Below are 57,671 nucleotides of genomic sequence, written 5' to 3' on the forward strand. Positions count from 1 at the left end.
AGGTTTTAGATAGCTAGCTTGGTATATTTTAAACTTTACCTGTTAACGAACATTAAACCAATTGCAAAGCACAAAAAAAGGCCCTTAAAACTCGGGCCTTTTATAAATACAGCACAATTACGCAAATGCGTTATTGTTTTTCTTTTACCACAGCAACAAGTAATGCAGGTAAGAATGTCAGCGTAAGCATTGTAGAAACCAAAATACCACTCATTACAATCACACCTACCCCGCGGTAAAGCTCCGTGCCATCCCCTGGGATTAACACAAGTGGCGCTAGGCCAAATAACGTAGTAGCAGTAGACATAAGAATGGGCATTAAGCGTTTTTCAAGAGCTTGTTCGACTGCCTGCTTTACACTTAACCCCTGTTCAATAACAAAACGGCGGGTTTGATCAACAATAAGAATTGGATTGTTAACCACAGTGCCAAGCAAAATTAAAAAGCCTAACATGGTGATCATATCAAACGGTTGGTGATAACTAGTTAACCCAATACTGCCTAATACGCTATTTACCCCATTAACAAGCACAAGGCCTAATAGGCCGCCCGCCATGCCTAATGGTACTGTTGCCAAAATAAATAACGGATAGCGCCAATGTGTAAATATGGCTACCAATAATAAGTAACTCAGTGCCAAGGCAATAATAAAATTACTTGAAAGTGCCTCTTTCGTTGCTTCCAATTGGTCAGCTGCGCCACTAATATTCACTTTTATGCCTTGTGCGATTTTACCTTGCTGCCAGAGCGCTGGTAACAATTCATTGCGCACTAATTGTTCCGCTGTTTCTAGCGCAACATCTCGCGGCGGAATAATGTACACAGTCACAGTACGATTACCATCAACACGACGAATTGAGTTACTGTTATTTGAATTAGTTAAATCAGCCAAAGCGTGAAGCGGTAAAATATTACCCGAAGGCGTTACTATTGGAGAGCTGGCAAGCTCCCCCATATTTTGGCGATTGCCAGCACCGCTAAACAAAAACATGTCAATTTTGTCATCGTTTAGAATAAACTCGTCTACATAAGCACCATCGCTCATTGCCGCAATTGCATAGCCAAAGTCACTGTTATTAATACCTAGTTCGGCTAAGCGCTGCCAACGCGGTTTAATTTCAACTAGCGGCTGCTCAAGCGCTAATGAGCCGGGATCTGAGTTTATTTGTGGCTTATCAAACACCACATTGGCTTGCTCATAAACGGCTTCTGCCGCGCCGTATAAATCAATAATATTACTGCCCGCAATATCCACTGCTACCGCACGCGTACCGCCATCATTACTTGAGATAATTGAACCGCGCGAACTAAATGCACGCATATTCGGATAAGAGCGGAATTTATCGGTTACCGCTTCCATCATTTGATTGATATGGTCTGGATTTACCGGTGCGCTTAAAAACCAAATACGCCCTACCGACACCGACATAGAGTAATAATCAAGCGGTGGCATCGTCTCTTTACCGGCAATAAAATCGGCGCTATCGGCGTGAATATACCCATCAAAATATTCCCGTAATTCTTTGCCAATTTTTTGCATTTCAGATAAGTTGTAACTTGGCGGCGCAATCATCATAGAAAACGCTTTTGGTTCTTCTCCTTCAGGCAAATATTCTGCCGCAGGCATAAACCACAGTGCACTACCCAAAATACCTACAACGAAAATGGCAACAGCAATACGCGCGCGTTTTGTTGATTTGCTCAACCACGCTGCTGGTTTTAGCCACTTGTTTGACAGTTGTAGCTGCTTACCTTCACTGAGCTCTTGTTTTTTACCTATATTGGCAATAGCCGTAGGAACAATAAATATCGCAACCAACATAGACGCGATAATGGCACCTGAAATCGCGATAGCAATATCAGAATAAAGCTGACCGGCTTCTTGCTGCACAAATAAAATTGGCGCAAATACCATAACGGTTGTTGCGGTTGATGCAAGTACCGCTGGCCACACTTCTTTTACCCCGTTAATTGCGGCGTCACGTTTACTGGTGCCATTAACCTTTGCTTGCACAATCGCCTCTAGCACTACAATGGTATTATCCACCGTCATACCAATTGCAAATGCCACACCAGCAAGAGAAATAACATTAATGGTTCGGCCAAATAAACTCAGCGCTAAAAACGCAGCGATGGTACAAAGTGGAATACCAATAATACCCACCAATGTGGCGCGACCTGAACGCAAGAAAAAATACATGACTAAGGTTGCAAGCAAGCCACCTAACGCCAAATTTACCCAAACATTTTTTAACGAGCTGCGCACATATTTAACGTCATCACTCATTAATTTTAACTCTAAGCCATTTTGACTCAGCAATTGCTGATTGAGCTCAGCGACAATCGGTAACATCGCATCTTTAATTGCTAATACGTTTGAGCCACTTTCACGGCGCACCGATAAACTTAATGTACGTTCGCCATCGGAAAAAGACATGCCACGTGTTTCAAAATGGTCAAGCGTTACGCTAGCCACTTCTTTTAGCAAAATATTTGCACCATTTTTACGTGCAATAATCAGGTTTTCTAACTCGTTTAAGCTTTCAAAGCGCGAGACTACACGCAGCAAATAACGGCTTGTGCCTGATTCAATATCACCCGCTGAGGCATCTTTGTTACGGCTACGAATTGCGGTTCTTAATTCTGGTAAACTAATCCCTCGTTGTGCTAATCGGTGTGCATTCACTTTAATTTGAATTTGCCTTTGTGCACCGCCGCCCACTCGCACTTCTGATACACCCGAGACACTTTCCATGCGCGGTCGTACATAGTCTTCAGCAAAGTCGCGTAGCAAATCGACATCTAACTCAAGTGGGTTACCCGCTAAAGGTTTAAGCGTAAAATACATAAACGCATTGCCAGAAAACGAGCTTGAAAACAGTCGCGGTTGGTCAACGTTTTCTGGGTATGCAGGAACTTGACTTAGCGCGTTATTAACTCGAATAAGTGCATCGTTAGCATCAACACCAAATGGAAACTCTAATTCAATGCTGGCAGAGCCCATTTCGCTGTAAGACACCATCCGTGACAGGTTTGCAAGGCCGCGTAAATAGCGTTCTTGTTCAATTATGATTTCTTTTTCTACATCCTGTGGTGTCGCTCCAGGCCAACCGGTTTGCACAGTTATAGTTCTGACTTCAAGATCGGGGATCATTTGCACCGGAATGTTAAGCGCGGTTACTAATCCCAATATGCTGGTGATCATTACACAAACCGCAACTAACGTGCCGCGTTTTACTGCCGCTGTGATCATTGCGCACTTCCCTTAACTGAGCTGACCGTTACTTTTAAACCATCGCTAAGCGCTTCAACACCACTCATTACAAACGCATGATTACTCGGTGCGTTCGTGACGGCAATGCGTTCTGCTTGTTCTGCAATCACATTAACGATATGCCGCTTAGCTACATTGTCGGTCACAGAAAACACACTGTATCCACCATCTGGATGGTGCTTTAATGCAGTTTTTGGCAGCCATAGTTTTTCTTGTGCTGATTGCTGGAGTGCTATTGTTGCCGTTGCTGAAATACCCGGAATGAGTGCGATTGATTTATCAATATCAATAAATACTTTAAAGGTACGTGATAATTCACTTGTTGCACCAACTACATTAGAAATACTGGCTTTAAATTGGCTTGCGTGTTGTAAATCTGGCGTGATGTTAGCAACTAAATTCGTTTGCTTAAAATTAGCGTAATATTCTTGTGGAATTTCAAGTTCAAGTCGTAATTTGTCATTTGCAACTAACGAAAAAACAGTGGCTTGTGGCGTTACCCATTCACCCACCTCCGCAAAACGATTAACAATAACACCTGAAAATGGCGCACGAAGCGTATGTCGATTTACAATTTCTTTTCGCTCAGCAAGCAATGCCTTTGCTTGAGACAGAGAAGCTAACGCTTTTGCACGTGTTGCTTTGCGCTCAGCAATTAATGTTTTTGCAACCACCTGTTGCTTTGACAGTTTAATTACTTCTTGGTAAAGACGCTGTGCTTCTTGATAAGCTATTTCGCTTGCCTCTACGCTTGCTAACGCTTGCTGATACTGGGCCTTTGCAATACTGCTGTTTAATTCAAGTAATGTATCACTAGCGCTTACGTGGTCGCCGGCCTCAACAAATAGCTTCGCCACAACACCTTGTTGTAATACCGTGACTTTGGCTTCTTGCTTTGATTTAATCGTGCCCGACAGCGACAGTTGCTCTGAGAATTGATTTACTTGGGGGTAAATTAAATCAACGGCAATTTCCTTTGCTGTTAGCAACGAAGTGTTAAAAGATAAAACGATAAAGGCTAAGGCCAACCTTACGCGCACGACACACATAGCTATCTCACTTTTCATTAATGATAATTATTTTTATTTATTCTAAACATCTATGCATGAAAACACACCCGTTTGCGACTAAATACACAATTTTACGTCTGAATGCATGATGTTTGTGCAGAATTTATACGTTTTAATTAAGTGTTTAAAAAGAATACAAACACTACAACTACTTACTTTTGGCTAAATGGCAAAAATCTGATCCAACAATAGACAGTAACGAGCAACACGCTTTAGTATTAACAGCCATACAGTTACAAACATAGCCAACTATGACCATAAAACTAAACCAACACGATAAACAACAGTGCATTAGCAAACTGCAAGATTACTTTGATAAAGAACTTGACGTTGAACTAGGCCAATTTGATGCCGATTTTCTATTAGACTTTATTGCAAAGGAACTAGGTGCCGCCTTTTACAACCAAGTTATTTACGATGCACAAGCCTTATTGCAAAGTAAAATTGATACCCTAAATGATGGTTTTAGCGAACTTGAAAAGCCTATTCGTTAATTAAATTCATATGCAATTGTAGTGAGAAAAAATTACAATTCTATTCAAATTCAATTGTTAAACTTACTATGATCATTTCAAACCACCAGCACGATATAAAAACTGCAACAGGTATTATGCGCACTTACCGTTATTCTCCTGTTGAATCTGGCAGCTATCCTTGCATCATTTTTTATTCCGAGATTTTTCAACAAACTGCGCCAATAGCCCGTTCTGCTGCCATTTTAGCGAGCCATGGGTTTCATGTTTTAGTGCCTGAGGTATTTCACGAGCTAAACCCAATCGGTACCGTACTTGCCTACGATGACGCGGGTAAAGATAAAGGTAATCAAGATAAATGGAATAAGCCTCTTGAATCGCATGATAGTGATACAGCTGCTTTGATTGAGTTTGCAAATGCATTACCTAATTGCACTGGTAATGTTGGCGCAATGGGCGTGTGTATTGGCGGCCACCTTGCCTATCGCGCAGCGTTAAACCCTAATATTAAAGCGGCATTTTGTTTGTATGCGACGGATATTCATAGTGATACATTGCCAGCGAAAGCAGGTAATAATTCGCTAGAACGGATGTCAGATATTAAAGGCGAAATTCACTTTATCTTTGGCAAGCAAGACCCACATGTTCCAGTGGATGGACGTATAAAAATTTATCAAGCCTGCCAACAAACTGGTATTAATTTTCAGTGGCAAGAAGTTAATGCGCAACACGCGTTTATGCGCGACGAAGGTGAACGTTACGACGCTTCACTTGCAATACAAATGTATCAACAAGCCGTTGCACTATTTCAGCGTAAATTAGTGTAATTATTAACAAGGTTAGATTAATGTAGTAATCGGGTTTACATTGCTACATTATTAACCTTACTTTAACCTTTTCTTACAGACCCTTACACTTTTAGACGAAGACTTACATAAGTAATATTTACCACGTTAAATTCTAGGCCTACACTCCTGCTACGTACTAATAGCAGGAACGCTAATTGTGAATACTTTAGTCTCTGTGACATCACAAAAAACAAATAATGCAGTAATAAAATGGAATTTATACTACATAATCGCAATCATCGCTGTCTGTCTTATTGTTAATGTCAGCATTCGCTTAGATTATTATTTCTTACAAGGTATTCCTGAACTTTCGTTTACCGAAACCTTGCAAGGCTTAGCACTTGTTTGTATTAATCTGTGCTTTTACAAAATGATAAAGGCACCAAACGTTGGTGCCGGTAGCTTACTTGTATTTGGCTTTTTTACCGCCCTTTTAATACGAGAGTGTGACTTTTGGTTTGATAAAATTACCCATGGTTTTTGGTTTTACCCTGCCATGTTTACAACGCTTATTACATTAGCTTTGTTTTCAAAGCGCGGAAAAAGCGGCTTTACCGAGTTTGTTAACTTACTGCGAGTACCTGCCATGAACAAGGTAATCGTAGGTGTGATTGTATTGATTATTTTTAGCCGTATTTTTGGTACTGGTAGCTTTTGGCGCGATGTTGTAAGCCAAGACGCCTTTGTCGTAAAAACCATTATTCAAGAAGGTTTAGAGCTACTTTGCTACTGTTTTATTACAATTGGCGCATGGGAAACTAAGCAACAAGTTAATACCCTAAACAACAACGAAAGTGGTGCGCTTTAACGCACCACGTTTTAGTTTAAAAGCTAAAATCTACACCTGCGAAAACGCTTCTGCCTACCTCGGCGTATCCATAATCAAATGCGTCTTGGTCAATCCGTTTATCGAATAAATTGGTAATACCAACCCTAAAAGCGATTGTTTGCGACAGTTTAAAACTGCTTCCTAAGTCAACCATGACATAACCATCGGCAGGTGTTTTCTGCCATGTTGGTGCCATTTCAATATACTGTTCACCAATATAGTTCAGATTGACATAGGTACTGAGTGACTCAATAACTTGCCAATTTAATTTTGTATTTGCTTGTTGTTTTGGCGTTTTAATTAACGGTAGGTTGTCACTTTTGTTTTCACTATCAATATAGCTGTAGTTAAAACTAAGATCTAACGTATCAAGTACCTGCCAAAGCACATCGAACTCAATGCCTTTGGTCGTCACTTCATTGATATTGATATGTTGGATCATTGGCTCATTATCTGGCGTTACACCGACAAATGTACTGGTATCGCGTGCAATCATATCTTCAATCTCATTATTGAATACAGTTGCTCTAACAAAGCCAAAATCAGTTTGATAACTTGCTGATAGCTCATAACTCACCGACTTTTCAGGTTCTAAATCGGGATTACCAACTAATACACAGCGCCCACCACAACTTATCGTTGCAAAATCAGCACTACTGCGCCACATTGCGGGTGCTTTAAAGCCTATACCTACACCGCCTTTTAACGTTAAACCACTGTTGGCGTTATACACTAAATACGCACGTGGACTAAAATGTGACCCAAACTCACTGTGATCGGTAACACGCCCGCTAAACGTTGCGGTCATTTCGTCAGAAAGCGCCCATTCATCTTGTATGTAGGCTGCAAACTGAGTATTTGAGGTTTCTTTTGCGTAGTCTCTAGGGTGACTTAGTGTATTATCAGAAACATCAAAACCCGTTGTGATCAAATGATTTTCGCTTCCAAATACTGCTCGACCATCTACATTGTGATTTGTTTGCGTTCCCGTTGTTAATGCTAAGCGAGCGTTATCTTCTTGAATATCTGTTTGCTCAAAATAGTAGTTAAACTCACTGTTTCCCCACTGCCATTCTCGCGCATAATTAACACCAAAATTAACGCGTTCACTCTCATAAAAGTTAGCGACATACGCGCCATCAGGCGCTTGCCATAAATTATAACTTTTATCTTCTTCTAAGTATTCAAGGTTCGCGCTTAACGTATCTTGCGATGTGACATGCCATAACACACTCGTATTTACGCCTGCACGTTGTTGTTTTTCTGTCTTAGAGGTAATTCCATAGTCAGAATCATCTGGTTGCCAAGGGTTGCGATCGCTCCAGTTAACGCCGAACGTCGCTAAAACTCTATCATCTATCAAAGCACCACTTGAAAACACACCAACTCGTGCTAGCTCGCCGCCGCCATCGATTGGCGTACTGTAGTCAATATTACCATTGGTTTGCCATTCATTGTTTGCTTCTTTTAGAATGACGTTAATTACACCACCAATGGCTTCACTACCGTAAATAGCTGACATTGGGCCGCGAACAATTTCAACACGTTCGATTGCCGTCATTGGTATGCTCGAAAAATCAAACGAGCCTCTAATTAATGCCTCGCGTGAATTCACTCGCTTGCCGTTAACCAGTAACAATGTGTAGCTCGGGTCTAACCCTCGTAGACTAACGGATGCTTCACCATTTCCAGAACGGCGTACATTAACCCCGACTACGTCTTGTAGGCTGGTTGTAATATCCGTTGCTGGGATCTTGATGATTTCTTCAAAATCAATAACATTCACCGAGGCTGGTGCATTAAGTAATGTTTGTTCACTTTGCGTTGCTGTCACTACAATTACATCATTAATTTGAGCGTCGTCCGCATACACGTAATTACTAACGAGTAATGTACTGACAAATGCTGCAAGCTTATTTAACCTCATCGTTTATTATCTTCCTGTTTGTTAATAAATAAATCAGTCCATCAGCCAATTCATTACGCCAAACATAAGAATCGTGCCCCCCTGAGAACTCGTGATACTTTACCGTATAGCCTTTTGCGTTGAGTACATCACGCAAATGGCGATTACTTTCCAGAATATCAATTGTGAAATAACCTGTTTCAAATACTCCTGCATTCATGTAAATCGACAGTTTTTTGTAGTTATCGCGAGCGATTTTACGCGTTAGCCACTGCGGTTCTGTTTGCTCTTTACTCCCTTCACGTGGCGACCACCAAAATGAACCAGATTGACTTAACACATTGCCAAATACATCAGGGTATTGCATTGCAACATACATTGACGCGAGGCCACCGAAACTAGAGCCCGATAAAACCGTGTTTTGTGCACTTGGTGATAATCCTTTTTTTGTCAGCCAAGGCATAAGTTCATTTGCCATAAACCATGCAAAATCTGGATTTGGTGGTAACTCTTGGCCTCTGGTTTTTCTAGATACATTGCTTACAAATACCGCATTAACAGGAGGAATTTTTTTGTCGTTTACTAAGTTGGTTAGCGTATTGGGTACTTTTAGTTTTGACTGATAATTTTTTCCGTCGAAAAACAAAATTGTTGGTGATTGTGGTGTTGCATCTTTATGTTTGTATATGGCGATATCACGTGTGTTGTTAAGACGAATGCTCGCAATATTATACTGCGTCAAGCTATAAACATGTTCAGAAACATCGCGTAAATACGGCGAATGTTTTGTATCTTTTAATGTTAAAATTGAATGTGTTGCGTATTTATCGGTACCTTCAAATTGCCATATAAACGGGTTAAGCGGGTCTTGTTGTTTGGTGGCCATTATGGCAATTCGCGAAGCGCGAGGTTGATTAGGTACATGCGGCACATCCGGTGCCAATTGATATGAAATCAAACTGTCTGTTGGTAAACGATACGTTTTAAACCAAATATCAGTGCCTTCTATTTTTTCTAAATCTTGATGACTGCCAAAAGGCGCGCCGAATAGTCGTACATTATGACGCGCGCCGCGCCACAAAAATGTTACAAGCGCATCAGTTTGCTCGTATTCGACTAAAGGTGTGCCCTCTTTTTCAACATTTCGCCAAAAATCATCTACCACCTTGACCTTGTTATTACCTTTTAGCCTTGTTACTAACGATTGCATGATGGGACTAAGTAACGTTTCATTATCTGACACAGCAGGTTGTGAAATAGGGTCAGAGAGGTTAATCGTTGCTAGATTTTTATTAGCACTGGTTACACGTACTTTAAAGAGATGGTCCGCCTGTGCTAATAAATACAGTTTAAAGGTGCTCTGCTGCTTAGCTAACACTCGCACTAGACGTTCATTTTCGTCAATTAACTCTGCTTTAATAAAGGGCTGTGAAAACGAGAATTCTCCGGTTATATATTGGTCTTTTTTAAGTTTAATTGAATGAAAAAATTCGTGAGACTTACCAACGGTGCTGGCGAAACACACCCCAGCTGACAATAGAAAATATAAATAAACACCAAAACGAAACATTATTAAATTCATGTAATGAGAGTGATTTGCATTATCACTTATGCATTATGAACTTTCAATATTTTTAACGTGATATTAGGTAGTTATGAATTTTTAGGCCGTTAAACTTTCCATACAAAGAAAGTTTAACAAGTAAAGATAGCGAAAACGTGCCGCTACTGTGTTAAATAACAGCCTTTAAAGGATTGTGTACAAGGCAAGGTTTCGATTGTCGAATGTGTGATAGAAAACCGTTTAGCTAACATGTCTTTGACTGACTGCAAATCATCATTACTCAGTGTAATGCTGGCCTCAAGATGAAGGGTTGTGTCGTCCAACTGCCACACGTGCAAATGGTCAACTGCTGACACATTATCTTGTTCTAAGATTGCTGAATGCACACTATCAACATCGACATCAGCATGTGTGCCTTGCATCAAGATAATAACACTTTGCTTCGCATAATCAGCGCCATGGTAAAGTACATACACAGAAATTAATATGGTGGCGATTAAATCAATAATATACCATTGATATAAAATAATTAATGTGCCTGAAATGATTACAACAAGTGACGCTAAAGCGTCTGATAAATTGTGAATAAACGCCGCTTTTAAATTTACATTGTCCTTTGCTCCAGCTTGGTATGTAAGCCACGCTGTAGCAACGTCAATCACCAACGCAATTGCCGCGATGTAAACAACAATCTAGCCATCAACTGGCGATGGATTTAAAAATTGACTAAACGCTTCAAAAATTAGGTAACAGCCAACTAATATTAAAATAGTGCTATTGATCAAAGCACCAAGGATCTCAGCGCGTTTATAGCCAAATGACATTACGCTGTTGGCTGGTTTTCTTGCGATTCGCCGCGCAATAATTGCAATAACAATGGCACCTGCGTCACTTAAATTGTGAAGTGCATCAGCAACAAGCGCCATACTGCCAGACAAAATGCCACCAATAATCTGCGCTACAGTCAGCAGTACATTAATCACCACGGCAAGCGACAATTTGTTATCGCCGCTATGATGATGGTGGTGATGATGTGAATGCGACATCGAATTTCCTTATGCTATTTGGCGGTATTGTTGTGTGTTAACCAGCTCAGTCGCGTCTTTACACTCTAGCGGTTTACTGAATAAATACCCTTGTACTTTATCTACGTGTAAATCGATCAACGTACTTTGCTGATTGGTGTTCTCAACACCTTCTGCAACAATGGTTAAGTTTAACGCTTTTGCAATGGCACATACTGCTTTTACAATTTGTAAGCCAGCTTCACTTGATAAATCATTAACAAACGAGCGGTCAATCTTCAAGCCATTTAGTGGCAGAGCCTTTAATCTAGCCAATGAACTGTATCCTGTACCAAAATCATCAATGAGTAAGTGATACCCTGCATCTGATATACATTCTAGTATGGGTATAATATCAGCCTGATTTTCCATCATTGCAGACTCGGTAATTTCAAGTTGTAACAGTGACCTGGAAACGACGTTTTGTGACTCGAGCCAGTTAAGTAATTCGTTGTTTTTTAACTGCTTTGGAGAAACATTAACATTTACAAAAAGTTGATTTGATGTATCTAGATTAACACTAGCACAAAAGTGTGCGGCTAATTTCGCAACGTGTAGTCCTACATCAGATATTTTGGCCATATCTTCAATAATAGGCACAAACTCAAGCGGTGAAATAGTACCAAGTTTATCGTCGTGTACTCTAAGTAATGCTTCAAAGCCTAAAAGGCGATTTGACATTAAACAGTAAATTGGCTGGTACACCAATCTAATTGCCGATAGGTAACTATCGCTGCTGCAAAAAGTTTCAATTTCACGTTTACGACGGTTTGCGATAGCAAGTTCATCATTATAAAAAGAATACTGATCTCGCCCCATTTGTTTCGCACGATACATAGCAAGATCGGCTTCATGTAATAATTGTTCTGGGCATAACTCACACGGCGCCGCAATAGTGCGCACGCCAATACTTGCTGTTATACATTGATATGCGGTTTGTTGTTTTCGTAATTGATGTATGGCGTAAGTCAGTCGCTCAAGCATATTCTCAATTGAAATATTTAAACGCTTTTGTGCTATAAACAATGCAAATTCATCGCCGCCCAGACGCGCTACTTCACCATAGCTTGAGAATTCGCTTTGAAGTAATCTGGCGAACGCTTTTAACAGTGCATCACCTACATTGTGTCCATAACCATCATTAACCAATTTAAACCTATCAAGATCAACGTATAAAAGATGATAACAACCTTGGCAACTTGTGAGTTCATTACCAACACCATCTAAAAACGCTTGTCGGTTTAATAAATCGGTAAGTGCGTCGTGCTCTACCTAATACCTTAGTTTCTCTTCATGTTGCTTGGTTGCGGTTATGTCGAGCAAGCGCCCATCAAACAGTGTGCGCTCTGCATCCTTTACCCAATGTCCTTTCAGCAATAAACAATATGTTTTACCTAATTTGTTTTGCACAAATAACTCATTGGCGAACTGATTGTTTTGACATGCTAAAAATAAAGCCTTTTGTTTCTCGCTCATCAGGCCACAAATATTGTTATTTGCGTCATCTGGTAAAAGCAGATCAATAAACGCCGGATTCTTCTCTAATATGTAGCCTTTATCGTTACAACAAAAGAGTCCTTCGGAACAATTTACAAACAAGGTTTTGTATTTTTTCTTGGTTTCTAATTGCTGTTCTAGTGCCTTTACTTTTAGTTGTGACGTGGCTGCTAAATTTTGCTGTGTTTTCTTTAATGAATACGTTTTGATACGCACAAGGCGGTTAATATGTGCATATTGATTACGAATAGTGACTAAATACATGAAAAGCGCAAAACCAAATAAAATAGCTAAGGTGCAAAGCCCCGCACTTATAAGGTAATGACTATGGCGCACGTAACTTGGGTTGAAGTAAGCAATATCCAGTGTTTTATCAAAAAATGGGATACGTTGTTGCGCTAGTGGCTCAATAGACGACAAACCTAATGAGTTTTGCCAATCTGAATTATAAATGGCTTGATTACCTACACTAATTGTAATGTGCTGATTTTGTGTATCACCCGATGCATGAATGTAGTCGAAAAAGCTTTTAATGTTAAACCTGAGTGACACTGTTTTTACATCAGCGGTATTAAGAATAACGCTCCAAAACTCAGAGTTTAGCCACTCTTTTACAATAAAAGCGTTAGCACTGTCATTGTTAATAGATATTGTACTGCCAACTAAGTGACCAAAGTCAGATTCTGGGTAATTAGCCAGTAACACATAATTTTCATACTGGTTAGAGAAACTAATACTATCGCTAATAGTAAAGTCGAACGCCCCAACTTGTTGCATATAATCTTCAACAAATTCAACATTGCTTGGTGTCAGGCGATAATAGAACTCAATGCTTGAATCGAACGCTAAACCATTAATTTGGTCATCAATTAAGGGTTTTACGTGCTCTTTCGACGCATTTGATGAAGCGCTATATAGGCTCGCGATACCCGAAATTAAGTTCTCTACATAATCACTTTTACTTACAATAGCTTTACTAAAGCTTGAAAGTTGAAACTGCCACTGCTCGGACTGTTTTTGCTGTAATTGCGATGCAAACCAATATGCCAGCGCAATGCACGCAATCACATAAATAAGAAATATCAATAAATAAAGTTTATATTTATTGATGAGCAAAAAATCAGGTTTCATCTACAGACTTATCGCTAGAACTAGTTAAAAACACGGTAACGATAATAATTACTATTGCGATTTATAAGAAGTGTTATTTTCCTTTTTATCTCGTTTTTCGCGTTAACTGCACAGGTATTAGCCAATTCTGTAGTAAACGTATACTCATTCCGAAAGGCAGAAATTATTTCACCTTTAATAACCGCGTTTGAACAAGAGCATAACGTGCGGGTAAATTTGGTTTATGGAAAGCCAAAAGCATTGCTCAATAAATTCACTGCAAATGCAGACACTAGCCAAGTAGATGTTTTGCTAACGTCTGAATTAGGACAACTTCAATCGGTAAAGCACCTATTACAGCCAATAAATATTCGAACGTCGTCAATCGCGCCTCAATTAGAGGACGATGAATATAAGTGGGTCGCATTGTCGTTACGAATTAGGGCATTGTTTTCTCGAAAAAATGAAGAAGCAATTACGTCATACCGGGAATTAGACAGCGAGCAATTTTATGGAAAACTTTGCAATCGTGATTTTAATCATACCTACAATCAACAAATGGAAAAATCACTGCATGCCATTGGTAATAACCAAGATGTAAAGTGGCTGAAAAGTTACGTTTCGCTTCTAAAAAAACGCCCTTCTGGCGGCGATCGCGACCAGTTGCGAGCTGTATTTAAAAATCAATGTGATTATGCGCTCGCAAATCACTATTACTATCACATGCTACGTAACAGCAAAAAGCCATCGGACCGTGAAGTTGCGGCAAGCTTAAGCATGCATTTTTTAACAACCTATAATGGCAAAACGCCCGTTTCAGCGACTGCCGCGGCAATTAGTCAATTCGCACCAAATAAAGAAAATGCGCAGCGATTTGTTAACTATTTGCTGTCTTCTAATGCGCAAGCGATGATTGCAAATGAGCTTCATGAATTTGCAGTAAATAAGCACGTGCGAGATCGCCAATTAGTGCACTACCCAAATTTGTCATTGTCGTTGCAAAGTGTAAAACGGGCACTTTAACGGACCAATTCCATTCTCAGGCGTTTTTGTTAGATTGGTTTATACTTTAGCGATTAGCAAAAGTAATAATAAGTTGTTATGCAAAGAGCGTGGTGGTCATTGTTGTTATTGGTAGTGAGTTGTCAGTGTTTCAGTGCACAAACACCACCTGTGGAATGCAAGACCCCGCTTTCGCTATCGATCACTAACGACTGGTATCCCTATGTTAAGTTTTCTAAGTTTGATAGCACCACAGGTGTCGATGTAGAACTGCTGAAAAAAGTGCTCGAGCAAATGGGCTGTGAGCTTACCGTAATTCGCTTTCCTGAGCGTAGAACCCTATTTGAACTCACTATCGGTAATTTTGATATTGGCCTTGGCGCCAGTAAAACGCCCGAACGGGAACGGGACTTCTACTTTTCAAAAACCTACCGCCTAGAACGAAACCGATTTGCCTATCGACAAAACGACCACAGCGTTAAGCAAAGCAAAAGTTTTAAATCAATTATTAAACAGCGTAAGCTGATCGGCGTTAACTTGGCCGGTTGGTACGGTGACGAACTAGAGCGTGCAAAACAAGCGTATAACGGCTTTGTTTTTTCAGAAACAACAATTAAACGCTTGGAGATGTTAGTTAAAAACCGTGTCGATATTGTGATTGATGACGACGTTGTACTTTGCAGCGAAATATCAAGACAAAACCATCCTCAGGTGGTTATCCATCCTTTACTCCTGTCACAAGCAAGTATTCATTTTATCTTTAACAAACAGAGCGTTTCACCTACTTTTATGGCGCGCTTTGATACTGCACTAACTAAAATGTTAGCTAATGGAGAGCTTGAAGTTTTGTTCTCGCATTATATATCACCAAGTTGTGCTGAGCACCTTATCTAATTTTCATTTTCATAACCAACTGTCACTTTAAAATAAAGCGCGCTATCGCTATGTTGTGCCATAAGATAGTGCTAAAATGCCGCCAATTTTGATTCGATGAAAAATATATAATGCTTAGTTCAAACAACATCACCATGCAATTTGGTGCAAAGCCACTTTTTGAAAATATTTCAGTTAAGTTTGGCGACGGTAATCGCTATGGTTTAATCGGCGCTAATGGCTGCGGTAAATCAACCTTTATGAAAATTTTAAGCGGTGAGCTAGAACCAAGTGCTGGTAATATTTCATACGACCCAAATGAGCGCATTGCAAAACTAAATCAGGACCAATTTGCTTACGAGCAATTTACCGTTGTTGATACCGTAATTATGGGCCACAAAGAGCTGTGGGATATCAAAAAAGAGCGTGACCGCATTTATTCTTTGCCTGAAATGAGTGAAGAAGAAGGCATGTTGGTTGCTGATCTTGAAACCCAATTTGCCGAAATGGACGGTTATTCAGCCGAAGCGAAAGCCGGTGAATTACTGTTAGGTGTTGGTATTCCAACCGAGCAACATTATGGTTTGATGTCGGAAGTTGCACCAGGTTGGAAATTGCGTGTGCTACTTGCACAAGTACTGTTTGCCGAGCCAGATATCATGTTACTTGATGAACCGACCAACAACTTGGATATCTATACCATCAAGTGGTTAGAGGATATTTTGAATCAACGTGACTGCACTATGATTATTATTTCCCACGACCGCCATTTCTTGAACTCAGTATGTACTCATATGGCTGATATCGACTATGGTGAATTACGTATTTACCCGGGTAATTACGATGAGTACATGTTTGCAGCAACACAAGCCCGCGAGCGTTTATTATCAGATAACGTCAAGAAAAAAGCGCAAATTGCCGAACTACAACAGTTCGTATCTCGCTTCTCTGCTAACGCATCAAAAGCAAAGCAAGCGACATCTCGTGCTAAGCAAATTGATAAAATTCAATTAGAAGAAGTAAAAGCGTCGAGCCGTCAAAATCCATTTATTCGTTTTGAACAATCAAAACAATTATTTAGAAATGCACTTGAGCTTGAAAGCCTTGCACAAGGTTACGACGATACTTTATTCAGTGATTTATCTGCGCTTGTTGAGGTAGGTGAAAAAGTAGCGATTATTGGTGAAAACGGCGTCGGTAAAACCACGCTATTACACACCCTAGCGAATCGCCTGCCTGCGAAAAGTGGCAGCCTTAAGTGGTCTGAAAATGTAAACATTGGCTACTACGCGCAAGATCATGCAGATGACTTTGCGACTGATATGGATCTGTTTCAATGGATGGAACAATGGCAACAAGAAGGTGATGACGAGCAAGTAGTACGTGGTTATTTAGGCCGTTTACTGTTTTCTCAAAACGACATCAAAAAATCAGTTAAAGTAATTTCTGGTGGTGAACAAGGTCGCATGCTATTTGGTAAATTAATGATGCATAAGCCAAATATCTTATTAATGGATGAACCAACAAACCACATGGATATGGAATCGATCGAATCACTCAACCTTGCGTTAGAACAATACCAAGGTACTTTGTTTTTCGTATCCCATGACCGCCAATTTGTATCGTCGCTTGCAACCCGTATTTGGGAAATAAAAGACGGTAATGTAATTGATTTCCAAGGTACTTATGACGAATACCTTGCAAAAAAGGCAGCTGACGAAGCAAAATAACCCAGTTTAGCTTAACCAATTACATTCTTACAAAGGCGCTATTTATTAGCGCCTTTTTTATTAGCTACGCCAAACAACGCGAACACTTTCAAAAAACAACGCTGTCATAAAAAATTCATATACTAATTTTGAACATAATAAAATCAACATCCAGAATAAGTCTCATTGATTTTAAACAGTTTCATTTAAATGTTACGTATATTTAAGCTGCCTTTACTTTTGCTTTATGACAGTTTTATTGCAGTTAACGTAATCCTTTCGTATCTTATTCTTGTTCAAGGTGAACACATGTTTATATATTTTAAGGAAATTTCATGACTCGTAAGTTAACACTCTCGTTGCTTGCAGCATCAACCCTCAGCCTTGTCGGCTGCGGTGGCTCATCAACTTCACACGAACCAGCGCCAATCGTACCTAATTCTGGCGAACTTAATATTGGATTTTTAGGACTTCCTGACGGTGCGTCTGCTGATGTGTTGGTTGAAGGCCCCAACGGTTATTCCAATACCGTTAGTACCAGTACCTTACTTACGCAACTGGCCCCTGGTACCTACACACTTTCAAGCGTTGCCCAATCCATAAACAATACACGTTATCTCGGCATAAACGAATCGATATCGCTGAACGTTTCAAATGGTTTGGTTTCAAATGCGATTTATGAATTTGGCTATGCAACGCAAACCATAGGTACGGTAAGTGGTTTTGGTAGTTTGTATGTCAATGGTGTTCGTTACAATACCGATAATGCCGACTTTACAATTAATGGCCAACCAGGCTCAGAAGATACAATCCGTTTAGGTGATCGCGTTGTGCTTTCAGGTTTAACCAATAACCAAGGCCGTTTTATTGCAAATAGTGTTAACTACGAAGCAACAGCGACGGGTCAAATTCAGCACATTGACTATGCTAATGAGACAATAACAGTACACGGTCAAACATTTGTCTTAACCAGTGAATCTAACTTAGAAGAGCTTACCTTTGATGCGTTAAAACAAGGTCATTTTGTCGAAATCAGTACCGTATATTCAGAACAACGTGGCTTTTTAATCTCCAAGCTAGAGCGTAAAGACGATGAAGACACGCTTTCACTTACCGCAAAAGTTACAGCGCTGGATAGTGCTAATAACACCTTAACAATCAATGACACAACTTTTGATACATCAAACGTAACTGTACCCCCAGAACTTACTGTTGGAGATATTGTCGAAATTGAGTTTAACCAGCTAAATGATGTTAACGTTATTACTGACATCGAAATTGAGCACTATGATGAACAAGATGGTGTGTCTGTTATTTTAGACGGTCCAATAGTCAATGTTACAGATAACAGTATTACAATTGCCAATACACAAGTGGTAATCAATGACGACACGGATTTTGAAAATATATCATTCGCGCAACTTGCAAACGGTACACGTGTCGTTGTTGAAGCAATCATTATTAATAATCAACATATTGCTGAAGAAATCGCAATGTATATTAGCGCAGACAGCGAGATTGAAGGTGTAATCACCGATATTGATCTGGCATTAAATACCATTACTGTAAATGAGCGCGAATACACAATCACACCGTTTACCCTCTTTGATGATGAATCAAACGCCGACGATAAACAACTGACGCTTTCAAGCTTAGCGATAGGCGATTTTGTTGAAATAGATTTTTACAGCGATGATAACGGCAACGCCTTTGTGACTAAGTTAGAGCGCGAAGAGCAATCTGAAAACGACGATGACATTTCAATTTCAGGCAAGGTTAGTAACATTAACCTTGATACCAATACCTTTAACGTTTCGGGTATTACAGTGTTTGTAAATGCATCGTCAGAGCTTGAAAACCGTTTTGGCAATGATGTACCTGTTCAAGACTTTATGGCATCGCTTAGCGATAACGATAAATTGGACCTAGAGGTATTCAAAACATCGGAAGATGGCTACTTAGTGCTAGAAGCAAAATACCAAGATAGTTACGACGATAGCTTTGACATTGAAGGTTCCATTACAGAGTTCAATAGTATTCTAGATTTTAACGTAAACGGTTTTCAAATCATTACCGATGAAAACACGCAATTTTCGCACCCACTAGATATGTTTCAAAACGGTGTCGAAGTTGAAATCGATGCAATACAACAAGACGGCAACACCCTGCTAGCACTTGCTGTTGAACTTGAGGATGAGAATGATACAAGCGAAATCGAAGGTGAAATCACCGCGATTCAAAATGATACAATTACTGTTAACGACACCGCTATTTTGCTAACCGCCGATACCCAGTTTGAAAATGGTACACGTGAGCAGTTAAGAGAAGGCGTGATGGTTGAAATTGACGCGTTCATTAACAGCCAAGGTCAGCTTGTTGCGACTGAAATAGAATTTGAACAACAAGACGACATTGAATTAAACGGTTCAATCACAGAAATAGTAAGCGATTTTCAATTTAAGGTTAACGACACCCTTGTTTACTTTGATGCCAATACGCAATTTGAAAATGGAAATCAAAGTAAACTCGCGCCCGATGTACGCGTAGAAGTTGATGCGATTGAAACCGCAATTGGTTTGTATGCCGCTGAAATCGAGTTTAAAGCAAACGAAGAGTTTGAAATTGAAGGTGAAATTCAAAACCTAACCGACACTCAATTTACATTAAGTGACGTTGTTATCCACTACTCAAGCGATACCCAGTTTGAATTAGAAGGTAATCAACTTGAAAATGGCTTAAGTGTTGAAGTGGCTGGCACAATAGATAAAAAGGGCCAATATATCGCATGGCGAATTGCCTTTGATGACTAGTCACTCATAGATATCACACACTAAAAGAGTACGTTCTTAGAATGAACGTACTCTTTGTTACTTTAATTTAACTCGCTGGCAAGATTGAAATAATTTTACTTTCGTTTTTATTTCGGTCATTTATGGTTAAGTAAATAGTGCCATTTGGCGCGGTAACCACATCACGAATACGCCCTAAACCTTTCAGAATAATCTCATCTTCAATTACCTGATTATTTTCAATACGTAAGCGATGCAATTGCTTTTTCGCTAGGCTGCCAACAAACAAGTCGCCCTGCCAATTTTTAAACACATTTCCGGTATAGAAGTTAATACCAGCAACCGCAATTGATGGCGTCCAATGGTGAATTGGCGACTGCATACCTGGTAATTCTGTGTGTTCGGTGATTGGCGTACCGTTATAATTCATGCCAAACGTTACTTTTGGCCAACCGTAGTTCACACCTTTGGTGATTAAATTCAGTTCATCTCCACCGCGTGGGCCGTGCTCTGTTGACCATAAATGTCCAGTTGTTTGATTAATGGTTAAACCTTGTGGGTTACGATTACCATACGTCCAGATTGTTTGTTGGGCGCCCTTTTCATTGTAAAACGGGTTATCTTTTGGAATGCGTCCATCTTTAAATATGCGGTGTATTTTGCCGTTCTGCGTTGTAATGCTTTGCGCGTCATTTTGATGGCCTTCATCACCGTTAGTAAAGAACAAGTAGTCACCTTGAATAGCGAAACGCGAGCCAAAGTGCCAGCCGCGATTTATACGGTTGTCTGGCTTCGCCTCAAATAAGGTTTGCTCTGAAACCCATTTACCCTCGCTTATCTTGCCGCGCACAATTTTAGTAAAGGCAATCTCGTCACCGTTATCGTTTTTTCCAGCAGCTTGGCTAAACGACAAATAAATCCACCCGTTTTGGCTATATTGTGGGTCGGGATATACATCAAGTAAGCCTCCTTGACGGTTATGCCATACCTCAGGAATGCCAATTACTTGCGTTTTTTTGCCGTTTTTCGACATCATCCACAGTTCACCCTGGCGAAGCGTATACAGTAAACTGCCGTCCGGTAAAAAGTCCATCGCCCAGATTATTCCTTCGCTGGTCAGAACTTCTTGTGTCGTTAAGGTTTGATGCTTTGTGGTGAATACTTTACCAAGAGATGATGCAGGCGCTTTTTGCCTTTCTACTTTAGCCCCCGCTTCGCGAATATATACAACAAGCGTTCGTACTTGTTCATCGCTTAACGTTTCACCAAATGCTGGCATGCCAACTTTTGAGATACCATTTTTAATAGCATTGGTTAATGCTTTATCAGTGCCACCTGTTAGCCATGTGTTATCAACTAGCGAAGGCGCCATTGCGCCCATCAGCGTTTCGCCATGGCAAGACGCACAAGTAGATTTAAACAATTCTTCAACTTTTGCCTGTGATGGCAAACTTGCAATGCTTGCTAACATTACTCCTAAAATCGGTAACTTATTCATTTTTTGATACATATTATTATTTCACGGTAGATCGGATGCACGGTAATTACAGTATAATGTGCCGAGTTTCTGTTTTCAGTCAAGATGCGTTTAAAGGTTTATTTCGTGCGAGAAGTGTTTAAAAAGTCGTTAGTTGTTTCATTATTAAGTGTTCATTTTACATCATTGGCCGCGCAAAATAGTCAGAGTTTTGCCGATATTGAAACCATAGTAACAACCGCGTCGCGCGCCAAGAAACGCCATTTTGATCTGATTGGCAATACCAGCCTTATAGCAAAAGATGCGGTTGCTACCATTAACGCAGAGCACTTAAATCAAGTGTTAAGTTTAGCGTCAGGGGTATGGTTAAGCCGTGGTAATGGACAAGAATCATTGCTTTCATTGCGTTCGCCTGTGTTAACAGGAGCAGGTTCTTGCGCTGAATTTTTGATGTTAGAAAATAACATTAGCCTACGGGCACCCGGATTTTGCAATGTTAATCAGTTATTCGATAGTCATTTTGAAATAAGCGACCGCATTGAAGTAGTAAAAGGCAATAATTCTGCACGTTATGGTTCAAACGCAATCCATGGCGTAATCAACATTAATAATACGCTCTACGCCAGCGAAAATCAGCTCGCACTAGACGTAGGCAATGATGATTTTTACCGGCTAAATGCAACGGCAAGTAACGATTTTGACAATATGCAGTTAGGTGTTGGGGTAACCGTAACGAGCGATGGCGGTTATCAAATAAGCTCGGGTTATCAACAGCAAAAACTATCAGTCTCAGCACAACATCAGCTCGGCAATTGGCAAACAACACACCATTTTAGTGTAACTAACCTAGAACAAGATACCGCAGGTTATTTACAACAAGGCGAAAATGCATATAAAGATAAATCGCTGTTAAAAATTAATGAATTTCCAGATGCCTATCGCGACAGTGTCTCTATGCATTACAGCATGCAAAATAGCGCTGAAATAAACAAGGCCCTATGGCAACTAACGCCCTATCTACGATACACAGATATGACGTTTTTAATGCACTTTTTACCTGGAACGCCTATTGAAGAGAACGATCACCATAGCATTGGATTCCAGTTATCTCGCTATACAGAAGTTACGGATGCTTTGTCGCTCAAATTAGGTAGCGACCTCGATTTTACCCAAGGTTCGCTACAACAATATCAAACAGATGACACAATATCAGATTCGGCATTTTTAAGGGCGGTACTGCCTAAAGGGCAACATTACGATTACACGGTTAATGCAAAAAATTACGCGCTTTATGGTCAGCTTGATTATCAAATAGCAGCTGAACAGAATGCTTTTTTAGCGCTTAGACATGATATTACTGAATACGATTACGATAACGCATTAAGCACAGGTAATTTAAAAGAAGATGGTACTGCGTGTGGCTTCGGCGGTTGTCGATACACTCGCCCCGCTAATCAAACCAATCGCTTTAACGATACAAGCTACAGCCTTGGCTATTCTTTAACGCTAAACGACAATACGATTGTATTTGCTAAACTAGATAACAGCTTTAGAGCACCACACACCGCCGAGCTTTATCGCCTGCAGAATAATCAGCAACAAAATGACATAACCAGTGTCGACGCAAACCAGCAAGAGCTTGGCCTGCGTTTTCAAACAGAAACGGTATTCGGTGAGCTTGCGTTTTATCATCTAACTAAGAAAAACGCGATTTATCAAGATTCAGACAGACATTACCTCAATGGTTTATCGACTCAGCATCAAGGGCTCGAGTTTGATCTCACCTGGCGCCTTAGCGACACATTTAAAACGCGTTTGAATTCAAGTTATGCAAAACACACCTATGAAAATAACCCAACGAATGGGCAGCAGCTCAAAGGCAATGAGATAGATACCTCTCCGCGCTTAATTGCAAACCTCATTGTTGATTGGCAAATAGCGCAAAACATAACCAGTCAGTTTGAACTAAGGCATCTTGACGGTTATTACTTAGACGATAAAAACACGCAAACATACAGTGGGCATACGGTTTCGAATTTACGTGCAAAATGGCAAATCAACAGCAATTTCTCGCTCGCATTTGCCGTACTTAATGTATTTGATACACGTTTCGCTGAAAGGGCAGACTATGCGTTTGGTAATCACCGTTATTTTATTGGCGAGCCACGCAATACCAGTGCAACTTTGCGTTATCAGTTTTAAATTACAACCGGTGCTTTCGCGTAAACTTAGTTAAAGCCGTTAAGCGCATTGAACTTAGTAACTAATTCTGGCGTATAAACGTTAGGTATTATTCGGAGAGCACAATGACACGTAAAGAGGTTAAAGTTCCTAGTTCACGCTTGAGTAGAGCGAGTAAGTTTGGTGGGTTATTAGCAAAAGTTGCAACCAATGTTGCCTACAATGGCACCAAGCAACTATTTAGTGGCAATAAGCCGTCCGTGTCAGATCTCGTTTTAACGCCCAGTAACTTGCAAAAGTTAACCAATGAGCTTGCCGCAATGCGTGGTGCTGCAATGAAGTTAGGTCAACTTCTTTCGATGGATGCAGGTGAGCTTATTCCACCTGAGTTGAGCCATATTTTAGCAAAACTACGAGACAATGCACACGCTATGCCACACAAGCAATTAGTCACTGTGCTTCGTGACGCTTGGGGTGATAATTGGGTTGATAATTTTGCTTATTTTAATCTAAAACCCTTTGCCTGTGCATCTATCGGGCAAGTGCATATTGCCAACGACGATAGCGGAAAAAAGCTCGCGATAAAGTTACAATATCCGGGTGTAAGTAACGCCATAAAAAGTGATGTTGATAATCTAGGGCGTATTTTAAAGCTCTCAGGCCTTATCCCAAAACAGGTTGATCTCAACACGTTACTTGAAAAAACAGCCGAGCAGTTAATCAATGAAGCAAACTATCAACTTGAGGCAAGCTACATAGAAACGTTTAGCGATAAACTCGACAATACACAGTTTGCTTTACCTAACGTTTCCCCTTTAAGTACACAAACCATTTTAGTAATGAGTTTTATTGAAGGTATGCCGATTGAACAAGCGGCGACACTGCCAGAAGAAACTCGAAATCACATCGTAAAGAGCTTATTTTCGCTGTTTTTTGTTGAATTATTTGAGTTGAAGCTGATGCAAACCGACCCAAATTTTGCCAATTATGTGTTTAATAACGAAACACAAACCATAGGCTTACTGGATTTTGGTGCGACCCGAGAGATTTCACCGACTATATCTAATGGATATTTATCGCTTTTTACAGCGCTAAGTAACCAAGACAGCACTCAAATCGAAGACGCAGCCCGTACCATTGGCTTTTTTAAGCAAGATATCGACACTACATACCTTGAGCAAATACTGGCGCTTTTTAACATCGCGTCAATGCCATTACGATTTGATGGCGAGTACAACTTTGCAACTTGTACTATCGCAACACAGTTACGTACTCAAAGCGTTACAATTAATAAACGTAAAGACCAATGGCACACACCACCTGTTGATGCCCTGTTTATCCATCGTAAAATCGCAGGATTGTATTTAATAGCGAAGCGTTTAAACGCAAAAGTAAACGTCAAACAGCTGTTTGATAAATGCGCGTAAGAAGCCAAAAAACAAATTTAAAGAATCAATAAGCGCTATAGCGTAAAGCGGTTTAGTGCATCACTTACTTTATGGCCGAGCTCATTTATCTGACGAATATTTTCACTTAGTGCCGTTAGTTCATCACTATTTTGTTCTGCACTGTGCTCTACTTCCTGCATACGCGTAACGATGTCTTGCGCCATGGCACTTTGCTGCGCACTTGATTGATCTATTTGGTTACTTTTGTCTGCCAAACGCGACAACCCTTGCTCAATTAAATCGACTGCACCTGTAAGCGCTGCGCTTCGCTCAGTACACGTCAGCGCAGCCTCTTGCCCTTGGTTAATAGCGCGCTGCGCATCGCTGGTACCGCTTTGTAGTGCGGTTATCATTTGTGCTATTTCTTTTGTTGATTCTTGCGTGCGCGATGCTAATAACCTGACCTCATCGGCAACGACGGCAAAACCACGTCCCTGCTCTCCTGCACGCGCAGCTTCAATGGCAGCATTCAGTGCTAGCAAATTAGTTTGTTCAGAGATTGCTACGATAGTATCTAGAATACTGCCAATATTACTCGATTGGTTTGACAACTCAGCCATCAACGCAACTGATGTATTTAAGTTTAAAGCAAGCAGTTGTATTTGTTCTCGGTTTTGCGTTGCCAAATTGAGCACAGCATCGCTTTGCTCACTTGCTTGATTAATATCTTCAGAGCTTTCTTTGGTCTGTGTGTTTACTGTATTAGCGCTGGTATGTACATCTTCTGCAAGTGCCGTGGTGTGTTTTGCCCGTTCAATTTGTTTTTCGGCATTGTGCGAAACAGTTGCACTTCTTGCTAAGGAATTTTCAAGGCGCGACTCAAGTAATGCCACTTGCGCGAAAATATCGGTGATCAGCTCTTTTAAATTATCAATAACCCGATTCAATTTATCGCTTACTTCACCAAATTCATCATCGTTAATCTTGCGTGCATGACGCGAAAAATCGCCGCCAGCAACTTTTGTAAGTGTATGATTTACATAACCTAACGGTATTACAATCGCGCGTATCGTTAAGGTAGCGATAATTGCAGCAACCAATAAAAAAACACCAGCAATGACCATAAGTAACAACTGATTTTCATCTATTTTTTCATCTGCTAATTGTTGATAACGGTTTACTAGTTCACTGGCGCTTTTTTTTATGGTGTGAATTGAACTGTTAATTTCTTCAGAAAGCGCTTCTACGCGATTGTAGTCTTGTTCAAAATGATTGTACTTAGCAAGCTGTAACATCTGTTGTTGATACAAATGTCCGGGATTATCAACGTTACCGTTAAATACAGCCAAGTTTTGTTCAAAACGCGTTTGAAAATCACCGCTTTCAATATCTGTGAGCTGTTGATTGAGAAAATTGTAGTTGTCTTTGATATTTGCCAGTAAAAACCGCGTATCGTTTTGATGTTTAACTTGCGTTTCAGTGTCTAAAGTTTGACTAAGTGCATTGGTTACTTCAGTTAAATTAAACAACATGTCATCGATGCGGATCGCCGTGCCCATTACTTCATCTAACAGGCGCGAACTTAATCCCGTTAACGTTTCTAAGTCATATAATAATTCAGAGCTTTGTGAAATAAGCTCTAGCTGCTTTTCAATCAAGGTTTTGTTTGTTTTTTTAGCATTTAAATATGCAATTTTGTTATCAGTTAAACTTTCAGACGCCTCTATCAATGCAAGTGATTGGTTATTTAGTTTTTCAAGGTCGATGCTGTAATCTGCAATACTACTTGAAAGTGCTTGTTGTAGTTGATTTTTAAGTGATTGATTTTGTGTTCTGAATTTGTCTATAACATTTAATTTGTTGGCACCGTAAATTGCGTTAGCGTTTTTTGTGTAGTTGAGAATAAGCGTTTGAATGTCATCGGCACTGCGTTGTACTGGTAAAGCCTGCTCTTTAATATTTAAGTAAGCACGCTCAATATTCGACAAAGACATATAAAAAAACAGGCAAACACCCGTAAGCAAAATGCCCACTGATGCAAAGCCAAAAGTAATTTTTTGTTTTACTGTAAAAACCATTAAAACGCCCTACTACTTTAATAACTCGGTTTAAGTATAACGTAATATTTATAAAGTGATTTTGTTTTGAAATGAAACGAAAATACGCCAACTAATGTTGGCGTATTTTGACATCATTAAATTGACGGACGAAATAACTTCTGAGGTGTTTGTAATACTAATAAGCGACTTTGATCTTTCAGTACCATATTGTTTAAACGATAAGACGAATAACGTGCCTGAGTGGTAAATGGTAGCGATAGTGAATCGTCACCGTTTAACTCTTTTGCCATTTCAACCGTGGCTATATCGTAAAAACGCACCCCATCGTTACTACCTTGTAACGTTGCTTGTAAACTAAAACGCCCCGCATCATTTACCATCAATGGCACCTTAGCTTCAATATGCGATTGCGACGCACTAAATGTCACATTAGGTAACGCCTTTGCTGTTTGTTTAAAATTAACAAATGGAATTTTAAGCGAACGCTTAACTGGCATATTAGCGCGCTGGGCATCAATTTGAAGTTCAAGCTCATACAGGCCGTTGATTGCACCAAAATATGCCAGTGCTTTATCAAAGTTAAAGTGGTTATTGCTAATATCCACCGTTACTTTTTCATTTGTTGGACTAATCAGCTTAGCTGACATCGTTTTGATTTGAATTGCGTTATCAGTAAACGAAAGCGATTGATATCCCAGTTTATTTGCTCTTTGAGTAGAGCGGTTACTCGCTGCAACGGCAAGAACAACATCACTGTGCTTTTCCTTTACATGCACTAAGTATTTCGCATCATCAATCAGGTATTGATTTGTTTTTAGCGTTAGTTGTTGTAGGGCGTGTTGTGACTTTACCTTTAGCGCTACACTGCCATCAGTAAAGCCAGCATCATTCATTTCTTTTTGCGCAAACACTTGCTCTACCTGTGCGCGATAGCTCTTTGTTAATACTTTAGAATTGGGCGTTAACGACAATGCACTCACATCAAGCGGTTCAATAAATTGTGTGTTTGCCACATCAAATTTAGGCGCCACGCGAACAAAACTATTCTGAGCAGAAAATGGTAGCTCGACACCTTGCTTGAGCGCTTTGCCGGATATTGTCATCCAATATTCATCGCTTTTTAATGCTTGTTGTAACTTCTGCTCAACAGCTGGTTGTACTTTTTTAAACTGATAAACAACCGGTTCAGCATAGAGTGAAAATGACGATAGTAAACTTGCACAAAGCGTTAATACAGTAAAATGTTTCATAACTAGATCTCCTTAATTCGATTACGTAGTAGGCCATCTAAATTGAAACATTTACGACGACTTTGATGATGACTTAAAGGCTCACTGCCACGTGTTTTATTTTTATCTTTAAACCACACACTGCCCGCAAGCGATTGCGAACTACATTCTAAAAATCCGTCAGAACAGTCATCTAACCAGTTTTGTGTAACCTCAAGCGCCACTTGATATTGATAGCCTCCACAGTAACTATCACCATCCCAAATTGCCGAATCAACATCACTACCTACAACCGCCTCAAATGCAGAACTAAGTGCCGGTCGATTAGGTGTACCATATAACCAATTTTGATTGTAATGTGCCATCCAACCAACTTGCTGCTGTTTCACAGCGTCACTGTCGTAACCTAAGATCCAGCCAAGGGTTGTTTCAAATGAATTACCTGCGGTTACCGCATCGGCTAAAGGTGTACCACCAGACGACGGTGCAAGCGCGATTGTCTTTTTGACCGTACTTATAATAGTGACAAAACGGCTATCCCAGGTTGGATTAGATAAAATCCAACGCACAACATTACCGCCATTTGAGTGTGTAATGAGTGTTAAGGACGTAATGTTTTTACTATTTATAAAGTTAGTGAGCTGCTCTGCCAAACAACCTGATGCTCGCGTATCCCACATATAGCGATCGAAATCGCAATTGATCACCGTGTAATTGTTTGCGTTACTTAACCCTTGCCTCACTGAGTTTACAAATTCACCCGTCCAGTAGTCATTATATGCATCTGTTTGACTTCCAGTCCCATGAATAAATGCCAGCCCATGACTTGCCCAAAGAGGTGTGCTTGCGTACAACAACACCGCATAAGCTATTATTTTCGTTATTTTCATACTGTGTGTTCCTAATTATTATTTGTGATCGGAGGAGCGACCTCCGATCACAAAATAGCCAATTTAGGTACAATTACAACATTTTTTTACACTTTATTAACAATCAGTATGATTAGGCTGATTGTTATTACATAAATATGAAAGCTGAGTTATATATTCATAACCATTTGATATAGCCGAACGAATCGTTTGTATTAAATTTGACGTGGAAAACACACTGTTTTGTTGATAAAAGACGCTAAATCCACTAACTATCTTTAACGGAATCCATTACAACATGAGTCGTTATGGTCGCGACCTGCTCGATATCACCTAACACATTGGTGTGAAATTGCTTATAACTTTTCAAATCTTTGGTTTCTACTCTTAAAATATACTCAAACGCACCGGTTACGTTGTGGCATTCAAGCACTTCTTTTGAAAACGTTATTGCCTCTTCAAATTGCGTTTGCGCTGTTTTAGTGTGCACCGACAAGCCTACCGTAATAAATGCTTTAAAGCCTATCCCTAGTTGCTCGGTGTCAATGGTCGCTTTATAACCTGTGATAATCTTTGCCCGCTCAAGCTCTTGTACGCGGCGTAAACAAGCCGATGGCGATAATCCAATTCGCTCAGCCAATTGAATATTGGTCAAACTACTGTCGCGCGATAACTCAAACAATATTTGTTCGTTAAATTTATCCATATCTAAATTTTATTGTGCCATCTGATTTTATTAGACAATATAAAACAGCAAATTGCGCAATAAGTAAATTACTCTATTAAAAAAGGAGTCCACTATGAATACTGAATTACTTATTGCACTAATAACATTTTGTTTTGTTTCATCTATCACCCCAGGCCCGAATAACTTAATGTTGTTGAGCTCAGGGTTAAATTTTGGTCTGCGCCGTTCGATTTCGCATTTGTTAGGTGTTGCCATTGGTTTTAGTGTGATGGTGCTATTGGTGGGAATTGGCGTAAGTCAGTTATTTCAAGCCCTACCTGCAAGTTACACCGTATTAAAATGGGTAAGCATCGTCTATTTATGTTACCTCGCATACAAAATCGCTAATAATCATACTATTGATGAAGTCGCATCGGATGCGAAACCATTAACCTTTATGCAAGCTGCGCTTTTTCAATGGGTCAATCCAAAAGCGTGGACAATGGCGTTAAGTGTAAATGCAGTATATGCCAGTGATCAAAGTCTACAATCTGTGATGTTAGTAAGTGTGGTGTTTTTACTTATTAACTTACCGTCTATTGGCTGTTGGTTAGTATTGGGAAAAAGTTTAAAGCAACTTATTGCCTCACCCATTAAAATACGTTTGTTTAATTGGCTTATGGCGGCACTATTGGTTGTATCGGTTATACCTATGCTTTAATCCCCTAGTTACTAGAGGTGTATTAGCGCTTTTGAGCATAATACATTCAAAGTCATGAAGAAATAACAACAGAACAAACGGGTAACTTGGACTTTCTGGCAGCGTTTTCTTGGCGTTTAGCTTTGTTAACTAAAGCGATAACCGCTCTACTTTATTTCTTAAGCAAACAAACAAGTTTGGAGATCGCCATTAACGGACCCCCCCCTCAATAGTTTACGGTACATGTATCAACATTCTGTTTGTCGCAATAGTGAAAACCTAAATAAGTAAATTCTTGCTCAGGTTTCACATTGTGTTTTAAATACTGATACAAATATTCCGCGCCCTGTTTTCCCATATCAAACGGTTTTTGGCCAATATTGACAGTGGAAAGCCCCTTAGATAATGCACTCAATTGCAATTCTTCGGTATCGGCTGAGACAATCACAATATCACCTGATTTAATCTTAGACTTAAACTGATTAAGCTGGTCAATGTAACGTGGATTAAACTGAGCAAATCCCGCTACGGCGATAAAAACCGGCGGCGCATCGAGTTTGATCTTACCTACTAACTGACTGAGTGCTAGGCCTCGTTTACCCAAGCTGTAAACTGGGCATAATTCATGCTCTTGCCATTGGTAGTCATCATTCAAACGCTGTAAACTTTGGCCACTTAACGCATGGCGCACACCTTTGATTCGCTGGTTTAAGTTTGGCGTAGATGGATGCCCAGACTGCAGGCACACAGAGTTTGTGTGTTTAATGTTATTTTTAACGTATTCGCCTAGGGCAACACCAAAATCGAAATTATTAGTACCAACATACGCTAAACGGTAATCATGATGTTGCGGTAACAAATCAGAGTCAAAGGTAATAACTGGAATATCAAGCTCAAATGCTCGCTTAAGGGCACCATTTACTAAGTAATCAGAATCAGTAACCGAAATGAGTAACGCATTTACTCCGCTTTCAATCAGTCGGTTAATTTTGAGCGTTTGACCACGAATATCTTGAAAGTCATCAGCGCCTTCGTAAATACATCGTAAATCTGGGTGATTTTTAGCGACAGACTCACACCCTTTAAATGATTGGATATAAAAACTATCATTTTTGGTTTTACCGATAACACCAATTGTGTAGCTGGCATTACTGGTAAAACTAAATAAAACTAAAAATAAGTTGAATAAAAACAACAACCAAAAACTACTATTTTGTGCTTTATTCCGCATGGAGATGACTACAATAAATTTAAAATACAATCTCAGTATAGAAGCATCATTGTGTTAAATTAAACAGTTATTTACGATTTTTTTAACTTTCATTCATTTTTGAATAATAACCAATCAAAAGTGGCGTTAAAAACGAACAAAAATAAAACAGCAATGATAATAGGTGCCAATACATTTTTTACAAAAGAGTGCCTGACAGACATTACCCATTTATTACAATCCAAATAAATCAACTCAAATCAATTTGATTGTTCACTTTTGAATCAAAATACTCACAATTTAAACACATAAAAAGATTGATCTATATCAATGATGGGATTAGTATATTTTAAAGTTTCAGAAATTATTGAAAGTTTAGAATGTTACTAACACCAAAAATCGAAAGTTTTGTAATGCATTGCGGCGAAATGGGCAGCCGTTGGGGATTTAACCGCACAATCGGTCAAATCATGGGTTTATTGCTAATGAGTGAAGAACCTCTTAGCGCTGTTTCGTTATCAGAAACCTTAAATATCTCGCGCGGTAACGTTAGTATGGCAATCAAAGAATTACAGTCGTGGCGCTTAGTATCGGTAATTCATAAGCCTGGTGACCGAAAAGATTACTATGCACCCGCTGGCGATATTTGGGAATTAGCAAACCGAGTATTTGAAGAGCGCAGAAAAAGAGAGATGGACCCAACCCTATCTCTTTTGCGCGCTTCAATCATTGATGAACCCGCTAATGCAGAAGAAGCGTATGCACAGGACAAAATGTCTGAGCTGCATGACTTGCTTGAAACCATCACCGTTTGGGCAAGTGAGTTACAAAGCATGAGTCCTGAGAAGCTGACAACACTTATGAAGCTCGGCTCTGGTGTTGTTAAGGTACTCGATTTTAAAGATAAAGTTTTGAAAAGCGGTAATAGTAATTAACCGCTTTTTTTGTGCGCACTGAAAAAGTGCATATGTCGTCGTGTTGCTATTTAATTTTTGTTTTATTGAATACCGGAAGAAGTATCGCAATTAATAAACAAGGTGCTACAAGGCTCAATTTCCCCTTTGTTGTTTGTATACAATGGCAAATACAGCCCAACCAGTACACGTTAACACTTGCTAACGAAATCCGTGTTTCAAGAACCATTAGATAAATAGCACGTCTATTATTTGGGGGTCGTTTATGTTGGATACGTTAATGCTTTCACGCATACAGTTTGCTGCCAACATTAGTTTTCACATTTTATTTCCCACTATAACCATCGCGATGTGTTGGTTTTTAGTTTTCTTTAAAGTCAGGTTTGATATGACAGGCAATCCGGTTTGGATGCGCGCATATCGATTCTGGGTAAAAATCTTTGCCCTTTCATTTGCCCTTGGCGTTGTAAGCGGTATTACCATGTCATTTCAGTTTGGTACTAACTGGCCCGGTTTTATGGAAAAAGTCGGAAACATCGCGGGGCCACTATTAGGCTACGAAGTGTTAACTGCATTTTTCCTAGAGGCGACATTTTTAGGCATTATGTTGTTTGGTATTAAACGTGTGCCACCAAAAGTACATACTTTAGCTTGTATTGTGGTAGCAATCGGCACCACGCTTTCAGCGTTTTGGATCTTAAGTTTAAATTCGTGGATGCAAACACCAACCGGTTTCGAGATGCGCGATGGAATCGCCTACCCAACTGACTGGTTTGCAGTAATTTTTAATCCAAGTTTCCCGTACCGCTTAGCGCATATGCTTTTGGCTTCGGGCTTAACGGCAAGCTTTATGATAATTGGCGTGAGTTGCTATCGTTTACTTAAAGGAGACGATAAACAAGCACCAAAGTTAACATTAAAAGTCGCGGTTATTGTGGCGGCGATTTTATCACCGTTACAAGCATTTGTTGGTGATTTACATGGTCTTAATACACTTGAACATCAACCACAAAAAATAGCAGCAATGGAAGGTGTTTGGCAAACTGAAAAAGGGGCTCCTTTACTGCTATTTGCAATTCCTGATGAAGAAAATAGAACGAATCATTTTGAAATTGGCATACCTAACATGGCAAGCTTTATTCTTACCCATGAGCTTGATGGTGAAATTAAGGGGCTTGATGAATTTAAAGGTGAGCATCCACCAGTTAAACCTGTATTTTTTGGCTTTAGAATAATGGTTTGCCTCGGTTTGCTGATGATCGCCATCTCTTGGTTTGCAACCTATACCCTTAAAAAACGCGGCCAGCTACCAACTTGGTTAATGCGTGTTTTTGTTGGCTTAACATTTTCAGGTTGGTTAGCTACATTAGCCGGCTGGTATGTAACTGAAATCGGCAGACAGCCTTACCTTGTTAGCGGTGTACTAAAAGTATCTGACGCTGCAACACAAATTGCGCCTGCAAATGTTGGTTTTAGCTTAGCGCTCTATCTAACTACCTATGCCATTTTGTTAGTCGCTTATCTGCATACAGTGTTCCTAATGGCGCGCCGTGCCGTTGAAATTGAAGAATTTGATATGAGCGAAAAGCCAATAAAACAATTACCGAGTAAAGGGGATAATGCATATGTTTGATCAAGCAACTCTGGCAATTATTTTTGTATCCCTAATGGGCCTTGCAACATTAATGTACGCTGTTTTGGACGGTTACGATCTAGGCGTAGGGATTTTACTGCCGTTAGACGATGAAACCTCAGCTGATACCATGATTGCGTCGATAGGACCGTTTTGGGATGCTAATGAAACCTGGTTAGTATTAGCGATTGGCCTTTTACTCATTGCGTTTCCAACTGCACACAGTATTGTCTTTCAAGCGCTCTACATCCCGTGTACATTTATGTTGATTGGCTTAATTATGCGCGGTGTAGCATTTGATTTTAGAGCCAAGGCCATTGTTGCCCATAAGCGTAAATGGGATACTGTGTTTAAATCTGGTTCTTTGCTCGCCTCGCTGGCGCAAGGCTACATGCTCGGTTTGTATGTTATGGGGTTTTCAAACACCTTAGAAGCGCACGGTTTTGCCCTTTTAAGTGCAATTGGAGTTTCAGCGGCTTATACCTTTATTGGCAGTTCATGGCTAGTTATGAAAACCGAAGGCGATTTGCAACAAAAAGCCATAGCGCATTGTAAATCAACGGTTGTTATTACGTTTGTTGGTATATTGCTGGTATCACTGGTTAACTTACTTATTTCACCAGAGATCTATCAAAAATGGTTCGACTTTCCGTATGCACTGATCTTAATTCCCATTCCGATTATTTGTGCAAGCTTCTTTGTACTATGTTGGTTTGTATTAAAGCGCTTAGCTAAACAGCCAAATATTGGTGCAGCCCTACCATTCTTTTTTGCGCTATTGATTTTTACCCTATCATTTTTTGGCTTAGCATTTAGCTTTTTCCCAGAGATTGTGCCGGGTAAATTAACAATTTGGGAAGCTGTTGCAGCGCCTGAAGCGCTTAACTTTATGTTGTGGGGGGCGTTAATTGTAGTGCCAACTATTTTGGCTTATACCGCATTTTCTTACAGAGTGTTTTGGGGAAAGGTGGACGAACTTCGCTACTATTAACTTCAATTCAATTATTTAAATAAGTGTGTAGCGACTAGGCTACACACTTATAATAAATCTATTAGAAATATAGGCTTTCAACCGTTTCACCGGCAATTTTAACGTCACACTTGTCGCCTGACTTTGAATTAGATGACTGAATAGCACCCGCTACCGCACCAAATACACCACCTTTTTCATTCAGCACAGAGCTAAAGTAACAATAGCTAGAAACATTAACTTCTTGATAACTCGTGTTTAAGTTAAGTGTTGGCGTGTATGGAGGAAAACGACCTTTCATCACCGGATCGCCATTTACCGTTAGTTGTACTTCATTTCGCTTAGTATCGTACTGGCCACCAAAAACGTAAGTCTTACCTTGGTACGCTATGGTTTTTTCTTGTGCTTGGATTGGCGGTGTTGAACCACAACCAACAAGTGTAAGTGAAGAAAGTGCAACAAGTGAAAAGGTAAGTGTTCTTAACATAATAGAATTTCCGTATAAAAATAAGACAAAAATTACTCTACGTTAAAGAATATCTAGTTTCAAGAAAATGAATGTTAAGATTTGAAATGGTTTGGATTGTTTCTATTTAAACAAATAAGCCAACCTTACTGGTTGGCTTATTTAGTAATTGAACGATATTACGTTAACTAAGTATGTTTTCTTATTGATTAACTTGCTGATGTATCAAGTGGTTCAAAGCTTTTTACAAGGTCATCAACCGCTTTCATTTGGCTTAAGTAACCTTCGAGTTTAGCAAGTGGTAATGCACATGGGCCGTCACATTTGGCAATGTTTGGATCTGGGTGAGCTTCAATAAATAGGCCCGCTAGACCGAGCGCCATACCGCTTCGTGCAAGTTCTGCAGCTTGAGCACGACGGCCATCTGCTGAATCGGCACGTCCACCCGGACGCTGCAGCGCATGGGTTGCGTCAAAAATAACAGGGGCTTGGTGCTTCATATCATCCATACCCAGCATATCAACGACTAGGTTGTTATAGCCAAAGCTTGAACCTCGCTCACATAAGATTACTTGGTCGTTACCCGCTTCGTTAATCTTTTTAATAATGTGACGCATTTCATGAGGTGCTAAAAACTGAGGTTTTTTCACATTAATAACCGCGCCAGTTTTTGCCATCGCTACTACTAAGTCGGTTTGACGTGCTAAAAATGCAGGTAACTGAATTACATCTACAACTTCAGCGACGGGTGCCGCTTGATACGGTTCGTGTACATCAGTAATCACTGGTACATTAAAGGTATTTTTGATCTCTTCAAAAATCTTTAACCCTTCTTCCAAACCTGGACCACGATAAGAGTTAATTGATGATCGGTTTGCTTTATCAAATGACGCTTTGAACACATAAGGAATGTTTAATTTTGTTGTCACTTCAACATAATGCTCAGCGATTTGCATTGCTAAGTCACGTGATTCAAGCACATTCATACCACCAAATAGTACAAACGGCTTGTCGTTAGCAACTTCACAGTTACCCACTTTAATAATTTGTGTATTCATTTAAATTCCTAACAGAATAATTAACTACCGACCAGCTGCAGCACTTGGCCACAGAACCACGCAGCATATGTTCCAAGTGCGTAACCAAGTACAGCCAGTAACACACCAACAGGTGCTAATGCCGGGTGAAATGCAGATGCAACCACAGGCGCTGATGCAGCACCGCCAATATTCGCCTTACTGCCCACGGCAACATAAAACACCGGCGCTTTAATAATCTTGGCAACAACAAATAATAGAATAACGTGAATTGCCATCCAAATTAGGCCAATAATAACGTATTTTGGTGCTTCAAATATTTTGCCGATATCCATATGTAAGCCAATGGTCGCCACTAAAATATATAAAAATGCGCCGCCTACTTTTGATGCGCCTACGGCTTCAAATTGACGTGCTTTTGTAAACGATAAGCTTAAGCCTATTGTGGTTACAACAAAGATAATCCAAAACAATTTTGAATGCAGCGAGAACTTCTCAAGTGCTGGGTAGTTTGCTTGGAAAAAAGGCACTGCTGTGTCTGCAATTAAATGTGCAAAGCCTGTCGCACCAAAACCAAATGCCACTAAAATCATTAGATCACGCAGTTCTGGCTTGCGTGAATTTTTCTTTTCAAACTGCGATACGGTATCAATTAATTTGTCGATAGATGAAGTATCTGCACCTGTGTGCTTATCAATCTCTTTATGACGAGCCGCTAAGTATAAAAGTCCTGCCATCCAAATATTCGCCACTACAATATCTACGGTTACCATAATGGTAAAAATATCGCCGTTAGCTTGATAGATTTCTTTCATCGCTACCATATTTGCACCGCCGCCGATCCAACTACCGGCAAGTGCCGCCATGCCGCGCCAAAGCTCCCCGGCGCCATCAACACCTAGCAGTTCTGGCATAAAAGTGGCCGCCACTAATAACGCGATTGGTCCGCCAATAACGACGCCAACTGTACCGGTTAAAAACATAATAATGGCTTTTGGCCCGAGCGCTGCAACGGCTTTTAAGTCAATACTCAGTGTTAGTAGTACTAAACAGGCAGGTAATAGGTAATATTTTGCAACCGTATACACGCTATTGCCTTCACCGTCGACAATACCAAATGTATTTAATAGCGATGGTAAAAAATAACACATCAATAATGCGGGAACGTACTTATAAAATTTTGCCCAAAATCCGGTTTTAAGATTAGAGGTATAGAACACGAAACCTAAGATTATGGCCAACATACCCATAACGACGGCATCGTTGGTGAACATCACGCTGTGAGAGTCCATGAAGTTGCTTCCTGTATTAAGTTATTTTTAGTGGATTGTTCTAAAGTGCGAGTCCATTTCTTCAATTTGGCTTTGCAGCACATCAATTGATGGGTCATCTGGGCACTCTTCGATAAACTTTTCAAAGTCTTTAATGGCGAGTTCATCACAGTTCAAATTATGTAATAAATAACCGCGGTCGCGTAACTCGTAAGGATCACCATCGGTAAGAACCATCAGTTTTTCAACACATTTAAACGCTTCGCCGTAGCGTTTTTCACTGATAAATGCCCATTTTTGATGGGCCAAAAATAGCTTCACAACATCATCTTCAAACAATTGTTGAAATGCATTATCTAGGCTATTTTCATCGTCATTTTCTGGTTTGATATACCAGCGTTGCCCACCTGAGCACGGGTCGATTAAATACCCTTCTCCTTGGCTTACTTCTAGCAATACTTGAATGTCGTTTTCAAATACCAACATTTCAACATCAAAACCAAGTTGTTCCATCACGTAGGTTAAGATCATGCCAAGCGATATAGTGCTGCCAGTGCGATAATTAAGTGCATAGGCGACACTATTAAGCAGACTCATCGGCACTTTTTGACTCGTACCGCTAAAGGCAAAGTCGCTGTAAAAACTATCGAGTAGCGAATTTAGGTTTTGCTCTATGGTGTTTTCAGACTTTTGCGTTTTTACCGCCATCAGAACCAGTTCAGATAATTTATCCCGACAAAGGGCGTAATCGAACTTAGTCAGCCACGATGACTCATGATTTAAACATGTAAAGACGGGCGCTTCTATTGCCGCTGTATATTCTTCCTCAGAGATATCAAACATCAATATCCTTCGGTCTCTCTATAACTAAAAATTAATGTCAGTTTATCGTGTTTTAAAATGAATACCAATGAAGATCGGCGAATAGATAAAGAATAGAGACTAACTTAATGTTCTGTATCAATAATCATTGAATAGATATAGCACACTTGTATGAACATAAAAGCAAAATAGAAAAGAAAAAGGCTGAATAATCAGCCCTTAAAAAAGAAATGGTGTTTTAAATCTCGCTAAATAAAAAATGGCGAAAATAACGGTTGTAGCAAGCAATAAGAGCGATATTTGCCCTTTAATATGTTTTTGCCTCGCCATAAATACCCCTACAACAATATACGCTACCACAAGTACGATTTTTTCAAGTAACCAAGGTTGATTATGAGGACTCATACCAAGTGTCACTGCCAGCGCTACCGCTGAGATAAGCAACAAGGTATCAATACTATGGCCACCGATAAACAGTATTTTATTTTCAGCAAGTTGTAACTGCTTGATGCGAGCAAATGCACGCGTATAAAAGATCACAACACTCAGTACAGCTAACAACATATGTGTATGCTTTAACGCAATATATTCCATTTTACTACCCTGGATAATTATTAAGAATTTGTTCGAATCTATCGATGTTACTGAGTAATACATCAACTAACTTAGGCTCAAAATGCAGCCCACGTTGATTTTGCAATTCAGTCGTAACTTGCTCTACGCTCCACGCTTCTTTATAACAGCGCTTATGGCGAAGTGCATCATAGACATCAGCTAACGCGACAATACGGCCATAAACATGAATTTCTTCACCTTTTAGGCCGCGAGGATAACCTGTCCCATCCCATTTTTCATGATGGTCGCGGGCTAAAATCGCTCCTGCTTGAATAATATCCCGACGAGATCCCGCTAAAATATTGTGTCCTTTCATGGCATGAGTTTGCATCACTTTCCATTCTTGTTCATCCAATTTACTTGATTTATGCAAAATGGTGTCGGGAATACCAACTTTACCAACATCATGAAGAGGTGCAGCATAACGCAGTACATCGGCCTCTTCGTCGCTCAGGCCATAACCTTTTGCAAGTTCATAACTAATGAGTGATACACGCTTTACATGATTTCCGGTTTCAGAGGAACGCTGTTCAACGGCTTCACTTAAGCGATAAACCAGCTCTCTTTGCGTATCTTCAATTTCTGATTGCAGTTGCACATTTTCGTAGGCAATTTGTACATTTTGCGAGAAAATTTCAATTAAATCTTTATGTGTCTCAGTCAGACTGCGTGGAATACCCGATACATAGAGCATTGAGTTATGGTTAAACCGGCTAGAACAATAGGCAAAAAGGTAATCTTCTTCATAAACAATGGTTTTGTTACTTAGTGCTTTCTTACACGCTAACAATTGCTTTTCAGATAGCACCTGGTTAACTGGCTTACCTTCGCTTTTTTCAAATTCACCTTGTCCTGCAAACACAATCAGGTCTTGCTGTTTTTCATCAGGACTACTTGCAACAAGTGAAGTTGCATACATCGCTTCATCAACTGACCCTAAAATCGAGGTAAGTTGTTGCATTACGCCATGAATAAAGGTGTCCATAGAATGAGATGAAAAGATATCGCGTGAAGCGGTGATGATTTTCTCAAGACCTTGGCGAGAGTGCTCTATTGATAAAATATCGCGATAAGAGCGTAAACTCGACATAACAACCGTAAATAGTTTTTGTGCTGTTAATTCGGTTTTAGATTTGTAGTCATTAATATCATAGTTAACAATGACCTGACGCTCCGGCGCTTGCCCTGGTTGGCCGGTTCGTAAAATAATTCGCACATGGTTATTTTTAGCGGTTTCGCGAATAAACTGCGCAACTCTTAAACCCGCGTCATCGGTTTCCATAACCACATCGAGCAACACAATGGCTGCATCTGGATGCGCTACAATTTTTTCTTCTGCTTCTTTACCTGAATAGGCGCTAATAAATTCAAGTCGTTTATCTTGAAATGAGAAATCGCTCAACGCGAGTTTCGTTACCGCATGCACTTCCGGTTCGTCATCAACAATAATAACTTTCCAAGTACCGTGGTTATTTACTTGCTTCGGTGCTTGCTCTGACTCATCAGAAAATAAAAAATCACTCGCCATTCTATCCTTACCCCTTATAACCACTTCACACTCGCGTTAATACCAACTCACTAAATAGCTAATCAGGATCCCACTGCGCTAAAGTTACACGGTCGTTGCCGCCTAAATCTTTTACTGTTGAAATATCTTTATATGCCATTTTTGCAAAAAAATCACGTACTAACTGGCCCTGATCATAACCATGTTCTAATAATAACCAGCCTTTTCTCTGCACATAGTTACGTCCGGTTTCAATGATATGCTCAATATCGGCCATCCCCTTTTTCGTTGCGACTAACGCCGATAAAGGTTCGAATCGTACGTCGCCTTCGAGCAAATGAGGATCTTGTTCATCAATATAAGGCGGATTTGATACGATGACGTCAAACAATTGCGCATCGAGCGCGCTAAACCAATCGCTTTGGACAATGGTCGCATTTGTAATTGCTAGATTTTGTTGATTTTGCTTTGCCAACGCAACGGCATCTTGTTGGAAATCGCAGCCAATCACCTGCCACAAGGGGAGCTCACTTGCCAGTGACAAGGCGATTGCACCGGTGCCGGTACCAAGGTCAAGTAATCTACCTTGCTTGTTTATTGCTTTATCAAGCGCACATTCAACTAATGTTTCGGTATCAGGTCTTGGAATAAGCGTTGCAGGACTCACCTTAAAATTTAGGCTCCAGAACTCGCGATATTCAGTAATATGCGCAACAGGTGAACCCGTTTTGCGTTTTTCAATTGCTGACAAAAAGGAAGCTTGTTGTTCATCAGTCAGTAATTTTTCAGGCCACGTAAAAAGGTATGTACGCGATTGTGAAATGCAATCTAACAGTAATACTTCTGCGTCAAGTTTGGGGGATTCTGATGTGTCAGTTAAAGCACTTGCGCCAACGTCAAGTGCTTGTTGTATCGAATAATTACTCATCGCCCATCGCTGCAAGCAAGTCTGCTTGATGCTCAAGAACAAGTGGGTCAACAATGGCACCTAAATCGCCTTCAACCACTTCGTTTAGCTTATAAAGTGTCAAATTGATACGGTGATCGGTAACGCGACCTTGCGGGTAGTTATATGTACGAATACGCTCAGAACGGTCGCCACTACCGACAAGGTTACGACGCTCAGAGGCTTCTTCTGCCATGCGTTTTTCATCTTCAGCTTGCTGTAAACGCGACGCAAGCACGCTCAGTGCTTTGGCTTTGTTTTTATGCTGTGAACGCTCGTCCTGACATTCTACAACAACACCAGTTGGAATATGGGTAATACGAATCGCTGAGTCGGTTTTGTTAACATGCTGACCACCGGCACCTGATGCGCGGAAGGTATCAATTTTAAGATCAGACGAATTGATTTCAATTGCTTCTGCTTCTGGTACTTCTGCCATAACCGCAACCGTACATGCAGAGGTATGCACTCGGCCTTGCGATTCTGTTTCTGGAACACGCTGTACGCGGTGTGCGCCTGATTCAAATTTCAGTTTGCCATACACACCTTCACCAGAAATATTCGCAATAACTTCTTTAAACCCGCCGTGTTCGCCTTCGTTCGTGCTAACAACGTCAACTTTCCACTTTTGTGTTTCAGCATAACGGCTGTACATACGGAATAAGTCACCAGCAAAGATTGCCGCTTCGTCACCACCTGTACCGGCGCGCACTTCAAGGAACACATTGTTATTGTCACGAGGGTCTTTCGGTAACATAAGCACTTGTAGTTCGTCTTCTAACGCTTCGATATTTGCTTTGGCTTCTTTGAATTCTTCTTGCGCCATTTCACGCATATCGGGATCGTTATCTTTAAGCATTTCTTCGGCTGTCGCGACGTCATCTTCTGCCTGACGGTACGCATTAAAAGCCTTAGTCACATCTTCAAGTTCAGAATATTCTTTTGAAAGCGAACGGAAACGGTCTTGATCAGAGATCACATCCGGATCACTTAATAATGCTTGTACTTCTTCGTAACGCTCAACCAGCGTTTCTAATTTTCTGTAAACGGATTCTTTCATCTAAGCTTGACGCCTGTTAATTATCTAAATCTAAAACTTTTTTGATTTGTGCAAGCTTGGCAATATCATCTTGCTCAGCAGCTTGCTTAATCGCTTTGGTTGGTGAATGAATAATTCGATTTGCTAGTTTATTAGCTAATTCATTCAGCACTTTTTCTGGGTCTTTACCTGATTTTAACTGACCTTGCGCCTTTTGTACTAACTCTAATTTTATTTGTTCAATATTTTTGCGGTAAGTACGAATAATGTCGACTGAATCGAGCGCATTTCGCCATGTTACAAATTCATTGGCTTTTACAACAATTATCTCTTCGGCTTCAGCAGCCGCTCGCTCACGTGATTCCATATTCTGATTAACAATTTCTTGTAAATCATCAACAGAATACAAATATGCATCATCAAGATCAGCTACTTGCGCTTCGATATCACGCGGTACGGCAATATCAACAAGCAGCATCGGCTTATAACGACGCGCCTTTAACGCCTGTTCGACCATACCTTTACCGATAATTGGTAATGTACTCGCTGTAGAACTGATCACAATATCGGCATCGATTAAACTCTCGGGTACGCGCGATAACGGCACAACATGTGCGTTGAATTCATCTGCTAAATTTTGTGCACGTGATAAGGTACGGTTTGCCACTGTCATATGCTGACAACCGTTTTGATACAAATGCCTTGCGACAAGTTCTATGGTTTCGCCCGCGCCAATTAACAATACTTTGGTTGGTTCTAAATTGCCGTAAATGTGTTTAGCTAAATTAACCGCTGCGTAGGCAACTGAAACCGCACTCGCGCCGATATCAGTTTCTGTGCGCACTTGTTTAGCAACTGAGAAACACTTTTGAAAAAGACGCTCAAGTAAGGCATTCACCACACCTGCTTGTTTTGCCTTAGCATAAGCTTGTTTAATTTGGCCAAGAATTTGTGGCTCACCCAACACTAATGAATCTAATCCAACCGATACACGCATTAAATGCTGAATAGCATTAAAGTCTTGATGCTGATATACGTGTTCCGCTAATTCGCTTTTATTGAGTTGGTGAAAATCAGCCAACCAATCAATAAGCACTTGGGGTTGTTGATTTTCAACGATACAATAGAGTTCGGTGCGATTACAGGTAGACACAACCACAGCTTCGTTTACGCCATTCTGTTGGCAAAGTTGAGCAAGGGCAACGTCGATTTGTTCAGGAGAAAACGCCACGCGTTCTCTTAATTCAACAGATGCGGTTTTATGATTAATGCCTAAAGCAACTATGGTCATTATGTCTACAATTTGTTTTTAGCACGTTTTAAAGCGATTAATTTTACGTAAATCAAGTCAATAAAAAAAGTAAGGATTTAAGATTTGATGCAATTACGCATGATATTTGTCATATTTTTGGTTTTTTTAACAGGCTGTGCAAGTCAATATTACGACAATGCAACAGTTAAAGAAAATTGGCAAAGGGAATTACTGCAAAAACAGTCTTGGCAGGTAAAAGGTAAATTGGCGATTATTCAGCCAGAAAAACGTCAAAGTGCTAATTTATTTTGGGCCACTACCCAAGAAAAAGATGTGCTTAACCTCACGTCATTTGTTGGTACCTCTGTCCTTTCACTTGAAAAGACTCAGACCCATGCCACGTTAGAATTAGATGGCGAAACCCATGTTGGCAAAAATGCACAGCAATTAGTGTATTGGTTAACGGGGATGAATCTTCCATTTTTAGATGACCCTAATTGGTTAAAAGGATTGCCTAATACCCAAACATTTCGTGCCGATGAACTAAATCGCGTTGGCAATGCCACGCTTATTGATTCACAAGGCAAGCAATGGCAAATAACCTACAGTAACTACCAAAAACATGGTGGATATTGGTTGCCCTATTCCATTTCACTCACTCACGACACCGTTAAACTAAAATTAAAAGTATATACATGGCAGATTTAACAACGCTTTCGCTTATCGCGCCCGCAAAACTTAATTTATTTCTACATATTAATGGACGCTTACCGAACGGTTACCATGAACTTGAAACCTTGTTTGTGTTTTTAGATTATGGCGATCGTTTACATTTTAAACGCACAGACGACGGCGCGATTACGCTAAAAACCCAAATAGACGGACTGCCAGACGAAGAAAATTTAATTTATAAAGCGGCAAACGCATTAAAACTTGCAACAAATACTGCGTTTGGTGCAGAGATTTCATTTGATAAACACCTGCCAAGTGGTGGCGGTGTAGGTGGTGGTTCATCCGATGCCGCAACTACATTACTTGCTTTAAATACGCTTTGGCAATTAGCGTTACCACTTGAAAAATTAGCGGACATTGGCGTTGCACTGGGCGCCGATGTGCCCGTATTTATCAACGGCCAGGCCGCTATTGCGCAGGGTATCGGAGAAAAATTAGCCCCAGTAAATTTACCTGAAACCTGGTATTTAGTAGTCCACCCAAATGTACACATTAGTACCGGCGTAATCTTTAATAATGTCAATTTGCCACGTAACACACCTAAATTATCAGGCGACTGGCAAAGCTCCAAACATCGTAATGACTGCGAAGAGTTGGTGAAAAAGCACTATCCCGAGGTTGAAAAGACCCTTAACTGGTTGTTAAAATACGGCCCGTCAAGAATGACAGGTACCGGAGCATGCTGTTTTGTCAGTTTTGAAACGCAGCACGCAGCCCTTAAAGCATTAAAATCGCTCCCTGAAACTTGGCAAGGCTTTGTAGCAAGAAGTACGAACATATCTCCAGCACATTCGGAGTTACGTACTAAACTAAATTAATTATTGGTAACTACTGTTACCCAAAAAAGTGCCTGAGGAAACCTACCGTGCCAGACATGAAGCTCTTCGCTGGTAACGCAACGCCTGAGTTAGCTCAAAAAGTTGCAAAACGCTTATACATTGATCTTGGTGACGCTGAAGTTGGTCGTTTTAGTGACGGTGAAATTAGCGTTCAAATCAACGAAAACGTACGTGGTTCTGACGTTTTCATCGTACAATCTACTTGTGCGCCTACAAATGACAACTTAATGGAATTAATCGTAATGGTTGACGCACTTCGCCGTGCATCAGCTGGCCGTATCACAGCGGTTATCCCATATTTCGGTTATTCTCGCCAAGATCGTCGCGTGCGCAGTGCTCGTGTTCCAATCACAGCGAAAGTAGTTGCTGACTTCCTTTCAAGCGTTGGCGTTGACCGTGTGTTAACTGTTGACCTACACGCTGAACAAATTCAAGGTTTCTTCGACGTACCAGTTGATAATGTTTTCGGTAGCCCAATTCTACTTGAAGATATGAAAGAGAAAAACTTTGACGATGTTGTGGTTGTATCGCCTGATATCGGTGGTGTTGTACGTGCACGTGCAATTGCAAAACTACTTGATGACACTGATCTTGCAATTATCGATAAGCGTCGCCCACGCGCTAACGTATCGCAAGTAATGCACATTATTGGTGATGTAGAAGGCCGTGACTGTATCATTGTTGACGATATGATCGATACTGGTGGCACGCTTTGTAAAGCTGCAGAAGCATTAAAAGAACATGGCGCTCGCCGCGTGTTTGCTTATGCGACACACCCTGTACTTTCAGGTGCAGCAGCAGAAAACATTAAAAACTCTGTAATTGACGAAGTTATCGTAACTGACTCAGTACCACTTACAGATGAATTAAAAGCTATCGACAAGATTAAAGTGTTAACGCTTGCTGATATGCTTGCAGAAACAATTCGTCGCGTAAGCAACGAAGAATCAATCTCTGCATTATTTGAGCACTAAAATCAGCTTAAATAAATGATAAAAGCGCAGGCCTAGCCTGCGTTTTTTGTTTTTAAAATTACACTCATTTCGTCCACGTATATCTGTTTATAACTTACACATTTAATTTACAGTGCGCTTTAAGCACTCGCTTTACACACCCAAAATCCATTAAAATATCAACGCGCGTCAACTAACAGATTAATATCTAATAAATTTTTATCAATAATGAATAATTTACAGTGTGCGTTAAATTTTCTACCTATACTTAGTTAAATTTATCTTAAACTTAATTCGTCAGATCTGATAAGAGTAGTGTTTATGTTTACTAAGTTAAAACTGGTTCAACAATTATCTATTTCATTTGGCGCCATGATAGGACTAATGGTATTACTCGCCACTATTTCATTTTTTGGATTGCGCAGTGGTTACAATGATTTTGTCGAATATCGCGGGCTCGCACGCGACAGTAATTTAGCAGGTTTAGTGCAAGCTAATTTATTATCCATTCGTTTAAATGCCCTTAAATTTCTAAAAGAGCAAAGTAGTGAAAACATTGCCGAGTTTAATAAACGCGCAAAGCTACTCAATGAACAACTCGACATTGCAAGGACCGAAATTGTTGAGCCCGGTCGGGCTAAACTTATTGATCAGTCTTTTGATAAGGTAATGGCTTACGAGCAAGGGTTTACGGACGTTGTAGATTTATATGCCAAACGTGATGACATTGTGAAAAATCAACTTGATGCAAACGGTGCAATCATTCGAAAAAATATTAGTGAAATTATTCGAACCGCCTACGAAGATGGCGATACAGATGTCACTTACTTTGCCGCCATTGTTCAAGAACAGCTTTTATTAGGCCGTTTATACACAAGCAAATTTCTAGTTTCAAACACCCGAGACGAATATTTACGCGCGACCGCGGAGTTTAAAGAAGTAATGAAATCGGTAAAAGTACTTGAGGACAATATTCAATCACCTAAAAGAATCGCACTGCTAAATGAAGCGGCTACTCGTCTAACTGCTTATCAGCAAGGCATTGACAATGTTAATGACGTAATCAACAAACGCAATAACATCATTACCAATGTGTTGAATAAAGTCGGCCCCGAAATTGCCGAGGCTTATGAAGAAGTGAAGCTATCCGTTAAAAATGACCAAGACTCACTTGGCCCTAAAGTTCAAAGTCGCAGTGAAACTACCACAACCACAATTATTGTCGTCTCAATAGCTGTTGTCGCTGTGGGCGTATTTTTCAGTTGGTTTATCTCGGTAACCATTCGTAAACCCATTGGCGGCGAACCAAAAGACATTGAATACATCGCTAACCGTATAGCAGATGGCGATTTAACCATTTCTTTTACAAAATCAGGTAACGAAACCGGCATTTATAAGGCCATGGGCGAGATGGTTGGTACGCTTAGACATATTATTGATAGCCTAAAACACGCAACTACCGAGCTAATGCGCTCAACAAAAATATTGGACGAAAACACTGCAAGTTCAATGCAGGGTGCAGAGCATCAAATGGAGCAACTAAATCAAGCCGTGCTTTCGATGAATGAAATGGCCGCCACAGTTGCCGATATCACACAAAGTGCCCAACTGGCGGCCGATGCAGCGACTAATGCCGACAACGAAACTCATACTGGTAAGCAAGTGGTTGATAATACGCGTAATGCGATAAACGACTTAGTTGACAACACTGCACTGGTGAGTAATTCAATTAAAAACCTTGAAAATGAAACCGAATCAGTTGGGTCAATTTTAGATGTGATCCGAGCAATTGCAGATCAAACAAATTTATTGGCGCTTAACGCTGCCATTGAAGCTGCACGCGCAGGCGAACAAGGTCGAGGCTTTGCTGTGGTCGCTGACGAAGTACGAAGCCTTGCGAGCCGCACACAAAAGAGCACCGAAGAAATTCAAGCAATGATCCATAAACTTCAAAGCGAAGCTAAGTCGTCCGTTGATCAAATGAATGCAAACTTAGAGAGTGCGCGCGTTACGACAGAAAAAGCTAACGAAACCAATGAAGCGCTTGATTCAATCTCTAGTTCCGTTGGCACAATCCGCGATATGAATATGCAAATCGCCGGGGCGTCTGAAGAGCAAAATGTGGTGACCCAGCAAATTACCGACAGTGTAGGTCAAGTAAATGAAATGGCAGTACAAACCGTTGCAGGCGCAGAAAAAGCGGCTGAAACAGCACGTGGTTTAGTTGAGATTGCCGCTAATTTAGAGGGGCTCGTTAACCGCTTTAAAGTATAATTAAATGCCTAAAAAGTACAACAACACACCAGATGTGCTGTTTTACTGTTTACTATATTTCAAAGGCATTTTTTTGCGCTTTTTAGTCCTTGCTAACTAATCCTTTTCGACAAATAAGTTCGCTATGAGCCGTTATAAAAAGATAAAGCCTGCAGGAATAGCAAAGCCCGCCAAAATAAAAAGGCCACGTTTACCAAAGGGTCCGTATTTGCCTCTAATCATAAAAAGTGAACTCATTGCCAAAAACAGCAACAAAGCGGCAAAAATATCAGATACGATAACCCATGATTGATGTGTTTCGTTCAGGTGCAACCGATTAAGTGCTTGAAAAACCGATCTCGGCCTTACTTGTTCAACAACAAGCGTATTTGTATTTAAATTTAAGTTAATATTCGCGTCATCATATAAAAACACCTTAAATTGATATGGCGATTCCCAATAAGACGCTTTGACATCCAATTGTGTATTGGCGAGTGTCAAAACTTGCTTAATTAAAACCTGATCGTTATTTATGTTCCAATCAATATCACGTGCGTTTATCTTAGTAGTATGTACTGCGTAGTTCGGATTCCAATCATTTTTATGATTAACCGCGATACCTGAAATCGCATAAATCAAAATAAAGCCAATACAAAAATAACCAACATCGCGATGTAAACTGCGATTTAATCTAAACCAGTTAATTTGATTGAGTTTACTTTTCAACATGGTTATCAATAATCTCAACACCTGTCGGCGACAGTTGGTAAACTACATCTGGCTCAGTTACTGAATCGGGATTAAACTCTTTACCTGCTTTTTGAGCGCGATGAGCGAGTAATCGTTTTGTTTGATCAAGGCTTAGTTCTATTTTTTCAAGCGTACCTGTTGCAAGCGCTTTGTTTCCTTTCGCGGTCATCGGAAACACCATGTGCCCATCTTCTACTTTTATACGCAAATTTTGAAAGCGCTTATCTGATGCAAGTGTCATCCAGCAGCCTCGCTTTTCGCATACGCCGACAATGGTCCCTTCAATGGTAATTGGCGAACTTAAATAATTATCTGGGTTTGCCATCACAGTTGATATTTTAATTAGTTTGTCGCTATCAACCCCTTCGCCAAACGTAAGCGTTTTGGCAAGCGCTTGAACTTGCACCAGCATAAGTGCAACAACCAATGTTATTTTTGTAAAAAACGGCATAAGAATTCCTTTTCAAGGTTTACTAGTTAACTGGAATCTAATCTTAGGAATTAAATCTATCGTCATTTTTATCAAAAAACGTCAGTGTATCAACTAGTTTCTTTTTAATGGGTAATATTTAGAGAATGATGTCAACAAACGACGTATCAACAACATTTTGAAATTTATGTGTTCATATAAGTAAAAATGCGCCTATCAAAACGTGATAGACGCATCGTTAAAGCCTGCTAGCTATTCGTTTAATTTCTTAAACTTAACCGCCTGGCTTTGTACTCGTTTATACATTTTAGTAAGCGATTTATCGTGCGCTCGGCGTTCACGTAAAGATGCTGTATTAAATTGGTTTTCTTTACGTAACTTTTGGTAATTTAAAAAGCGTCGCTCTGTTAAACTGCCATCGTTAATTGCTTGCTGTATCGCACATTTTGGCTCATTGCTATGTGAGCAGTTAACAAACTTACAACTTGATGCCAAGGCTTCTATTTCGCTAAAGGTTTGCTCTAGCCCCGCGGTTACATCGCTAAGCTGAAGTTCTCGCATTCCCGGCGTATCGATTAATACTGCGCCTGACGCTAACTTCAGTAAGTATCGCCCAGTAGTAGTATGACGGCCTTTGCTATCTTGCTCACGAATGGCAATTGTTTTCTGCTGCGTTTGCGCCAACGTATTACTTAATGTTGACTTTCCTACACCAGAAGACCCCAACAGCACGATGCTAGTTTGTGGTTGTAACCAATCTGACAATTGATTAACCAGTGTAACATCGTGGCAATCAATGACTTCGACCCGTAACATTGAGCTAATGTTTTGAACTTGCTCACGCTTTTCAAGGCCGTCATTTGCAAGATCGGCTTTAGTTAGCATTACCACAGGTTCGCAGCCCGCTTCATTGACTAGCGCCAAATAACGTTCGATGCGATTGAGGCTAAAGTCATCGTTCAATGAACACAACACAAACGCAACGTCGACATTTGCCGTAATTGCCTGTTTTTCTAGTTTGCTGCCGGCAGCACGTCTAGCAAAATACGATTTACGTTCAAAAACGCGATTTACGTCATGTTTTTCATTAAGTAACAACCAATCGCCAACAACACACTGCGATACCTTTTCAGTTAGTGGTAATTGAAATGTGTCGCTACCAGAATCAACCACTAGTCGATTTCGATGTTGTTCAACAACCCTAACAGGAACGCTGTTGTACCATTCGTCGACATCAAGTTGTTGTTGAAAAAAGCTTTGCCATCCAAGTAAGTTTAATTGATTAATATTTAACATTTTTGCCCTTAAATAAAAGAAAATAAGGGGCTTTTAACCCCGGTTATAAAAACCGGGTGTATTAATTATGCGTTACACCCGGTTGGGTTAACTACAATCATCAAAATCTCCTGTTTACGTTATTTACTGTGTAATTTACGACATTAATCTACTTAATGCGTTAGTTATCTACTGATACACGTGTTTGATATGCTTTTGTACCATACAAAGGCACTGTCGACAAACTGTGCTTAAAACTACCTGACGTTTCTTTCGTTGAATACGACAAGTACATTAAGGTTTGATTTTCTTTATCTAAGATTCGTCTTATCTTCATCGATTTAAAGAAAACGCTTTTCGATTTTTTGAAAATCACTTCACCTGAGTCTGAGCTATCTATTTGCGCTATCATCGCCTGAGTGATTGGTCCTGTTTGACGACACGCTATTGAGCTATCACTTGGATCTGAAAAGCTTAAGTTAGCTTCAACAGAGGCAACATGACATGTTACCCCTGTTACTATTGGGTCTTGAAAATGATTTAGTTTAATGTCTTTAAGCGTAAACACACCGAGCGACACATCACCTACCTCACTTGAATCACAACCAACTAGTAACCCAAGTAACAGTGCTAAACCCATTGCCTTTTTCATTTGTTTATTCCCTGCTTAACGCGTTTATTCATATCTTAACGCATCAATTGGGTTGAGTCTTGCCGCTTTTATCGCAGGCACTAAACCAAAAATAACACCAATTGCTGAGGTAAAACCAAATGACAATAATATCGCCCACATTGGAATATATGCCGCAGGCATGCCTGGTACAATCGCTGATATGGCAGCAGCAGCACCATAACCTGTAATAAGGCCAATTACGCCACCAAATAAACTAAGTACCACGGCTTCCACTAAAAATTGCAGCATAATAAAGCCCGGCGTCGCACCAAGCGCCTTTAGCGTACCAATAATACGGGTGCGCTCAGTTACAGACACCAGCATAATATTCATTACACCAATACCGCCAACTAACAAGCTAATACCCACAATACCCGCAGTAATTGCCGTTGCACTGCCCGTAAATTTATCAATATTTTCACGCGCTTTTTCAGCGGTTTCAAACTCAAAATCGTCATGGTCATCGGGGCCAAGCTTATGATTCTGGCGTAAAATACGTTTCATTTGAGCCAGGGTTTGTGCTTCATCTACATCTGGCTTTAAGCGGAACATAATTTGAAAATATGGTTTACGTGCATTGCCTTCCAGAATTTGCATGGTACTGATTGGGATATTGATGTAATCATCCTGGTCAAATCCCAAAAAGCTGCCTTGCTTCTCCGCAACCCCAATAATTCGGAACCATTCGCCACCGAGTTTAATGTATTCACCCACTGGATTTTCAGGTAGCTTAAGCTTTTCAATCAGTGTTTCACCAATAAAGGCAACGCGACGGCGTTTATCGTCATCTTGTGGGCGAATATAGCGGCCCATCTCAGGATAAATGCGATAGGCTTTTTGGTAGTTTGATTCTGTACCAACTACCCGCGTATTGTGACTTTCGCCTTTGTACTCTACCGCGCCTTGAAAACGAAACGCCATCATTTGCGCGGTGATGGTATCGAACCCTTGCACTTTACCTTTTAGCGTTTCAAAATCACGCACTGTTAAATACGAACGTTTACCAAGCATTTCTTGTTGCGGTGTGGTGTAAGGCTTAATACTAGTCACATCCGGCGCCATATCAGCCAATTGGTCGTTAATTTGCTTGGTAAAGCCTTGCATCACAGCAACAACCGTAATAACTGCGGCAACGCCAATAATTATACCTAAACACGTGAGTGCACTTCGCATCGCATTAGCACGAATCGCCTGAAGCGCGGCTTTAGTTCCCTCAATAATCGCGAGAAATGACTTAAACATACGCTCTCTCCTCGCTATTTCGTGTATCCGATACCACTTTTCCATCAACCAAGCGCAATACACGCTGGCAATGTTCAGCAATTTCTTGCTCATGGGTCACTAAAATAATGGTATGCCCGTCATTATGTAGCTCATCAAACAAACTCATAATTTCATTGGTTGTTTTGCTGTCCAAATTACCAGTCGGTTCATCTCCCAGTAGGATATCAGGCTTTGTCACCAACGCTCTTGCTATTGCCACACGTTGACGTTGACCACCTGAAAGTTGTGATGGTAGATGGTGTAATTTATCACCAAGACCAACTTTCTCAAGCGCCTGCGTTGCCAGCTTTTGACGCTCTTTTGCTGAGATAAAACGGTAAATCAACGGCTGCATTACATTGCTTAACGCACTGGCGCGAGGAATAAGGTTAAAACTTTGAAAAATAAAGCCAACACTTTTATTTCTCTGCCCCGCAAGCTCAGTTTCAGTCATTTTTTTTACTGGCTTTCCCTGCAACACATACTCGCCACTGCTTGCGACATCCAAGCAGCCTATAATGTTCATTAGTGTCGATTTACCAGAGCCCGATGGACCAATAATCGCAAGATACTCATTTTCTTCAATGTTTACGCTTACATTATCCAAAGCCAAAAAGCTTTGTTCACCCATTTTGTATTCTTTGCAAATATTACTAAGTGCGATCACTGACATCTTTAGCATCCTTATCAGCTGTTTTCAGCTTTACCTTATCGCCCTCTTTTAGTTTGCTAACTGCACGCGCTGGCCCTACTACAACTGTTTGCTTTTCTTCAAGACCACTTTCAATTGCTTGTTCAATATCTGATGAAACACCGAGTTCAACTGTTTTCTTAGTTACTGTTTTATCGTCGTTTAATACCCAAACATAGTGATTTTCATCTTCGCTGTGTACAGCTTCAATTGGAATTTTAATGGCGTCTTTACCAATGGCCGTTGCAATTTCTGCACGGCAACTCATACCTGCATATAAAGTACGTTCATCGTCGTTTAACAGCACTTTCACTTTAAATGAACGTCCTTGCGAGCCGACAAATTGCTTGGCTGACGTACCAATATGAATGACTTTGCCAACAAATGGTTTATTCGGGTAGGCCGCAGCATAAATTTCTGCTTCTTGGTTTAACTTAATGCTAGCGATATCTGTTTCGTCTACTTTTAGCTCAGCGAGGATTTTGCTTGGGTCAGCCAATAGCATCAAATCTGAACCAACAATATTGGTGGTACCAGCAATGACGGTTTCGCCTTCTTTAATATCAACCGACGCTAATAAACCACTCATTGTTGCTCGAAACACACTTTTACTTAAACGGTCTTCAGCAATTGACAGTGACGCTTTCGCTTGATTTAACGATTCTTTACGCGCTGAAACATCAATTTCAGCCAGCTCTTTCGCATTTTTAATGTTATCGTAAACTTCTTGCTGAGATAGCCCTACATCAAAGAGTTCTTTTTGACGGTTAAGCTGAGAGATTAAGTTCTTAAGACTTGTTTGCGCACGTTCAATATCAATTTCACTTTGTCTTACTAACGCTTGATAACGGTCCACTTCGGCTTCAAAGGCTTCGGTATCAAGCTGCATTAACATGTCACCTTTCTCTACACGCTGCCCTTCTTCTACAAATACTTTTTCAACACGGCCGGTTACTTCTGAGCGCAATTGCACTTGGGTGTTAAAAACCAAGGTACCCGACGCTAAAATTGAATCTTTAATTTTTCCTTTTTCAGTAAGCGTGGTTTTTATCTCTGGTAATTTACCATCGCCCTTGATTTGTTGGCTTACAATCATGGCGACAAATGCCGCCACCGCGACTACTACGATAATAATTTTTTTCATATTCAACCCCAAAGCAAAGCAGCACCTTAAAGTGCTGCAATAATTGCCCAAATACCATAAATTAAAATGCTTGGTAGTAATGCAAATAGCATTGCTTTATTGTTGTTAAAGTTAGTCCATGACTTTAAGCCAATATACGTCAGTGCCAGAGACCAAATTGAGAAAATATTGATACTCTCGAGTAACCCCGCAAATGCGTGGTTAGCGTCAAAACCAAAAATAAGTTGGTTTAGTGAAGAGAATGTAAGTACTGTTGCAGGAATTTCACCGCTTGAGGCAGTCAACACCAATGCCATGGAACCAATTGCTGCAAAAATTGTTGGTAAGCTCGTAAATGCGGTAAAACCAAACCAATCACCAAATGTCATATGACATTCTGGGTCTTGCTTCCCAATTAAATAGTAGTACAACGCAAAAATACAGAAGATGGTTGGAATGCCAATTAACACACCGACTGCGGAGAAAATCCACATCATTGGAAATTGCTGTGCGGTCATTGCTTCAGCTTGTTCAAGTTCCGCAGGATTGTAGTCGCCACTTTGTTCCATCGTAGCAACTTGTTGTTCCACAAAATACGCTTGGTCAACAGAGTTAAAGTAAATAACTTGTGCCGAAATACCAAACACAAATAATAATATCATCGCAAGCCATGACCAGCCTTTTGCATCTTTTAGGCCGTTAAACGCCTTGGTAGGGGCTAAAAATGTATCGCCAATCGCGCTAATTGCATTTTCTGATTTCATAGTTTTACTCGTTTTTAGTTGTTTTGATACACAAACCATAACAACCTGAAACACTTTGAAAAACTAAAAGTGATAAACGGTAAAATACGATTTTAAGCGGTAAAATAAGCCTAGCTACGTAAACGATATTACACAGTGAAAACAATTACTGCTCAAAATAACGATAAATTCACTGGGACGTAACACGCCCCCTAATCGAAGTGCGAATGCCTTTGCTCATTTGAATCGCAAAATCCAAGTTCGCATTTGTGGCTTTCAAAGTAACTTAGGTTTTCCTCAGCCCATTCATAATCCTGTGTAGCAGGATCTTTTCGTCCTTCATCTCGTGCTTTTTGATATGCCAAAACGGAAACTAACAGTTCCATAAACACCTCCGACATTAAAGAGTAGGAATTTAGTATTAATTACGGTTTAAATAATAAATTGGATCATTAACCGTTAATTTTTCCAATACGGCGTAAAAGGCCCTAAATACTTGACTCTAGCATAAGACATCGTTAGCCTTTGCCGCTTTTTAAGGGCGCTATTATGAATAAATCCCAACTTGTTGAACACATCGCAAAAAACAACGACATGTCAAAAACCACCGCTAAACGTGTTGTTGATAGTTTGGTTGCGACAATCACACAATCATTATCAGAAGGTGACTTAGTTCAGTTACCAGGATTTGGTAGTTTTTCATTGAGTTACCATCCTGAAAAGCAAGGGCGTAACCCACAAACTGGAGAAGAGATCACCATAGCCGGACAAAACAAAATAGCCTTTAAAGCAGGCTCGAAACTAAAAAGCGCGATTAACGAATAGCCTTTAATAAGCAGGCAGACAACCTAATCCCGAAATGAATCGTAAACTGGTAGCACTTTCAGCGCTGCCAGTTTACTTAACTATCAACACGCTAACAAAATATTACTTGCCAATCGGTCTACGGTCTTTTATTTCTATTTCGCTCAGCTCGTTACGCAAATGATCAAGCACTTGATTTATAAAACGGTGATTGATAAATATATCAACCGAACTTTTTGCTGTGCGCAAAAATACATGTGTGTTGGTAGCTTCAATTGCATGGATTTCATCAACCGACACCGTAACAGCGAGGCCTTTAATCAAGCGTGCAATAGGCGTATCACGTACAATCAGCTTGCTATCTTGATGTTCAATTAAATGCTCAACGCTATTTAGTCGTTTTGAATACGTAAGCCAAAGCATAAAAAGCCACATAAAAAAGCATATTATGATCAATACAATCATTTAGGCGCCTCTTCAGACACTAATTTAAATCGCGTAAATAGCCAGCCTAATGCAACTAACGACAAACCTAAACCAATAAACGAAATTGCACGATATAGCCCGTCTAAGTGCGCCATATCAAATAGGAAGGCTTTTAAAATAACCACAAGTAAAATTGCAAACCCCGCTTGGTAAACCACAGACTTGGCAATACGCTGCCCGAATAAATTAAATCCTGCCGCGATAATTAACCACACAACCGAATAACTGTAAATCTCAGCTTGACTCGTTGGTAACGAAAGCCGTATTTGTTCAGTTTGAAAATAACTGCGCACAACACCGTTAATAAATAAAAAGCTAAACCCTGAAGCTATTGGCAGCAAAACTTTATTTTTATTGAGTTTGAACTGCTTTGGCACAATATCAAAGTAATACAC

The 57,671-nt window shown here is 40.2% G+C and carries 50 protein-coding genes and 2 pseudogenes (1 of these 52 running past the window's edge); 18 read left to right on the forward strand and 34 right to left on the reverse strand.

Annotated elements, in window-relative coordinates; genetic code table 11:
* Window positions 1-130: 130 nt before the first annotated feature.
* Both L1068_RS01815 and L1068_RS01820 read right to left on the reverse strand, forming a co-directional pair.
* Entirely contained in the window at window positions 131-3,253 is a 3,123-nt protein-coding gene (locus L1068_RS01815) for an efflux RND transporter permease subunit (RefSeq protein ID WP_237128805.1), read from the reverse strand.
* Window positions 3,250-4,341: an efflux RND transporter periplasmic adaptor subunit gene (locus tag L1068_RS01820; protein ID WP_237128806.1), complete on the reverse strand. Its 1,092-nt coding sequence runs from the start codon at window positions 4,339-4,341 to the stop codon at window positions 3,250-3,252. The genes L1068_RS01815 and L1068_RS01820 overlap by 4 nt, the downstream gene beginning before the upstream one ends.
* Before the next feature lie 254 nt (window positions 4,342-4,595).
* On the opposite strand from L1068_RS01820, the gene L1068_RS01825 reads away from it, so the two are divergent.
* The 3 genes from L1068_RS01825 (at window position 4,596) to L1068_RS01835 (ending at window position 6,473) form a co-directional block, all read left to right on the forward strand.
* Entirely contained in the window at window positions 4,596-4,838 is a 243-nt protein-coding gene (locus L1068_RS01825) for a DUF2164 domain-containing protein (RefSeq protein WP_237128807.1), read from the forward strand.
* Between the two features lie 68 nt (window positions 4,839-4,906).
* On the forward strand, window positions 4,907-5,644 hold the full coding sequence (locus tag L1068_RS01830; RefSeq protein ID WP_237128808.1) for a dienelactone hydrolase family protein: 738 nt from the start codon (window positions 4,907-4,909) through the stop codon (window positions 5,642-5,644).
* Window positions 5,645-5,822: 178 nt separating this feature from the next.
* Complete coding sequence (locus tag L1068_RS01835; protein ID WP_237128809.1) at window positions 5,823-6,473, forward strand: hypothetical protein; 651 nt, start codon at window positions 5,823-5,825, stop codon at window positions 6,471-6,473.
* Between the two features lie 16 nt (window positions 6,474-6,489).
* On the opposite strand, the gene L1068_RS01840 is transcribed toward L1068_RS01835, so the two are convergent.
* From L1068_RS01840 to L1068_RS01865, 6 genes and pseudogenes are all read right to left on the reverse strand, one after another.
* On the reverse strand, window positions 6,490-8,421 hold the full coding sequence (locus tag L1068_RS01840) for a TonB-dependent receptor (protein WP_237128810.1): 1,932 nt from the start codon (window positions 8,419-8,421) through the stop codon (window positions 6,490-6,492).
* Window positions 8,408-9,970 carry an alpha/beta hydrolase-fold protein gene (locus L1068_RS01845; protein ID WP_237128811.1) on the reverse strand — a complete coding sequence of 521 codons (1,563 nt, stop codon included), beginning with the start codon at window positions 9,968-9,970 and terminating at the stop codon, window positions 8,408-8,410. Before L1068_RS01845 ends, L1068_RS01840 begins: the two co-directional genes overlap by 14 nt.
* Window positions 9,971-10,125: 155 nt before the next feature.
* Window positions 10,126-11,010: pseudogene (locus L1068_RS01850) on the reverse strand (cation diffusion facilitator family transporter).
* Window positions 11,011-11,019: 9 nt separating this feature from the next.
* The gene (locus tag L1068_RS01855) at window positions 11,020-11,865 is read right to left on the reverse strand and encodes an EAL domain-containing protein (protein ID WP_343221838.1); all 846 of its coding nucleotides are present in this window, start codon (window positions 11,863-11,865) and stop codon (window positions 11,020-11,022) included.
* A pseudogene (locus tag L1068_RS01860) lies at window positions 11,839-12,285 on the reverse strand (GGDEF domain-containing protein); the annotation flags it as partial. The gene L1068_RS01855 and the pseudogene L1068_RS01860, both read right to left, overlap by 27 nt.
* Window positions 12,286-12,300: 15 nt before the next feature.
* Window positions 12,301-13,656 (reverse strand): PAS domain-containing protein, encoded by a 1,356-nt coding sequence (locus L1068_RS01865; protein ID WP_237128812.1) that lies wholly within the window; start codon window positions 13,654-13,656, stop codon window positions 12,301-12,303.
* A gap of 54 nt (window positions 13,657-13,710) precedes the next feature.
* On the opposite strand from L1068_RS01865, the gene L1068_RS01870 reads away from it, so the two are divergent.
* The 4 genes from L1068_RS01870 to L1068_RS01885 all read left to right on the forward strand — a co-directional run bounded on the left by L1068_RS01870 (window position 13,711) and on the right by L1068_RS01885 (window position 20,029).
* The gene (locus L1068_RS01870) at window positions 13,711-14,658 is read left to right on the forward strand and encodes a substrate-binding domain-containing protein (protein ID WP_237128813.1); all 948 of its coding nucleotides are present in this window, start codon (window positions 13,711-13,713) and stop codon (window positions 14,656-14,658) included.
* A 78-nt stretch (window positions 14,659-14,736) separates the two neighbouring features.
* A complete protein-coding gene (locus tag L1068_RS01875) occupies window positions 14,737-15,531 on the forward strand; it encodes a transporter substrate-binding domain-containing protein (protein WP_237128814.1) in 795 nt (264 codons plus the stop codon).
* A gap of 110 nt (window positions 15,532-15,641) precedes the next feature.
* A complete protein-coding gene (locus L1068_RS01880; RefSeq protein WP_237128815.1) occupies window positions 15,642-17,240 on the forward strand; it encodes an ABC-F family ATPase in 1,599 nt (532 codons plus the stop codon).
* Between the two features lie 314 nt (window positions 17,241-17,554).
* Window positions 17,555-20,029 carry a DUF5666 domain-containing protein gene (locus L1068_RS01885; RefSeq protein ID WP_237128816.1) on the forward strand — a complete coding sequence of 825 codons (2,475 nt, stop codon included), beginning with the start codon at window positions 17,555-17,557 and terminating at the stop codon, window positions 20,027-20,029.
* Between the two features lie 67 nt (window positions 20,030-20,096).
* Here the strand turns inward: L1068_RS01885 and L1068_RS01890 are convergent, their stop codons facing one another.
* Complete coding sequence (locus L1068_RS01890) at window positions 20,097-21,506, reverse strand: PQQ-dependent sugar dehydrogenase (RefSeq protein ID WP_237128817.1); 1,410 nt, start codon at window positions 21,504-21,506, stop codon at window positions 20,097-20,099.
* A gap of 105 nt (window positions 21,507-21,611) precedes the next feature.
* Here L1068_RS01890 and L1068_RS01895 point away from each other — a divergent pair, with 105 nt between their 5' ends.
* Together L1068_RS01895 and L1068_RS01900 are read left to right on the forward strand one after the other, a co-directional pair.
* A complete protein-coding gene (locus L1068_RS01895; protein WP_237128818.1) occupies window positions 21,612-23,687 on the forward strand; it encodes a TonB-dependent receptor in 2,076 nt (691 codons plus the stop codon).
* Between the two features lie 104 nt (window positions 23,688-23,791).
* The gene (locus L1068_RS01900) at window positions 23,792-25,093 is read left to right on the forward strand and encodes an AarF/ABC1/UbiB kinase family protein (protein WP_237128819.1); all 1,302 of its coding nucleotides are present in this window, start codon (window positions 23,792-23,794) and stop codon (window positions 25,091-25,093) included.
* A 35-nt stretch (window positions 25,094-25,128) separates the two neighbouring features.
* Here the strand turns inward: L1068_RS01900 and L1068_RS01905 are convergent, their stop codons facing one another.
* From L1068_RS01905 to L1068_RS01920, 4 genes are all read right to left on the reverse strand, one after another.
* Window positions 25,129-27,132 (reverse strand): methyl-accepting chemotaxis protein, encoded by a 2,004-nt coding sequence (locus L1068_RS01905; protein ID WP_237128820.1) that lies wholly within the window; start codon window positions 27,130-27,132, stop codon window positions 25,129-25,131.
* Between the two features lie 116 nt (window positions 27,133-27,248).
* Window positions 27,249-28,364: a DUF4785 domain-containing protein gene (locus L1068_RS01910; protein ID WP_237128821.1), complete on the reverse strand. Its 1,116-nt coding sequence runs from the start codon at window positions 28,362-28,364 to the stop codon at window positions 27,249-27,251.
* Window positions 28,365-28,366: 2 nt separating this feature from the next.
* Entirely contained in the window at window positions 28,367-29,233 is an 867-nt protein-coding gene (locus L1068_RS01915) for a hypothetical protein (protein ID WP_237128822.1), read from the reverse strand.
* A gap of 247 nt (window positions 29,234-29,480) precedes the next feature.
* Complete coding sequence (locus tag L1068_RS01920) at window positions 29,481-29,918, reverse strand: Lrp/AsnC family transcriptional regulator (RefSeq protein ID WP_054978748.1); 438 nt, start codon at window positions 29,916-29,918, stop codon at window positions 29,481-29,483.
* A 94-nt stretch (window positions 29,919-30,012) separates the two neighbouring features.
* On the opposite strand from L1068_RS01920, the gene L1068_RS01925 reads away from it, so the two are divergent.
* Window positions 30,013-30,600 carry a LysE family translocator gene (locus L1068_RS01925; protein ID WP_237128823.1) on the forward strand — a complete coding sequence of 196 codons (588 nt, stop codon included), beginning with the start codon at window positions 30,013-30,015 and terminating at the stop codon, window positions 30,598-30,600.
* A gap of 205 nt (window positions 30,601-30,805) precedes the next feature.
* Here the strand turns inward: L1068_RS01925 and L1068_RS01930 are convergent, their stop codons facing one another.
* The gene (locus L1068_RS01930) at window positions 30,806-31,810 is read right to left on the reverse strand and encodes a substrate-binding domain-containing protein (protein WP_237128824.1); all 1,005 of its coding nucleotides are present in this window, start codon (window positions 31,808-31,810) and stop codon (window positions 30,806-30,808) included.
* Window positions 31,811-32,169: 359 nt separating this feature from the next.
* Between L1068_RS01930 and L1068_RS01935 the strand changes: the two genes are divergently transcribed.
* From L1068_RS01935 to cydB, 3 genes are all read left to right on the forward strand, one after another.
* Window positions 32,170-32,724 carry a MarR family transcriptional regulator gene (locus tag L1068_RS01935; protein WP_100915291.1) on the forward strand — a complete coding sequence of 185 codons (555 nt, stop codon included), beginning with the start codon at window positions 32,170-32,172 and terminating at the stop codon, window positions 32,722-32,724.
* Window positions 32,725-32,968: 244 nt separating this feature from the next.
* Window positions 32,969-34,336 (forward strand): cytochrome ubiquinol oxidase subunit I, encoded by a 1,368-nt coding sequence (locus tag L1068_RS01940; RefSeq protein ID WP_237128825.1) that lies wholly within the window; start codon window positions 32,969-32,971, stop codon window positions 34,334-34,336.
* On the forward strand, window positions 34,329-35,327 hold the full coding sequence (gene cydB, locus L1068_RS01945) for a cytochrome d ubiquinol oxidase subunit II (RefSeq protein WP_237128826.1): 999 nt from the start codon (window positions 34,329-34,331) through the stop codon (window positions 35,325-35,327). Before L1068_RS01940 ends, cydB begins: the two co-directional genes overlap by 8 nt.
* Before the next feature lie 61 nt (window positions 35,328-35,388).
* Here the strand turns inward: cydB and L1068_RS01950 are convergent, their stop codons facing one another.
* From L1068_RS01950 to hemA, 9 genes are all read right to left on the reverse strand, one after another.
* A complete protein-coding gene (locus L1068_RS01950; RefSeq protein ID WP_054978742.1) occupies window positions 35,389-35,793 on the reverse strand; it encodes a hypothetical protein in 405 nt (134 codons plus the stop codon).
* A gap of 188 nt (window positions 35,794-35,981) precedes the next feature.
* Entirely contained in the window at window positions 35,982-36,830 is an 849-nt protein-coding gene (gene kdsA / locus L1068_RS01955; protein ID WP_237128827.1) for a 3-deoxy-8-phosphooctulonate synthase, read from the reverse strand.
* A gap of 20 nt (window positions 36,831-36,850) precedes the next feature.
* On the reverse strand, window positions 36,851-38,101 hold the full coding sequence (locus L1068_RS01960) for a DUF819 family protein (protein ID WP_237128828.1): 1,251 nt from the start codon (window positions 38,099-38,101) through the stop codon (window positions 36,851-36,853).
* Window positions 38,102-38,128: 27 nt separating this feature from the next.
* Window positions 38,129-38,923 (reverse strand): tetratricopeptide repeat protein, encoded by a 795-nt coding sequence (locus tag L1068_RS01965; protein ID WP_100915296.1) that lies wholly within the window; start codon window positions 38,921-38,923, stop codon window positions 38,129-38,131.
* Between the two features lie 198 nt (window positions 38,924-39,121).
* Window positions 39,122-39,496 carry a SirB2 family protein gene (locus L1068_RS01970; RefSeq protein ID WP_237128829.1) on the reverse strand — a complete coding sequence of 125 codons (375 nt, stop codon included), beginning with the start codon at window positions 39,494-39,496 and terminating at the stop codon, window positions 39,122-39,124.
* Window positions 39,497-39,500: 4 nt separating this feature from the next.
* Window positions 39,501-41,045, reverse strand: coding sequence for a DUF3369 domain-containing protein (locus L1068_RS01975; protein WP_237128830.1), 1,545 nt, complete (start codon window positions 41,043-41,045; stop codon window positions 39,501-39,503).
* A gap of 58 nt (window positions 41,046-41,103) precedes the next feature.
* On the reverse strand, window positions 41,104-41,952 hold the full coding sequence (prmC, locus tag L1068_RS01980) for a peptide chain release factor N(5)-glutamine methyltransferase (RefSeq protein ID WP_237128831.1): 849 nt from the start codon (window positions 41,950-41,952) through the stop codon (window positions 41,104-41,106).
* Complete coding sequence (prfA, locus tag L1068_RS01985; RefSeq protein ID WP_010559037.1) at window positions 41,945-43,030, reverse strand: peptide chain release factor 1; 1,086 nt, start codon at window positions 43,028-43,030, stop codon at window positions 41,945-41,947. The genes prmC and prfA overlap by 8 nt, the downstream gene beginning before the upstream one ends.
* A 16-nt stretch (window positions 43,031-43,046) precedes the next feature.
* Window positions 43,047-44,300 carry a glutamyl-tRNA reductase gene (gene hemA / locus L1068_RS01990; RefSeq protein WP_237128832.1) on the reverse strand — a complete coding sequence of 418 codons (1,254 nt, stop codon included), beginning with the start codon at window positions 44,298-44,300 and terminating at the stop codon, window positions 43,047-43,049.
* Between the two features lie 87 nt (window positions 44,301-44,387).
* Here hemA and lolB point away from each other — a divergent pair, with 87 nt between their 5' ends.
* From lolB to L1068_RS02010, 4 genes are all read left to right on the forward strand, one after another.
* Window positions 44,388-44,969, forward strand: a complete 582-nt coding sequence (gene lolB, locus L1068_RS01995) for a lipoprotein insertase outer membrane protein LolB (protein ID WP_237129086.1) — start codon at window positions 44,388-44,390, stop codon at window positions 44,967-44,969.
* On the forward strand, window positions 44,957-45,811 hold the full coding sequence (ispE, locus tag L1068_RS02000) for a 4-(cytidine 5'-diphospho)-2-C-methyl-D-erythritol kinase (protein WP_237128833.1): 855 nt from the start codon (window positions 44,957-44,959) through the stop codon (window positions 45,809-45,811). Before lolB ends, ispE begins: the two co-directional genes overlap by 13 nt.
* 47 nt (window positions 45,812-45,858) lie before the next feature.
* Entirely contained in the window at window positions 45,859-46,806 is a 948-nt protein-coding gene (locus L1068_RS02005; RefSeq protein WP_054978732.1) for a ribose-phosphate pyrophosphokinase, read from the forward strand.
* A gap of 300 nt (window positions 46,807-47,106) precedes the next feature.
* Window positions 47,107-49,059, forward strand: coding sequence for a methyl-accepting chemotaxis protein (locus tag L1068_RS02010; RefSeq protein WP_237128834.1), 1,953 nt, complete (start codon window positions 47,107-47,109; stop codon window positions 49,057-49,059).
* Between the two features lie 132 nt (window positions 49,060-49,191).
* Here the strand turns inward: L1068_RS02010 and L1068_RS02015 are convergent, their stop codons facing one another.
* The 9 genes from L1068_RS02015 to L1068_RS02055 form a co-directional block, all read right to left on the reverse strand.
* Complete coding sequence (locus L1068_RS02015; RefSeq protein WP_237128835.1) at window positions 49,192-49,767, reverse strand: PepSY-associated TM helix domain-containing protein; 576 nt, start codon at window positions 49,765-49,767, stop codon at window positions 49,192-49,194.
* Entirely contained in the window at window positions 49,754-50,239 is a 486-nt protein-coding gene (locus L1068_RS02020; RefSeq protein WP_237128836.1) for a DUF4920 domain-containing protein, read from the reverse strand. Before L1068_RS02020 ends, L1068_RS02015 begins: the two co-directional genes overlap by 14 nt.
* 231 nt (window positions 50,240-50,470) lie before the next feature.
* Window positions 50,471-51,514: a ribosome small subunit-dependent GTPase A gene (rsgA, locus tag L1068_RS02025; protein WP_237128837.1), complete on the reverse strand. Its 1,044-nt coding sequence runs from the start codon at window positions 51,512-51,514 to the stop codon at window positions 50,471-50,473.
* A 160-nt stretch (window positions 51,515-51,674) separates the two neighbouring features.
* On the reverse strand, window positions 51,675-52,145 hold the full coding sequence (locus tag L1068_RS02030; protein WP_054978727.1) for a CreA family protein: 471 nt from the start codon (window positions 52,143-52,145) through the stop codon (window positions 51,675-51,677).
* 24 nt (window positions 52,146-52,169) lie between these two features.
* Complete coding sequence (locus L1068_RS02035) at window positions 52,170-53,408, reverse strand: ABC transporter permease (protein WP_010559027.1); 1,239 nt, start codon at window positions 53,406-53,408, stop codon at window positions 52,170-52,172.
* Window positions 53,401-54,102, reverse strand: a complete 702-nt coding sequence (locus L1068_RS02040; protein WP_010559026.1) for an ABC transporter ATP-binding protein — start codon at window positions 54,100-54,102, stop codon at window positions 53,401-53,403. The genes L1068_RS02035 and L1068_RS02040 overlap by 8 nt, the downstream gene beginning before the upstream one ends.
* On the reverse strand, window positions 54,083-55,264 hold the full coding sequence (locus L1068_RS02045) for an efflux RND transporter periplasmic adaptor subunit (RefSeq protein WP_237128838.1): 1,182 nt from the start codon (window positions 55,262-55,264) through the stop codon (window positions 54,083-54,085). The genes L1068_RS02040 and L1068_RS02045 overlap by 20 nt, the downstream gene beginning before the upstream one ends.
* 26 nt (window positions 55,265-55,290) lie before the next feature.
* Window positions 55,291-56,007, reverse strand: a complete 717-nt coding sequence (locus L1068_RS02050; protein ID WP_237128839.1) for a YIP1 family protein — start codon at window positions 56,005-56,007, stop codon at window positions 55,291-55,293.
* Window positions 56,008-56,198: 191 nt separating this feature from the next.
* Window positions 56,199-56,372: a hypothetical protein gene (locus L1068_RS02055; RefSeq protein ID WP_161805660.1), complete on the reverse strand. Its 174-nt coding sequence runs from the start codon at window positions 56,370-56,372 to the stop codon at window positions 56,199-56,201.
* 163 nt (window positions 56,373-56,535) lie between these two features.
* Here L1068_RS02055 and L1068_RS02060 point away from each other — a divergent pair, with 163 nt between their 5' ends.
* Entirely contained in the window at window positions 56,536-56,811 is a 276-nt protein-coding gene (locus L1068_RS02060; protein ID WP_237128840.1) for an HU family DNA-binding protein, read from the forward strand.
* 102 nt (window positions 56,812-56,913) lie between these two features.
* On the opposite strand, the gene L1068_RS02065 is transcribed toward L1068_RS02060, so the two are convergent.
* Together L1068_RS02065 and L1068_RS02070 are read right to left on the reverse strand one after the other, a co-directional pair.
* Complete coding sequence (locus tag L1068_RS02065) at window positions 56,914-57,213, reverse strand: hypothetical protein (RefSeq protein ID WP_237128841.1); 300 nt, start codon at window positions 57,211-57,213, stop codon at window positions 56,914-56,916.
* A gap of 38 nt (window positions 57,214-57,251) precedes the next feature.
* Window positions 57,252-57,671, reverse strand: the 3' portion of a protein-coding gene (locus L1068_RS02070; RefSeq protein ID WP_237128842.1) for a DUF2339 domain-containing protein. The gene runs 2,274 nt beyond the window's last position; only the last 420 of its 2,694 coding nucleotides appear in the window; its start codon lies beyond the right edge, outside the window; the stop codon is at window positions 57,252-57,254.

Origin of the sequence: Pseudoalteromonas sp. MMG024 (assembly GCF_021654175.1) — a bacterium.
In the GTDB taxonomy this organism is placed as follows: domain Bacteria; phylum Pseudomonadota; class Gammaproteobacteria; order Enterobacterales; family Alteromonadaceae; genus Pseudoalteromonas.

What these genes read in the sequence shown, in the direction of transcription:
- L1068_RS01815 (WP_237128805.1), bottom strand. Translation starts at nt 3,253, where the DNA reads ATGATCACAGCGGCAGTAAAACGCGGCACGTTAGTTGCGGTTTGTGTA.
- L1068_RS01820 (WP_237128806.1), bottom strand. Translation starts at nt 4,341, where the DNA reads ATGAAAAGTGAGATAGCTATGTGTGTCGTGCGCGTAAGGTTGGCCTTA.
- L1068_RS01825 (WP_237128807.1), top strand. Translation starts at nt 4,596, where the DNA reads ATGACCATAAAACTAAACCAACACGATAAACAACAGTGCATTAGCAAA.
- L1068_RS01830 (WP_237128808.1), top strand. Translation starts at nt 4,907, where the DNA reads ATGATCATTTCAAACCACCAGCACGATATAAAAACTGCAACAGGTATT.
- L1068_RS01840 (WP_237128810.1), bottom strand. Translation starts at nt 8,421, where the DNA reads ATGAGGTTAAATAAGCTTGCAGCATTTGTCAGTACATTACTCGTTAGT.
- L1068_RS01845 (WP_237128811.1), bottom strand. Translation starts at nt 9,970, where the DNA reads ATGTTTCGTTTTGGTGTTTATTTATATTTTCTATTGTCAGCTGGGGTG.
- L1068_RS01855 (WP_343221838.1), bottom strand. Translation starts at nt 11,865, where the DNA reads ATGTATCGTGCGAAACAAATGGGGCGAGATCAGTATTCTTTTTATAAT.
- L1068_RS01865 (WP_237128812.1), bottom strand. Translation starts at nt 13,656, where the DNA reads ATGAAACCTGATTTTTTGCTCATCAATAAATATAAACTTTATTTATTG.
- L1068_RS01875 (WP_237128814.1), top strand. Translation starts at nt 14,737, where the DNA reads ATGCAAAGAGCGTGGTGGTCATTGTTGTTATTGGTAGTGAGTTGTCAG.
- L1068_RS01880 (WP_237128815.1), top strand. Translation starts at nt 15,642, where the DNA reads ATGCTTAGTTCAAACAACATCACCATGCAATTTGGTGCAAAGCCACTT.
- L1068_RS01885 (WP_237128816.1), top strand. Translation starts at nt 17,555, where the DNA reads ATGACTCGTAAGTTAACACTCTCGTTGCTTGCAGCATCAACCCTCAGC.
- L1068_RS01890 (WP_237128817.1), bottom strand. Translation starts at nt 21,506, where the DNA reads ATGAATAAGTTACCGATTTTAGGAGTAATGTTAGCAAGCATTGCAAGT.
- L1068_RS01900 (WP_237128819.1), top strand. Translation starts at nt 23,792, where the DNA reads ATGACACGTAAAGAGGTTAAAGTTCCTAGTTCACGCTTGAGTAGAGCG.
- L1068_RS01905 (WP_237128820.1), bottom strand. Translation starts at nt 27,132, where the DNA reads ATGGTTTTTACAGTAAAACAAAAAATTACTTTTGGCTTTGCATCAGTG.
- L1068_RS01910 (WP_237128821.1), bottom strand. Translation starts at nt 28,364, where the DNA reads ATGAAACATTTTACTGTATTAACGCTTTGTGCAAGTTTACTATCGTCA.
- L1068_RS01915 (WP_237128822.1), bottom strand. Translation starts at nt 29,233, where the DNA reads ATGAAAATAACGAAAATAATAGCTTATGCGGTGTTGTTGTACGCAAGC.
- L1068_RS01920 (WP_054978748.1), bottom strand. Translation starts at nt 29,918, where the DNA reads ATGGATAAATTTAACGAACAAATATTGTTTGAGTTATCGCGCGACAGT.
- L1068_RS01925 (WP_237128823.1), top strand. Translation starts at nt 30,013, where the DNA reads ATGAATACTGAATTACTTATTGCACTAATAACATTTTGTTTTGTTTCA.
- L1068_RS01930 (WP_237128824.1), bottom strand. Translation starts at nt 31,810, where the DNA reads ATGCGGAATAAAGCACAAAATAGTAGTTTTTGGTTGTTGTTTTTATTC.
- L1068_RS01935 (WP_100915291.1), top strand. Translation starts at nt 32,170, where the DNA reads ATGTTACTAACACCAAAAATCGAAAGTTTTGTAATGCATTGCGGCGAA.
- L1068_RS01940 (WP_237128825.1), top strand. Translation starts at nt 32,969, where the DNA reads ATGTTGGATACGTTAATGCTTTCACGCATACAGTTTGCTGCCAACATT.
- cydB (WP_237128826.1), top strand. Translation starts at nt 34,329, where the DNA reads ATGTTTGATCAAGCAACTCTGGCAATTATTTTTGTATCCCTAATGGGC.
- L1068_RS01950 (WP_054978742.1), bottom strand. Translation starts at nt 35,793, where the DNA reads ATGTTAAGAACACTTACCTTTTCACTTGTTGCACTTTCTTCACTTACA.
- kdsA (WP_237128827.1), bottom strand. Translation starts at nt 36,830, where the DNA reads ATGAATACACAAATTATTAAAGTGGGTAACTGTGAAGTTGCTAACGAC.
- L1068_RS01960 (WP_237128828.1), bottom strand. Translation starts at nt 38,101, where the DNA reads ATGGACTCTCACAGCGTGATGTTCACCAACGATGCCGTCGTTATGGGT.
- L1068_RS01965 (WP_100915296.1), bottom strand. Translation starts at nt 38,923, where the DNA reads ATGTTTGATATCTCTGAGGAAGAATATACAGCGGCAATAGAAGCGCCC.
- L1068_RS01970 (WP_237128829.1), bottom strand. Translation starts at nt 39,496, where the DNA reads ATGGAATATATTGCGTTAAAGCATACACATATGTTGTTAGCTGTACTG.
- L1068_RS01975 (WP_237128830.1), bottom strand. Translation starts at nt 41,045, where the DNA reads ATGGCGAGTGATTTTTTATTTTCTGATGAGTCAGAGCAAGCACCGAAG.
- prmC (WP_237128831.1), bottom strand. Translation starts at nt 41,952, where the DNA reads ATGAGTAATTATTCGATACAACAAGCACTTGACGTTGGCGCAAGTGCT.
- prfA (WP_010559037.1), bottom strand. Translation starts at nt 43,030, where the DNA reads ATGAAAGAATCCGTTTACAGAAAATTAGAAACGCTGGTTGAGCGTTAC.
- hemA (WP_237128832.1), bottom strand. Translation starts at nt 44,300, where the DNA reads ATGACCATAGTTGCTTTAGGCATTAATCATAAAACCGCATCTGTTGAA.
- lolB (WP_237129086.1), top strand. Translation starts at nt 44,388, where the DNA reads ATGCAATTACGCATGATATTTGTCATATTTTTGGTTTTTTTAACAGGC.
- ispE (WP_237128833.1), top strand. Translation starts at nt 44,957, where the DNA reads ATGGCAGATTTAACAACGCTTTCGCTTATCGCGCCCGCAAAACTTAAT.
- L1068_RS02010 (WP_237128834.1), top strand. Translation starts at nt 47,107, where the DNA reads ATGTTTACTAAGTTAAAACTGGTTCAACAATTATCTATTTCATTTGGC.
- L1068_RS02015 (WP_237128835.1), bottom strand. Translation starts at nt 49,767, where the DNA reads ATGTTGAAAAGTAAACTCAATCAAATTAACTGGTTTAGATTAAATCGC.
- L1068_RS02020 (WP_237128836.1), bottom strand. Translation starts at nt 50,239, where the DNA reads ATGCCGTTTTTTACAAAAATAACATTGGTTGTTGCACTTATGCTGGTG.
- rsgA (WP_237128837.1), bottom strand. Translation starts at nt 51,514, where the DNA reads ATGTTAAATATTAATCAATTAAACTTACTTGGATGGCAAAGCTTTTTT.
- L1068_RS02030 (WP_054978727.1), bottom strand. Translation starts at nt 52,145, where the DNA reads ATGAAAAAGGCAATGGGTTTAGCACTGTTACTTGGGTTACTAGTTGGT.
- L1068_RS02035 (WP_010559027.1), bottom strand. Translation starts at nt 53,408, where the DNA reads ATGTTTAAGTCATTTCTCGCGATTATTGAGGGAACTAAAGCCGCGCTT.
- L1068_RS02040 (WP_010559026.1), bottom strand. Translation starts at nt 54,102, where the DNA reads ATGTCAGTGATCGCACTTAGTAATATTTGCAAAGAATACAAAATGGGT.
- L1068_RS02045 (WP_237128838.1), bottom strand. Translation starts at nt 55,264, where the DNA reads ATGAAAAAAATTATTATCGTAGTAGTCGCGGTGGCGGCATTTGTCGCC.
- L1068_RS02050 (WP_237128839.1), bottom strand. Translation starts at nt 56,007, where the DNA reads ATGAAATCAGAAAATGCAATTAGCGCGATTGGCGATACATTTTTAGCC.
- L1068_RS02055 (WP_161805660.1), bottom strand. Translation starts at nt 56,372, where the DNA reads ATGGAACTGTTAGTTTCCGTTTTGGCATATCAAAAAGCACGAGATGAA.
- L1068_RS02060 (WP_237128840.1), top strand. Translation starts at nt 56,536, where the DNA reads ATGAATAAATCCCAACTTGTTGAACACATCGCAAAAAACAACGACATG.
- L1068_RS02065 (WP_237128841.1), bottom strand. Translation starts at nt 57,213, where the DNA reads ATGCTTTGGCTTACGTATTCAAAACGACTAAATAGCGTTGAGCATTTA.